We start from the raw sequence: 57671 nt of genomic DNA, 5'->3' as shown, positions 1-57671 counted from the left end.
CCCTTATCTCTTACTTACCAAGCAGACTTGCCAAGCTATTATTCTGAGCATTCATCTTTGCCATAGCCTTTTCCATAGCTGCAAACTGCTTATAATACTTATCTTCTATCTTATTAATCTTAGCCTCCAAGGTGTTGTACTCTTTCTTATATGAATCTGAAAGCTTGTTCATTTCCTTATCATTGTAGAAAGTCATTGCAGATGAAAGGCCTGTACCCTTCATTGCATCTGTCATCTTGTTGTAGAGTGTCTCCATTATCCCCTTAAGAGCCTCTGCTGTCTCTTCCGGATTCTCTGTAAGTGCCTTCTTAAGCTTATCCTCTTTGGCAGAATATACTCCATCTTCAGAATCTCCATACATATGGAGAAGACCTCTCTCCTTATAATCAGTTGAAGTCATTACACCAAAACTTGCAAGGCTATATCTCTTACCACCCTTACCATCTTCATCAGCCCCAACATTAACTGAAGTCTGCATAGCTGTCTTCATTGCATTAAGCACCTTACCAAGACTTGTATCTCTTCTAAGCAGGGAATCTTTTATCTTCTTCTCCCAAGCCTCTACATCACCGGCAGACATTCCTTTCTTTTGTTCTGAAGTAAGTGGATCATATCCCTTTGCTGATCCTGCATAATAAAGTTCATTCATTTCCTTTAATATTGAGTTGTAATCCTTTAAGAAACTCTTAAAGTTGTTGTATACAGATTCAACATCGGTATTGGCATTAATTGTGGCACTCTTTCCGTTATCACCCAAATGATAGTCTGCAGTAGTTCCTGTAAGAGTGAGGTTGAGTCCATTAATATTATTAGTATTTGTAGATGTTTTATATTCAGTTCCATCTACTCTAAATATTGCATCTTTTCCCTCAACCTTTGTAACATTGGCAGAGCCTGCAAGTCCAAGTTTTTCTAAACCACTTGTCATCTCTACATCATTCTTAGATTCTGTAATCGAAAACTTGTTTGCCTCTCCTGTTTCCTTAGCTGAGAAATAAAATCTCTGCTGCTTTGAATCAAAATTTGCATTTAAACCGGCTTTTTTAGCTGCCTCAAGGAATTCTCCAACTGTTGTATCTCCATCAACAGTGAATTTATGTTCCTTATCACCTACCTTAAAGGTAATTTCCTCACCTAAATCAAAGCCGATATCTGTCAGTACGGAGTCTTTTTTTAGTCCTCCTTCTATGTCTTTGACTACATCTCCTGTAAGACTATGTGCTGAGGCAGTCTGCTTAACCTGAACCTTATGGCTGCCATTAACAGCCTCAGGATTTCCTGTTGCCTTAACTACATTTTCATCAGAACTCGTAACTTTCTTAGTTGTGTATGCTTTTCCAAATCTGAGTGCTGATATTTTATTCGTATAAAGTGAGTACAACTTACTATTAAGCTCTTTCCACTTTTCCTTCTTCCAGTCCAAAGTAGTACGCTTTCCCTCTACCTTGTTAAGCTTTAACTTATGGGCATCCATAATCTTTTTGATCATAGCCTCTGTATCCATTCCTGAATTTAATCCCGAAAGCCTAACTCCCATAACTCTTCCTCCTTATCTTTTCTCGTCCACTATTATACCTGCAAGATCCTTTACCTTAGCCAACATATCATGCATCTTTTCAGGTGGAATTTCCCTTATTATTTCTTTAGTAGATTCATCATATACTTTTATGGAGATTTTCTTAGTCTCCTTATTATATGAAAAAGCTAATCTCCTATAACCATTATTCTGTTTAATTTTTTCATTTGCCTGATCAATCACACTCTTTATACGGCGTTTTGCCTCAGCATCAGAAATCTCTTCCTCATTCTGAGAATCTGCCTGACCTGTATAACCGGTTCCTGCCTGACCCATAGCAATCACATCAATATCAAGATCAGTTTCTGAGCTTTCTCTAATAGGATAACCCGTATTACCACTAATATCTACACCTGTAGACTGCGGCAATACACCCGGCATCATCTTAAGACTCATTTGTTCACCTCCATGTAAACTTATTTTACAATCCATTGCTTTTAATAAATACTTTTAAACATAGAACACGCTTTCTACAAAGCATATCGGCAATAAAAACTCCAAACTTAACCCCTAATATCCTATTCAAAAATTTTATTGAGATTTTTCAATGTCTGCTCATTTATTTCAGATGATTCTCTATTTGAGTTCTGTATCTGTTCAAAAAGTTCTTTTCTATATATCGCCACACTCTCCGGTGCCTTAATTCCAACTTTCACCTGTTCGCCTTTTACCTCAAGTATGGTAATTTCAATATTATTACCTATAATAACGCTCTCTCCAGGCTTTCTTGACAAAGCTAACATACTTTACCTCCTCTATTTGTTCTTGCCTGCCTTCATCTTCAGTACTGAATCATAAATACTGAATTTAATAGGGTAGTTTTCATTATTTACAATAATCTGTACACCCTTGCAGTTATTTGGATTAATAAGTAATGGTGCTCTGAAATTAGCTGTTGTCTTGCTTGGATCTTCATGTGGTATGGTAATGGTTAAAAATGTAAGAAGTTCTTCATCTTTAAATTCACCAAGTGGCTTTAAAAGTTCATCTTCCACTATCGGCTCATATTTTTCAACAACTGAATATGGGCTTATAATAGGCAGTGCCAGTCCTGCAAAATCAAGCGACTGAAACCATGAAATAAGGCCTCCCGAACCGTTATCAATGTCATACATTATTGTCCAGCGTTTCATATCTTCAAATCCTATAATTCCATTTTCAAATGTAAGGATTTTATCTTCATCAATATCAACTTCTCCAAAAAATCTTGTCTGTGCAAGCATGATAACACCTCTTTCTCATATCACAATTGATTTTACCTCATAAGCAGAACTAAATTTTATCTCAAGAAATCAAGCAGAGTATTCTGTACTACCTTTGCTCCTGCCTTTAAGGACGCATTGTATATTACTGTCTGTGCATTGAAATTAATAATAGTTTCTACAAGGTCTGCATTTTCATTATTTGACATAAGATCTGTAAAATCATCGTTCTGTCCTGAGAGTCTTTGTTCAGTTAGATTTAACCTTGCATCACGACTTCCAAGGTCTGCAATAGACTTATTTACTGTATCCTGATAATTTCTTATGCTGTTAAGAGATTTTGAAAATCTCTCCTGCATTACCTTTTTCTTAAGAGTAAGTTCTGTACTCATCTGCTCTTTAAGCTGTTTAAGACTCTCAAGATCCTTTTCGTCTGTAGTATTACCAATCAGCCTATCTACTTCTTTTATCTTATTTTCTACCAAATTTACATCTTCGATACTTGCAAGGATACCGTCTAATTCTCTACCTAAGTCCTGTCTTAAGGCATCTTTAGCCTGAGTATTTACCTGAAGTCTCTGATTAAAGCTAACTTCATACTCAATATCCTGATCTTCCTTTTTGTAATTTATAATCTTATCTTCATCTTCTACAAGATTTCCTTCTTCATCAAAAGGAGTAGCCTTACAGTTAAAATAATGCTCAGGACGCACATCTCCTGCTGCAAAGTTAGTCTTATTGTATTCTACATTAAAGCTTTTTGCATTTTTAAGTTTTTCATAGGCCTCATCCGAAAGTATAAGTTCTCCTGTATCAGCTATGTATTTTGCACCACTTTCAGGCTTTTCATAGGCTTTTGGATCACTTGATGTAAGTACCTCTCCATTCTCATTTTCCGAAGTAATGTCAATATCATCCTCATTACCATCTTCATCTTTATATGTAAGTTTCGGAAAACCCTCTGATGCCTTATCCAACTTATTATATGAAAGCCTAAGATAATTAACTGTCTTATTTTCAGCATGTTCTGAAAAATCATTAGTTCCACCCGGCTCATAATCTTTTGCAGCAAAACCTCCAACTGTTCTTGTGCTGGTTTTTAATGCTGTTTTATCTAACTCTTCAGTTATTGTATACTGCCTACTCTTATCATCCTGAAGATAGGTAAGACTGGTATCCGTCTTATATCCCGTAAATACATACCTTCCTGCATAACTCGCATTACCTTCCTGATAAATCTGCTTTCTATACTGCTGCATAGTCTTCATTATGCTGGTACGGTCTTCCGGAGTAAGGGTATCCTGTGCCCCTTGGTCAGCAAGACTATGGAGCGTAGTACAGATATTTGTAACCTGTTTTAAGGCACTTTCAGTTACCTGTAGCCAACTTTTAGCATCGGGTACATTTTTCTTAAAATACTGTTTTATCTCTGTAAGACTGTTACGAAGTTTCAATGCCCTTACTGCCACTATAGGATCGTCCGAAGGACGCTGTATCTTTTTGCCGGTCTGATACTGCTCCTCTATATTCATCAGATTGACTTTATTATTATTTATATTTGAAATAGTATTATTAGTCATTATCTGGTTAGTAACTCTCATCATAGCTTTTGCCCTTTCTAGATTGCCATTTCATTTATCAGCTTATTATATATTTCATTCATTACCGTAATTATCTTTGCTGAAAGATCATAGCAGTTTTTAAATCTTACCATGTTCATGGCCTCTTCCTCTGTATCTACACCTGAAATAGATATACGCTGATTATCAATGGATTTAACTATCATGTTCTGATTTTTGCTAAAAGTTGCTGCAGTTTTTGTGTCCACACCTATATCTGAGGTAAGCGACTGATAAAATTCTTCCGGCTTTCCCTGATCAAACATAGTTCTATCTTTCTGAAGATTTTCTAATTTCTTCATCACATCTGTATTCTCAACTCCATTCGCTATTGAACTTGCTGCTGCCACAAGTCCCGGATTCTCCTTAAACTCCTTAGTTACAGAATAATTATGTGCAGTCATTTTATAATAAGTTTCATCTTCAGACGAAAATTCCTCTATTTCATTTCCATCTTCATCCTTAGTTCCGGGCACTTTAAATATATAATTATTTCCGGTTACCTCATCTTTGCTGTTAAATAAATCCCTACCCTTATTGCCTTCTAAATCCTCACCTGTTTTATGGATTTCATTAAATTCTTTTGAAAACTTCCTTATAAAATTATTCAACTGATCAAGGTAATAAGGTATTCCTTTAAAATCCACCTGTTCACCTATCTTTGCCACAACCTTGTCATCCTCGGTTATATCTTTTTGTATAGGCTTATCCTCTTTTAACTTAAAGGTATATTTAAACTTTGTCTTACCTGTATCCGGATCTTTTTCTACCTTTACATCAAAACCTGTGTATTCATATTCTTCACTTCCAACTGTAATCTTTCCCTTTGGAGGAAAATTCATATTTTCCACACTGTTTATATTAGTATCCTCAAGTGTAAGTTCCGTATCTCCTGCTGAGGCCTCTTTTACATGACATCTTAATGAACCCCTGTTATTACCATCACGCATTTGAAACAAAGCTCCAAGCTTTCCACCTAAATTATTATGGTGAGTAGCAAAATTTTGTCCGTCTGACCACTGAAGGTCATAAAGTCCCTCAACATCGTTCATGTTGTTGACATGAGTTCTAGGTACTGCCTCTATTCTATTTGCCTCATAATTATTTACAAGATAGCCACCGTTTACCTTAACTGTATAATGTGTAACTCCCGAAAGGCTGCCACTCATTCCCTCGCCTATTCTTTCTTCCTTAACAGTCACATTTGCAAGCTTTGAAAGCTTATCTACAATAAGATTTCTCTGGTCTCTAAGGTCATTGGCATAGCCTCCACTTACCTCAATAATATTTATTTGTTTCGTAAGGGTTGCAATCTGATCTCCGTACGAATTAATTGCATCTATGGTATTTTTTATATTAAAATTTACCTCATTCTGAATATTTTTTAAATTTTCAGAAAGATTATTAAAATATTCTGTAAGCGCATATGCTTGATTCACCATTTGTGCCCTTGCAGACTTGCTTGTAGGGTCTTTTTCCACTTCGGACATACCGTTAAAGAGGTTTTTAAAATTAGTATTAAATCCCCCTTCTTTTATCTCATTCATATAATTTTGTATTGCTTTTAAATAATATGCCCTTGAATCATATTCTCCATTTATAGTATTTGCTGTACGATATTTTAAATCATAATACTCATCCCTTATCTGTGTAATCTTATTGCCTATTACACCGGTACCTACCATACCATAGCGTTGTGCTATAGCTATTGGATCTTTAGCCTGACGGTTTAACTGCTGCCTACTATACCCCTCTGTCTTCGCATTTGTAATGTTATGAAAGGTAGTATTAAGTGCAGCCTGATAAGTATGAAGTCCTGAAGTTCCTATATCTAATCCAAAAAATGTTGATGGCATATCTATCTCCTATCTCTACTATTTTACATCAGCTCCCAAGTTTAATTATCAAATGTTCAAGAAGTTCATCTATTACAGTCACATATCTTGATGCTGCATTGAAAGCCTGCTGATATTTAATCATATGGGTAAGTTCTTCATCAGAAGATGCACCTATTACCTGCTGCCTCTGGTTTTCTACACTTGCTTTAGTAATATCTTGGCTCTTCGCCAACACCCTTTTTGTATTTCCTGCATTGGCAATCTCCGATGTAAATGAAGTATAATAATCCATTAGGGTATTTTTTGTAAGGGTATTAGGGTTTAGAGTAGAAAATTTATTATCCCATACCTTATTTAATTTTGCAGCTATATCCATACTATAATCACCGGTATTGGTATTATAACTTAAAGGAATAAGTGAAACATTCTCCTTAATTTTTTTATTTACCTCAAGTTCTCCCATTGTATACATAGAATACTTTGAGCCTTCGTCCTTCGGATCATAGTTTTCTTCGTTATATACCATAACCTTGCTACCATTAACCTCTATTTCCTTATAGCGTGGCATGCCCTTTCTTTCAAAGAGAGCATTACCTGGAGTCTTTGAGCTGTCCGAACTTACCGGAGCCTTCTTTTTATCTAAGATAGATACCTTGTATCTACCTGTAGGACGGCCGAGTGCATCTCTTTCTTCTACCTTGTATTCATCCAAATCATTCACATCTACATCCGGAATTTCATCTCCCTCTAATATCTTACCTTCTGAATTTCTCCATACAGGCGTACTTCCATCTGTCCATGTAGCCGTAAGATTAGGTGCAAGCACATTATTAATCATGGTAGTCAGTCCATGAATTAACTGGTCAAACTGTGCCTCTGTATTAGTAAGGAGTGACGGTGCTACCTTATTGTTATAATTTAACTTAGCCTCTTCAAAAGCCCTCATAGCCTCAATATAATATTCATCTTCTTCACCATTTTCATAGTCCTCCGGCTTTGGCTGTACCGGAATATCTGTATATCTTCCCTGAGTACCTCTGGAGAGAAGAAGTCCCTTAAGCGAACCTATGTCTGTATCTGCAGCCGCTGTAGGAGGAGTGGAAAAATTAAATACTTCCCTAGGTTCTCCCTTTTCATTCCTATCAAAATTCCATACCGGTGTGTAAAGATTAAGGCTATCATCTGTACTCTTAAGACCTATCTCATTTATTCCAAATTCGGTTACAAACTGAGTACCTTCTACTGTTACAAGAACAGTGCCGTCCTTTACTTCCTTGTAATCCATCTTGACATAGCCACCAAGTTCATCAAGCAACTTATTTCTCTCATCCCTGTAATCATTAGCAGAATATCCTCCTGCCTCTTCTTTACGGATAAGCATATTAAGCTGATCTATCCTTTTGCCTATTTCATTTACCCTGTTTACTGTATTTTTTATCTTAAGATTTACATTCTGTCTAAAGCTCTTAAGCTGATTTACTATGTTTTGGCAACGCTCAATAAATGTACCGGCAGTTTCTACTAAAGCAGTCCTTGCAACTACACTTTCAGGTTCTTTCTGGAGTTCCTGTACAGACTTCCAAAGCCCCTGCATCGCACTCTGAAAAGTAGTTCCATGAAGTTCTCCAAAAAGATTTTCCACCTCTGCAACTACTTCAGTCTGAGCCTGATAAAATCCCTGCCTACCACTCTCTCTTCTATATGATCCATCTAAGAACCTGTCTCTTAGCTGTCTTACTTTTGCAATAATAGATCCATGTCCTGTCTGGTCAAGCCTCTTCACAGTGGCAGCTTTTTCATATTCTTTATCAACCGTAACCACCTGTTGACGAACATATCCCTTTGTATCTACATTCGTAATATTATGTGCAGTTGTATTTAAGGAATGTTGGGCTGTATTAAGTCCCGAAACTCCTACACCAAAACTTGTCATTAATCCCATATCTTATCTCCCGACCCATAATTATAATTCTTTGCCAAAGTTATATAGGGCTAACTCTGTTAAATAAAAATACTTTAACTCTTAGCATCAAATATACCCTTGCTCATCCCCTGTACTTCTACTTCTGAGGCAGTATTGTACTGCCCTAATCCCGGTGAACTTCTAAGACTTTGTATCAGATTAATGTCAAAATCAATCATCTCCAGCGACTGTTTTATAAGCATCTGATTCCTTTCATTCACCAAATCTAAAGTTTCTATAGTACGCTTAAGCTTATCATGAAGATTTCTCAACTCTTCCTGCTCTGTCTCCTGTCCTTTAAGTAAATCTATGATAGTAATAAAATTTAATTCACTTTCTTTTTTATTCATTACTATCCCTATATTACGAATGACCTCCTGTCTTTTCTTTTCCAGCTTACTGATTTTGCCTACTAACTCTTGTTCTTCTTCAGTAATGCCAGTTAAAGACTGGAGGTCATTATTTACGATTATTTGGGTTTTCTTCTCAGCAATGGGAATAATCTCACTGTATATCTTCTCCTCATCACTAAGCACCCTAATTAATTCTTCTATTAAGCTTGCCATATCTCCTCCGCTCAATCCATATGATTATACTGCAAAATAACCCTCTACGAGTTTATCAGCTATATCTTTACCTGATACGGCATATGTACCTTCTTCAATTGCAGCTTTAAGCTTTGCAACCTTGTCTTCACGAATATCTGAAATATTGGCTACAGCTGTCCTTGCAGTCTGAAATGTCTTAGCTGTACTTGAAATTTCAACAGTATCATTAACTCTATTCATCTTAGATACAGCCTCAGCCTTTCTCGCCTTGCTCATCTTATAAGCATTTGCAACCTGTCCATAGTTATCTACTCTCATACTCTCACCTTCCATCTGTTATGGTTTAAATAAAATATTTGCCAATGAACAAATCTTCCTACCAATTTAATTAGTATCTCTGATTTATTTATCGGCAAACTTTACAAATACTTTAGTAATAAGAAACAAAAATCACAAAAACAAAACTTTTTACTTATTCAGTCCCTCAAAATCCAAAGTTGCAAAATAATCCTCAATTGTTTCTGCCCTTCTTATACACTTTATTTCTCCACCTTCAGTTTTTAAAAGTTCAGCTGACCTAAGTCGTCCGTTATAGTTATATCCCATACAAAAACCATGTGCTCCGGTATCATGAATTACCAAATAATCACCCTTATCAATATGTGGGAGCATTCTGTCTACTGCAAATTTGTCATTATTTTCACAAAGTGAACCTGTAACATCATACTTAAACTCTTCTGCCTCATCTTCTTTTCCAAGTACTGTTATATGGTGATAAGCTCCGTACATAGCCGGACGCATAAGATTGGCAGCACAGGCATCTACTCCAATATATTCTTTGTAAATATGCTTTTCATGTACGGCCTTGGTTACAAGATGTCCAAAAGGAGCAAGCATAAATCTTCCAAGTTCACTAAATATCGCTACATCTCCCATGCCGTTTTGCACAAGAATTTCATCAAAGGCTTTTTTTACTCCTTCTCCTATAACAAAAATATCGTTTGGCTCTTCAGAAGGCTTGTAAGGTACTCCAATCCCTCCCGAAAGGTTCACAAAGCCGATATGCACCCCACATTTTTCCTTAAGCTCCACTGCAAGCTTAAAAAGCTCTGCAGCAAGCATAGGGTAGTAATCATTTGTCACAGTATTGCTTACTAAAAATGAATGGATACCAAATTCTTTTACTCCAAGTTCTTTAAGCCTTGTAAAGGCCTCAAACATCTGCGACTTAGTCATTCCATATTTAGCATCTCCGGGATTATCCATTATGTCGTTACTAATCTTAAATACTCCACCAGGGTTATAACGACAGCTTATCTTCTCCGGAATACCTGCACATTCCTTAAGAAAATCTATATGTGTAATATCATCAAGATTAATTATTGCTCCCAGTTCTCTTGCTTTTACATATTCTTCAGCAGGAGTAACATTTGAAGAAAACATTATTTCCTCGCCTGTTATGCCACAAGCCTCTGAAAGCATAAGTTCAGTAAGAGATGAACAGTCTGTACCACACCCCTCTTCCTTAAGAATATTTAAAATATATGGATTAGGTGTTGCTTTAACTGCAAAATATTCTTTAAATCCTTTATTCCAAGAAAATGCCTTTTTTAAATTTCTTGCATTCTCACGAATGCCTTTTTCATCGTAAATATGAAATGGGGTAGGATAGGTTTTTACTATCTCTTTCACTTCGTCTAAGTTTACAAATGGTATCTTTTTCATAAAACCTCCCATTGTCGGTATACTTGTATACAATATCTATATAGTATTATAAGATGGGAGTTTTGTCAACCTGTCGGGATGTTTTTAATGTTATTAAATGATACAGGATTGCTTCGGCTTCACCTCCCACAATCCTTGCAAAAATACCCCACCATCTCATCATAGAAATGGCAGGATAGATTTATTATCTAAAATTTATTTGGTAATTCCCTTCTCTGCAGCCACCTGATTTACCTCTTCAATCATAGCTGAAAGTCCGTTGTTCTCATAGTTTTCATACAATTTGTCAACCATTTCACTAACAGGCTGTGTATCCATCATAATCTGCATAAAATCATCATTGACATTAAGCACAAACTCACTCTTAAGCGGTGTGGATAAGAAGAGTACGTTGTCATAATATTTTGGAAGTGTTCCGTTATTTACAGCATCCATATGTCTGTCTTCACTGAGCTGCCTATATTCCATAGGAATACCTGATGGATAACTCATATCCCATGAAGATGGTCTCCACATACCAAGACTGTTTATAGTAGTATTAGGATTTGTAAATTTGTACTTAGTTGCAATATTAACTCCTTCTCTAGCCACAACCTTTCCATCTTTTACATCATAATCCTCACCTTCTATACCACAGAACATCAGTCTCCTGCCTTCTTCTGAGTAAAGATAATCATAAAGTCTGCATATAGCTGCCATCTTCTCATCATCTACCTTAGATGAGAAATAACTCTCACTCCAAGCTTCTGTATCTACAAAGTAATGTTTCTTACCGTCACGTCCCGGATAAAGCTTAGCAATCTTAACATCATCTATGAACTTGCGATCAGGATAAAGTTGTTCATAATCTTTTACCATATTGTTGTAAAGTCCTGTAGGTCCTGCCCAGGCAAATGCTACTGCTGCACTTTCACCTTTTAAGAACTTCTCTTTACTTGTCTCAAGCTTAGCAAGTGCTATATCCTTTTCTACAACTCCTTCTGTATAGTACTTTCTTGCAAGCTCTAAGGCTGATACAAGGCCTTCCTTATCTGCCAAATAACTTGGCATAAATTTTCCTTCTTTATTTACTACCCATTTTTTCTCAAGTATACCGCCGTAAGGAAGGATGAAGCCCGCCAAAATACTTGGATTCACCTGAGTCATACCCGATATATTCTTTTTCTCAGGATCTGCCGCTATTATCTTTTTAATCATATCAGCAAACTCTTCATAGGTCTCAGGCTCTTTGGTAACTCCTGCCTTCTTTGCAAGATCCCATCTGTAAGCTATGTTTCTGTCAAGTACACTGTAAGAAATATCCTTGTAAGTACTTCTTGGTATCATATAGTACTTTCCATCTCTCATTGCTGCCTGAGCCCTTTCCATCTTAAGGTACTCTGTAAGGTTTGGATAAGCTGATAAATCATCAGGCAAGGCTCTGATTGTACCCTGCTCAATCCAGTTTCCAAAGAAGGCTTTTCCTACAAAATCACCTACAAAGATATCAGGAAGCTGTCCGTTGGTTGCCCAAAGCTGAACTTTCTGTTCAGCATCATCCCAGGTTATGTTCTGTGGAACAAGATGTACTCCTGTCTTCTCCTCAAGAGTCTTTAATATAGGATCATTAGGATCTGAAAGTCCATCATCAACTCCCCAAATAGCCACCGTTACATCTACAGGCTTTGCACTGTCAGTATCTGTACTGCCCTTTGAGCTACTTGTAGTACTCGCTACTGCTTTACCTGACTTTTCTGCCGGCTTATCATTGTTTCCACCATTACCGCAACCGGTAAGCATTGATGCTGCCATTGTCATTCCTAAGAAAGCTGCCAACAATCTTTTGTGTTTTCTCATCTCTTTTCTTCTCCTTTTCTTTACTAATTCCCTTTATAGAAACACTGCTTTCAGTGTACTATTCCTTAATTGAGCCAATCATAATACCGGATACAAAATACTTTTGCAAAAACGGATACAGGCAAAGTATAGGTAACATTGTAACAACTATAGCCGCCATCTGAACAGATTGTATAAAAATCTTCTCCTGTGTAAGCATCGACTGTGCCTGCGTTGCAAGCTGAGTATTGAAATTTACCAGTACTTCTCTTAAATAAATCTGTAAAGGCTTTATATTCTTATTGCTTATATAAAGGAAGGCAGACCACCATCCATTCCATCTTTCAACCGCATAAAAGAGGGCAAAAGTTGCCATAAACGGTTTTGATATGGGTAAATATATTCTAAGAAGTATAGTTAGTGCATTGGCACCGTCTATACTTGCCGCCTCCGAAAGCCCTATAGGCAGACTTGCAAAATAATTCTTCATTATAATTACATAATAAGTATTTAACATAGTCGGCAGTATCATTGAGAATACATTATCTACCAGCTTAAAATCACTTATTACAAGATAGGTAGGTATCATCCCTCCCGAAAAGAACATTGTAAAAAGAATAAGGCTTAACAAAAACTTTCTTCCAATAAGTCCTCTTCTTGAAAGTACATAGGCTGCAATAATGGAAAAAACCATATTAAGTGTTCCACCCACTACAGTAACAAAGATAGTTACCAAAAGGGATTTGAAGAAAAATATATCATTCATTATTGCCTTATATCCCTCTAAGTCGAACACATATGGCAAAATATACGGTGAATGTTCCACGCTGGCTTTTGTGTTTGAAAATGATACGATGAATACATTGTAAAACGGATAAATTGTTATAAGAGCTAATATTCCAAACAATACATAAAGTATGATATCGAAAAGCTTAACTGTTTTTCTCTCCTTCATTAGAATAAGCCCTCCTCTCCCATTTTGGTAACCGCCTTATTGGCAGTAAGGAGAAGTACCACTCCTATAACCGATTTAAGAAGACCTACAGCTGTAGTATATCCAAAGTTTGCACCGGTTATAAAGGATTTTCTGTATACATAAGTATCAAGAATATCACCTACAGGATATACAGGTGCCGAATAAAGGTTAAATACCTGATCAAAAGAAGCACCACTCATTATTCCTCCTATCTGAAGGATGAGCATTGTACTTACTATACCTCGGATACCCGGCCATGTGATATGGAGTATTTTCTCAAATCTGTTTGCACCATCTATTTCTGCCGCCTCATAAAGTTGCGGATCTATGCTGGTAAGTGCAGCCATATAAATAATTGCATCCCAGCCAAATTCCTTCCAGATATTGGATATCCAGATAAACGGTCTGAAATAAGCCACTGATGTCAGAGGTGCTACCTCACCCCACCCAAGTGCTCCAAGAGTCTGGTTAACTATACCGTTTGATGCAAATATATTGATTAGAATACCTGAAAGTACCACCCAGCTTATAAAATGCGGGAATGTAAATATAGTCTGAAATAACTTTTTTACCTTCGGAAGCTTAATTTCATTTAATAAAACCGCTACTATGATAGGTACCGGAAAATGAAATAAAAGTTTACCAAGACTGAAAATAATTGTATTTTTGAATGCCACTCCAAATTCTCTGTTGGCAAACATTGCCTTAAAATGCTTAAATCCTACTACGGGACTTCCCCATATACCCTTATCAAATCTAAAATCCTTGAATGCAAGTGTAATACCGCCCATTGGCAGATAGCAAAACAATAAGTACCAGACCAATACCGGTATAATCATTGCATAAAGCAGCCAGTCATTTCTTAACTTTTTCTTTATCTCTGAACTGCTGTATTTTACCCTTCCCTTCTTCATTTCTCTTCCTCACTTTTTCCTGTTTTCTTTTTGTAGTCTAAGTATATACTCTATTAATAAATAAAAAAATGTTATTTTAATATCAATTTTTTGTTTAATTTTATCTAAATCATTGTTTTTTACATTTTTAATGTTAAAATATGTAATATTGTTATGTTTAACTAATAATATTACATATTTTTTATATAAATGATGCTGTATCATTATACTATAAGTATATAATTTGAAAGGTTATTAAAATCATGCCTCAACATAAATCAAAATCCGTATTAAAGCAGTTTCACTTCGTCATTATTTGCTTTATTGCACTTGGAATAGGTCTTTTTGCTCTAAGCTACAGTGTAATAGACAGGCTGATAACCGCAAATGCTTCGGCTTATGCAAAAAGTACTGCTGAAAAGTTTGAAAACGAAGTGAATTTTCTTATAAAAAGAGCTGATACAATATTCACCACACTGCTTTTTGATAACAACATAGAAAGCCTGATGCTTTCGCCATTTTCCGGTAAAACCCCTGATTATATACGGACTTTACAGGTTCAATTCTCCTCTTACTCTGTAATGAACAAGGATATAACCGATATTGCCCTTGTTTCAGACAAGTTTGCATGGTCAAATTATTATGATAAAGCCTCACTCAGAAAGTTTTCAAAGGAGATGGACGGAATTTACAACTCTCACTGCTTTGGTCTGAAACCCTCTTCTATTTTTAGTATTACCTTACATGAAAAAGGAGCCTGCAAACTGCTTTTCGGACATAATATTTACAGCATGAAGACCGGCATAAACTACGGAAAACGTCTGGGTTCTGCCTTTCTCTCATTAGATTTGAATAAATCAAATCTTGTACCGCCTAAAGACAATAAAGTTTTTACTTATTTTATATTGCTTGATGATAAAGGTAACAGTTTTCCTTTCAATGGAAGTTCAGAGATTAACAGTAAGATACTTCGGGAAATTAGGACTGCAGAAAATGATACAAACTCAGAACTCAAATTGTTTAACACAAATGATTATCTCATATACACGTCTCGAATTCCAGGTACGGGACTTACTGTAATTACAGCTCTCGGCAAACATTCACTTACCAATGAAGTACGCGAAACTGCCTTTATAATAATTGCAGTTTCTCTTGTTTCATTTGCTATAATAACCCTGCTTATGAGAAGTATTTTACGTAATATATTAAGCCCTCTTAAGACTCTTTCTACACATATAGAAAGCTTAAAAGAAATAAGCCCGGTTTCCGGGAAAATCCCTGTAAAACTTGAAGGTTGCACAGAAATAAAACTGCTGTCAGACTCCTTCAATGATATGATGCAAAGACAAAATGAGCTAAGCCTTGAACTACAGGAAGCCACAGTCAGCCTTTATGAATCGAAACTAGGTAAAAAACAAGCCGAATTAAATTTCCTAAGAAGTCAGATAAACCCTCATTTTCTATACAACTCACTTGAGTCAATAGCTGCTCTCTCATTGGAAAAATCAGTACCTGAGATTGCAGAGGCTATAGCTGCTCTCGGCAAGCTTTTCAGGTACAATATAAAGGGTGAAAGCATAGTTGATTTGGAAAAGGAACTTGAAATGATACGCTCTTATCTTACTATCTGCAAAATACGATTCCCCGAAAAACTGAATGTAATTTACAGCATAAGAGAAAATACTCTCACTGTGCCTATAATGAAATTCATCTTGCAGCCTTTTGTAGAAAATGTGCTAAAACACAGCGTAGAAGCGGGAACAAAAACTATTACCCTTTATATCGGGGCAAGGCTTGATAAGAACTATCTCATCATAAGCATATATGATGATGGTAAGGGCATATTGCCTGAAACCCTTGATAAATTGAAAAAAATTGTATCTGCGCCGCTTTCATTTAATGAAGAGGAATGGCAGGGGCATATAGGACTATACAATGTAGCCAAACGGTTGTTTTTATACTATGGAAATGATTGTAATATAGAACTTAACAGTGAACCTGAGAATGGAACTAAGGTTGTTATAAATATTCCCGTACAAAACGAGAAAGTTGAGGAAATTAATGTTAAAAGTAGTATTAGTTGATGATGAAATCTCGGTATTGAACCATTTGCAGGCAGCTATTCCCTGGAAAGAACTTTCTATGGATGTAGTATGTATAGCAAACTGTGGGAGTGATGCCTTAACATTTTGTAAAAATAATAAAGCAGATATACTTATCACAGATATTCGCATGCCCGAGATGGACGGGCTGACACTAGCCAAAGAAATAAGAAACTCACAACCTGAAACACAGATTATTATTCTCTCAGGCTATTCTGACTTTAGCTACGCAAAGCAGGCTATAGACCTGCAGGTATCAGGATATTCTCTAAAGCCCATAGACGTAACTGACTTAACCGATACTCTAAGAAAGGCTGCCAATAAAATCCTAAAGGCAAATAAGTCAAATGGCGATTATCTGCTTGATGCCATTGAAGAAAACGATGTTGAATCAATCAAATCAATACTTGCAGAACTTTCCTTAAATACAGACAGGCTTTATCTGACAGCCTCTATGAATGTACATAATATAGGTGACAAATTGGGGGCTGATTTTACTCACAAACTTGGAAAGCACAACTATCTCTACATTTCAAATACTCCCTTTTCATATCTTGAAGCCGAAAAAATAATAGCATTTACCAAGGACATGGGAGGAATAGGAATATACAGGGAAGCTGTGAAAACAGAAGATTTAAGACTGATACTTGATGAAGTTATGTCTATGGCTTTTCAGTTTTTTGTAAATGGTACACCAACTCTTTGTACCGGCACACCTAACCCACTGCTCACCGAAGAAATGTTTGGAAAATTAGAGGAATCAGGTAAGGCACCGGATAGCTTAAAAGACTTTCTTACAGAACTTTCAGCCGCAAACTGTTCCCTGCTTTTTGATATGAAGTCAGCTTTCAGATTCTACAATAAACTTGCTTCCTGTAAATATATACAAGCACCTTATAGTCCTGACGAAATTATCATTTATGGCTATACCCAGCTTCTTGTAAACTTTAAGACATTTTCAGAAATGCTTATTAAAACTGCTGAAACCATACAGTTTAGTTCTGTTCCTGAACTTAAAGCAAATGAAGGTTCCGGCAACAGCTTTTTATCAATTCTGAAATATATTGAGAAAAATTATCAGGAGGATATTTCTCTTAAAATTATTTCAGAAGAATTTCATTTAAATGCTAACTACATAAGCCAACTTATTAAAAGTGAAACAGGGCTAACTTATACTCAATATCTGACTGAACTTAGAATTGGGAAAGCAAAGGATTTACTGAAATCAAACTCTATGAGTCTTGCTGAAATAAGTGAAGCTGTAGGATTTAATGACTATTTTTATTTTATAAAGAAATTTAAGAAAGCTGTCGGAGTTACTCCAGGGAAGTATAGGGATCGAGAAAAATGTGTTAATTTTTATTGAAAAATACGGAAAAATGTGTTAATTTATTATAATAAACACAGAAAAATGTGTTAATTTTAAAAGGCGGTGGTTTGCATATGAAGCGGAATGCCATACAAGAGTTGATAGCTTGGAAAAATAGCGAAGAACGAAAACCCATGGTTCTAAAAGGTGCAAGACAGGTTGGTAAAACATGGATAATGAAAGAGTTTGGCAAAACTTATTATAACAGTTATGTGTATTTTAACTTTGATGAAGATGATGAACTTAAGTCTATTTTTGAAATAAATAAAAATCCACACCGAATAATTGAGTTATTATCCATGATTTCCGGTACAAAAATAACAACCGGAAACACTTTAATAATTTTTGATGAAATTCAGGAATGCCCTGAAGCCCTTAATACACTTAAATATTTTAAAGAAAAAGCTAACGAATATCATGTAATTGCTGCCGGAAGCCTGCTTGGAACACTGCTTGCAAAACCAAAGTCTTACCCTGTGGGAATGGTTAATCTTCTCAATATTTATCCACTTACCTTTGATGAATTTCTTGAGGCGGTCAGTCCTAATCTATATGAATATTATAAGACTGTTAAAAAGGGACAGCATATTGAAGATATTTTTCATAACAGTCTGTCAGATATATACAATAATTATCTTATAATAGGCGGAATGCCCGAATGTGCGGTTTCTTGGTTAAAATATAAAGATCCTGCCAAGATAGCAGGTATTCAACAGGAATTAATCGAGCTTTATGAACATGACTTTTCCAAACATAACGGCAAGGTTAACAGCGGTCGTATACTTATGGTTTTCCGCAGTATTGTCTCACAGCTTGCAAAGGCTAATGAAAAATTTATGTATGGAGCAGTTCGTGACAGCGGTAGGGCAAGAGATTTTGAAGAGGCTATAGAATGGCTGGTTTCTGCCGGTATGCTTAATAAAGTTAATAATGTTTCTAAAATGGAACATCCTCTTTCTGCCTTTGACAAGTTGAATCAATTTAAGCTTTTTGTATTTGATACCGGACTTTTAAAACAAATGGCAGGAATAGATAATAGTGCAATTCTTTTAAAAACAGATTATCAATTCAAGGGAGCTTTAACTGAAAATTATGTATTACAGCAACTTCACGGACAATTCGATGTAGAACCAAGATATTTTTCAGATAAAGCCGGAGAGATAGACTTTGTGATGCAATATGGTACTGATATTATTCCTATTGAAGTAAAGGCAGGCGAAGATAAGTCTGCTCCGTCTTTTAAAAGATATGTTGCAGATAATAAGCCAAAATATGCTTTAAGGTTTTCCAAGAGAGGATATAGGAAAGATGGTGGGATAATTAATGTTCCGTTATATTTAGCTAGTAAGATTAGGGAGATATTGTAGTCCCATCATTTTAATGCTACAATTACCCTATACTTTCCTAAAGGAGGCAATATGAAAAAGAGAAGTTTACCTATATTAGCCCTATCCATACTTTTAATAACAGCCGCATTGTACACAATCTCTGCACTTGCAGCCACACCAGTGCTCAATAAATCATCTGTAAACCTGCATATAGAGCAGGGATACAGCCTTAAAATCAGAGGGATTGATAAGAAATTAACACTTAAATGGTTGACAGGGAATAAGAACATCGTTTCTGTATCAGACAAAGGCTCGGTTAAAGGGCTTGCAAAAGGAAACTTTGGCAAAAATAAACCTTAAATCCACAGGAAAAAATGCCGTTATAAATGCTATACATTTAGAAAAAACTTCTACACTGGATTTTACCTCTGACAGTAATGAAGCACTTTGTAATATCTTTGTACTTGCAAAGTCAGATATCAAAATAAGTGGAAAAAATAAAAATAAAGACGTGATAGCAATTAAGGAAACTGCGGAAGAAACTACTATAACTGCCGATAAAAATATCGACCTTTACACAGATGCAAGGACTACTCTTGTAGTAAACAGTGGAGCTAAAGACTTCAGGATAACCACATTAAACTATAAAACGCCTATAACTGTCACAAATAATACTGACAGTGCTCTCACTGTTACTACTCCATCTGTAGAAAAAAAGGTGGAGGCAGGTGAAACTCATACTGTGACGGGTAAGAATTAAAGTTTTTCAATATCCCCCACAAGCTCATTCACCTCTTATCAAAGCTGTAATTACTATCGAATGAATAAGCAGCTTCATAACTATGCCGCTTCTGCCTTGTTTTTCGTTGTGGATAAAAAGATTAGTACAGTGCCTACAACCGTAATCACAGAGCCTGCTATCATCATTCCGTTGGTCCCATACCTATCTATAAGGACTCCACCAAGCATCGAAGCAAACACTATACCCAGTGTATTTGCCATGGTCATATATGCCTGTCCCTTAACCCTGTCGCTTTCTTCAACTGCCTGATTTGCATAATAAACTGTCGCAACCACAAAAACAGCAAATCCAAACATTTGACATACTTGAACTACATATAAAGACATCATATCCGGAGCTATAAGAGTGAGTATTATCTTAAGCATGATGCCGACACTTCCAACCCTTACCCACACACTGCTGTCACGCCTTGCAAGCAAGTACGCAAAGCCAAACATCACCGGTATTTCAAACATAGCAGCCAAAGAAAGGCAGACTCCCATATTTACACTGCCTCCCCCCTTTAATACCACTATCTGATATAAAAAGGTGTTTATAAGATTATGCCCTACATAGGCACAGATTGCTCCAATCAAAAACAGAGCCACCTTAGGATATTTAATAAGAAATGCCTTACTTTCTACCTTATGCTCAACTTCTACAGGCATAATCCTCACTGCCTTTCTAAAAGGAAAGAGCAGGGTGCCAATAACTAAAATAGACACAGAAAGTATAGTAGCTAAAGGCACAACTCTTAAATCATCTCCCTTGGCAAAGAGTCCCATAACACTTACGAAAATAGCATAAAACAAAGATGCAGTGCCCCTTGACGCCCCATAATTAATCTTCTTACCTTGATTCATCATTTCCATTGCAAGAGAATTGGCAAGTGGAACCATGAGTTGCAACAGGGCTATGAGTGCTCCAAAAATAACACCGATAACAATTACAAAATTATTGTTTAATAAAAGTAAGATTACTGCCAAAACAAGCTGAACTAACGCTATAGCAGTTAAGATACTCTTTACTGATTTGCTCTTTTCCCTATCTGCATAGCCGGATACTATTGCCTGTAAGATTGCAGAAATTATACAGCCCATTGCCGAAATCAGTCCAACTTCGGTATTAGAAAAGCCTTTTGCCAGCAAAAATACCGATGTATACCCCATAAGAGGGGCATACATCGTCCAAAGTCCTATTTGTACTGATACATAATTAAGTGTCAGATTCTTCTTTTCTTTCATCTTTCTTTTACCAGCTTTTTAAAAACTTCGCCTCTTTCTTCAAAATTTTTGAAAATACCATAACTAGCTGCTGCCGGACTCATTATACAAGATTTACCCTTTTCTGTAACAGCCTTAGCAAGTTTTACAGCCTCGCTAAGATTATCAACAAGATGTAGTCTTTCAGAATTATTTAGTTCCATGTAACCCATCTTTATTTCTTCTCTTATTCTCGCTCCCGTTGTTTCCATAAGGATAATATTCGGCACAGACGAGGTTTCAAGATACTTAATTAAAGGCTCGTAGTCTATTCCCCTGTCCATTCCTCCTATAATTATAGTATCAGTGTCTTTTATAGTATTTATAGCCTCTATCGCCGTTGCAGGAATTGTAGAAATCGAATCATCATAATACTTAACTCCGTCAATATTTCCTACAAATTCAAGGCGATGTGGCAGAGTTTTATAGTCTGTTAAAGCTTTAACAAAGCCTTCTTCCGACACTCCCAAATCACTGCACACTGCAAATGCCACTGCTATATCAAAAAAATTATGAAAGCCTTTTAGAGCTATACTATCTTCATCTATCCCTAGGGTATGATTGTTGTACGAAATGAAATTTTTTTCTACAAAAGTAGTAATGTGCTCATCCATTTCAAGTGCCTTATCATCACGATTAAAATCATAGATTACCGTAACAGTAGATGCTGTCTCACCCTCTCTTGGAATAACTCCACTTCCACAGTAAAGCCTGTTGCCTCTCTTTTGATTCTTATAAATATTTTCCTTAGCAGCCCTGTATTTTTCAAAACTTCCATAGTGGTCGAGATGTTCCGGAAAAACATTCAGATACACTCCAATATACGGCGAATATTTGCCATATTCAAGCTGATGGCAAGAAAGTTCAAAGACTATCTTAGTATCTTCCTTTATCTCATCTATAAGGCCAAAGGCAGGAATCCCAATATTGCCAAGTAAGAGGGCATCAAATCCATTTTCTTTTAATTCATGATAAATAAGGGTTGTAGTCGTACTTTTTCCCTTAGTACCCGTAATACCAATAGTTTGATTTCCATACACCTTAAGAAAATACTCTGTCTGCGAAGTTATAACTGCTTTGTATTCATCAAACGGCTTAGGCAGAACCACTCCGGGACTTTTTAATACAATATCAAACTCATCTATGCAGCTAAGATAAGAATCCCCTGTAACACTGCGTATTCCCTGTACATCAACTTCGTTCCTGTCAGCGACAGCAACTTCCTTAGCCGAACCGGCTCTAAGCACCGTTTCAAGGTTCAGTCTTCCTTCTCTGCCAAATCCCAGTATAAGCACCTTTTTATCTGCAATTTCTTTTTTTAATAATTCAATCAATTTATTTTCCATGATTCTGCCTTCTCTGCCATCTTATTTAATCTTAACAGCCATTACCTGACTGTCTTTAACAGCTATCATCTTATGCTCTACACTGCTTGGAACTTCTGCCAGTTCAAAACTTTTTAAAACAATATCTTCCTCCGTCTTAAGCAAAATTTCACCCTCTATCACAAAGATTAAAATCTCCGATTCATTTTTATACTCAGGAACTTCATTTCCTGCCTTCAAAGAAAGATGCACCACCTCATACTTTTCCTTACTTGTTACAATCCTACCAAGTAAAGTATTAGGATCTAAAAAATGCTTTTCCATAGTTATTTTTCTCCTGTTTTTGTTAACCAATTTTCATTTCTTCCTAAACCTGTATTGCCACAATATATATCCACCTTAAAAACTGCCATAGCTTTAACAGATTATATATATCCGACAAAACATTATGGCAGTTTTATCTTTTTAAAGGACACCTGTTTCTTTTCATCTCCACAGATGTCCTTTAATAAATAATTTTATAGTAAATAACATCTTCTTGTACCATGTTATCACTAAAAACAGTATTTTTCAATGTTTAAACTAAAGCAGCAATATAATAATACTAGACATTATCCATATCTTGATATATAATATTACCGGTCTATCTGCCTGCATCATTACGAGTAGGACAAGACCAAATTGTAACTATAAATCGACTGGTATCAAAAAGAACCGGATCGGAGGAAAATCATGAACAACACTTATTCGAACAACACAAAAAATATTGCTTTAATCGGAGTATTAGGCGGACTTACCATCTTTTTAGGTCTTACTCCTATGGGTTTTATTCCAATAGGCCCTACCGCTGCTACTATTATGCACATTCCCGTAATTATCGGGGCAATTATGGGTGGTCCTGTTGTAGGTGGATTTGTCGGACTGATATTCGGACTTTCAAGCCTTTTTAATGCAATTATGAAACCCACAATAGTATCTTTTGCTTTTTTAAATCCACTGGTTTCCGTACTCCCTAGAATTATCATCGGGCTTGGAACTGCTTATATTTATTCTTTTGTTAAAGCAATAAGCAAGAAACAAACCAAACTCTTAATTGCCGTCATTTGGGTCGGAATTTCTCTGTACTTGGGCTATGGTATCTTTTCAGCCATACAACAAGCTAAAACTACCTCAATCATAATAAATACAGTCCTTTTATCAATAGTATTGCTTACTATGTTTTTCAGTCTGAAAAAACTAAAAGAAGCCTCTATTGACATAGTTATTTCTGCTGTTGCCGGAACATTGATTAATACTTTATTAGTACTAAGTTTAATTTATTTTCTTTATGGAGAACAGTTTGTATCAGCACTTGGCAAAGATGTTTCAACAGTAGGACGGACAATTCTTACTATCGGTATAATCAACGGTATTCCTGAAGTAATCATAGCTGTCATACTGGTTACAGCAATCGTCAATACCTTAAGAAAAAAATATAAATAATGCTTTTATAAACAAATTAAACAGAGCAGCTGCCAATTAAAACATTAAAAGGCAACTGCTTTTTTTATCTTATCCAAAATTAACTTAGCCAGTTCAATTTTTGTCATTTCCTCAATATTTTCTATATTTTTATGTTTATCAATAATCGTCACTACATTGGTATCTGATTGAAAACCCGCATTTTCAGCCTTTATATTATTCACAATAATCATATCCAAATTTTTAGCAGTCAGCTTTGTCATCGCATTAGCTAATTCATTTTCTGATTCTGCGGCAAAGCCTACCATAAACTGATGTCTCTTTTTTGCAGCTACTGACTTTAAAATATCCGGATTTCTTTCAAATTCAATTTTAAACTCACCACCTATTTCCTTTTTAATTTTTTGTGAATGATAAACTTTGGGGCGATAATCTGCCGGTGCTGCCGCCTTTATTACAATATCAGCATTCACAAAATTCTCCAAAACCGCCTGATACATATCAAGAGAAGATACCACCGAAATAAATTTACTTACTTTTGGTTTCTTAATAGCAGTAGGACCGGAAATTAAGGTCACATTTGCTCCTCTTTTTTCAGCCTCTTCTGCCAACGCATACCCCATTTTTCCACTAGAATAATTAGTTAAATAACGAACCGGATCAATAGCTTCTATTGTTGGTCCCGCAGTCACTAATACATTCTTCCCCAATAAATCCTTTTTTCTAAGCCTGTTGTCAATTTCCTCTACAATCTCGGTAGGCTCTAACATCTTGCCGTTTCCCACATCATTACAAGCAAGTAAATCAGACTGAGTTGCTAAAATTGCAATTCCTCTCTCTTTCAATGTATTCATATTTGCTTCGGTTGCCGGATTATTTAACATAAAGGTATTCATTGCCGGTACTATCATAACAGGAGAACGGGCGGCTAAAAAAGTGGCAGACAAGAGATTATCACTGATTCCATTGGCAAATTTAGCAATCGAATTGGCACTGGCGGGTGCAATCACAAAAATATCTGCCCATTTTGCCAGACTTATATGGCTAATTTCAGCATTCTGTGGATATTCTTCAAACATATCTGTATAAACTAAATTACGTGACATTGTCTGAAAAGTCAGTTTACTTACAAATTGTTTTGCAGTTTCTGTCATAATCACTTTAACATTTGCCCCCTGTTTACACAGTAAACTACAAATTTCAGGAGCTTTATATGCCGCAATACCGCCTGTAACACCTAGTAAAATTTTTTTATTTTTTAACTCCATTCCCTTCTCCTCTTCAACCCTATATTTTACACACCCGTCCGGATAGTCCCATTCTTAAATAAAATATTCTTAATCTAACTTAGTGCTTATATCTGTCTCAAAAAACTGTTTCAGTGCTGTTTTAAGATAGTATGTATCCTTTACTCCTCCACTCTCATAAGGAGAATGCATAGCCCATTGAGCCATACCTATATCAACTGCATTTAGCGATACCTGAGTGTTTGAAATATTGCCGAGGGTAGAACCTCCTGCAACATCTGAACGGTTGGTAAAGGTCTGTACCGGAACTTTCGCCTCAGCACAAATATCCTTAAATACTGCTCCTGAAACTGCATCCGTAGTATATTTCTGATTTGCATTATACTTAATAACAACCCCCTTATTTACCATAGGTCTGTTACAAGGGTCAGCCTTTTCTGTATAATTAGGATGTATGGAATGGGCATTATCAGCAGATACCATAAAACTCCTTGCAACCGCCTGAAGATAGTCCTCCTCATCTCCTCCTAAGGCCTTATTTACACGAATTAATATATCTTTTAAAAATGTAGATGCCGCTCCCTGTTTCGTTCCGGATCCTACTTCTTCGTTATCAAAAACGCAGTGTACCGCAATGCTATTTTTATTTTTTGCCTCAATTATGCTCTCTGCACCGGCAAATACGCATTGAAGATCATCCAACCTGCCTGCTGCTATAAACTCATTATTCGCTCCCCAAATAGTTCCTTTCACTCTATTAGTTAAGAAAAGATCTGTATCTAAAATCGCCTCCTTATCCACTCCAAGCTCTTTCGCTACTATGTCAAGCAGGCTTATTTTAGAAGAAAGTTCGGCAAATACAGGCTGTGTATCTTTCTGAGCATTATACTTATATCCGTCATTAACCTCACGATTCATATGTATTGCAAGGCTCGGCATCATAATTATATCCCTGTCTATATGAAGTAATTTTTCCTCTATCTTCTCCCCATTCTTTATTATAACTCTGCCGGCTATACCAAGAGGTCTGTCAAACCAAGGTGCTATAATCATTCCACCATATTTTTCTACATTTAATTTAACAAAATTATTTTCTACCGTAATCTCAGCATTTGCCTTAATCTTAAATGTAGGCGAGTCGCTATGTGCCGATGTAATATTAAATCCCTTAAAATCCCCCCTCGGTACTCTAAATGCTATAATAGAAGAATTATTTCTAGTTACAAAATAATTTTCACCCTTATTTATTTCAAATTTTTCTCTCTCAAAAAGCCTTTTAAATCCTACCTTTTCATACATCTTCCCCAAGCTATCTATTACATGAAAAGGACTTGGATTAGCATCCAAAAATTTAATAAGCCTTTTGGAACTTTCTAAATATTTATCCATATTAATTTCCTTTCAAAAGTTATTCTATCATCATCTTACCAAAACTCTTTTTGTCATTCAAGACTTGTTAATATTTTAACTATCTATGAAAATTTGATGTATTCTCTTGAAAATATTTAAAGAATTGATATACTTATAAGCAGGATTGGGCAACTTGAAATTTACTTCATTAATAAAATGTGGGGTGTTTATATGAAACTCAAAAAACTGTTTATTGCCTTTCTTATTTCTTGTATCTCTTTGAATATTACTGCGTGTACAGATAGTATTGTAAGACCGGCAATAGATGATACCGAAATAAGTCTGTGGACTTACCCTATAGGCGATTGGGGAAATAAAGATACAGTTGCTGAACTGATTAATGATTTTACAGAAATTCATCCTGAAATCTCAGTTAAAGTAAACTTTTTAGATTATAAATACGGAGATACAGAAATAGCTGCCGCTCTCAAGACCGATCAATCTCCTGATATAGTAATGGAAGGTCCTGAACGGCTTGTAACCAACTGGGGTAAACGAGGGCTTATGGTTGATCTTACAGATTTGTACACCGATGAATCTAAGGACATTTACGAAAATGTAGCACTTGCCTGCCGTTCAAACGATGGAAAGTATTATGAATATCCACTATGCATGGCCACCCACTGTATGGCCATAAATAAAAAAATCTTCCAAAAAGCAAATGCCTTAAAATACATAAACACTGTCAATCATACTTGGACTACAGAAGACTTTTTTAAAGCTGTAGATGCTATTTATCAGTCCGGACATACCGATGTCCTAAATATATATTGTGACGGTCAAAGCGGAGACCAGGGCAGCAGAGCACTGATAAACAACCTATATGACGGCTCATTTACTGATAAGTTCCACCAGTCATATACTATAGATTCTACAAAAAATGTAGCTGCATTAAGTGCCCTTATTTCCAGAAAAGGAATTTCCATCAATCCTAAGTTAAATAGTAGTGATGAAATCAAAAAATTTCGTACCGGAAAACTTGCTATGTCTATATGCTGGAATTCTTCAGCACAAAATGACAATTCTATGAGTGCTCCGGGTAGAACTACCGAACTTGATGAAATTATACCTATGAAATTTCCTTCTCCCACTGGATCATCTAAACTAGTAAGTGGAATTTGGGGATTCGGAATTTTTAATAGTGGCAACGAAAATAAAATAAAAGCAGCCAAGCTCTTCATAGACTACATGGCAAACAATCCAAAAGGAGTAAGGAAGGCTGTAAAAGCCTCACATTTTTTCCCTGTACATAAAGAATTAACCGATGTTTATTCTGATTCTAAATTTAATAATACCATGACTTTATTTTCAGAACATTTTATGCTTTCTATGGGAGATTATTATCAAGCAACCCCCGGTTGGACTGAGGTTCGCTCTCTTTGGTGGAAAACTTTACAATCAATTGCAAAGGGTAATGACATAAGAAAGGCTCTTACGGAATGTAATTCTAAGGCCAACAAAATAGTTGAATCTATATCCGGCAGTTTGCCAAATAACTAACTACAATACAAAATGGACGGTGTATCTCTTAATACACCGTCCATTTTACCACTACTTACTCAATACTAATTATCGTTCCTGCCCTACCCTTTATTCCAAGTAAAACTTTGTCTAAAGAAGTTATTATAGCTTTCTTTTCTAAGCCCGTAGTTACAAACTCTACTGCTGCCTCTATCTTAGCAAGATCAAGCCCCTTTTCAAAATTTCCCTCTTCCATATACTCTCTTGCCTCTTTTACAGTTATATGAGAAAGCGACATTTCCTCAGGAGTACCTTTATGCACAACCAGATTATCTTTATTTGTAACAAAAATAATTTCATCTGCTCCAAGCATCTGCCCTAACCTTGCAGCCGTAAAATCTTTTTCTATAATAGCACTTGCTCCCTTTAAGGCTGTCCCCTGCTGCATAACAGGAATACCTCCGCCACCGCATGCAATTACAACCTGATCTGCCTCGGCGAGCGTTCTGATTGCATCTATTTCATATATATCAATAGGACGAGGTGATGGAATAACTCTTCTAAATCCTTTTTCTTCTTTAACAACAAAATTCCCCTTATTTACCTCAGCATCAGCCTCATCCTGATTCATATATCTTCCAATCACCTTACTAGGATTGGTAAATGCCTTATCAAAAGGGTCAACTCTTACCTGCGTTATGATAGTACATACCGTCTTATAGATACCCCTATTAAGTAGTGCCTCCCTTATACCATTCTGTAAATCATAACCTATGTAGCCTTGACTTAATGCTCCACATACTGACATGGGTGCAACCGAAAATTCCGGCTCAAGCCTAGAGTATTCCGTCATCGCAGTATGGAGCATACCTATCTGTTCTCCATTACTATGAGTTACTACAACTCTGTACCCTGCCATAACTATATCTGCTATTTTTTCAGCAGCTGCCTTAACATTTTCTTTTTGCTTAGGTATGGTCTTTCCAAAAGCATTTCTTCCAAGGGCTACAACAACTAATTTTTTCTCGTTTTCCATAATCCCCTCCACATAAAACTCTTGCACTATAAGCTCTTCTTAAGGCGTGGTAAAACATTTGCAAGTGCAGTAAGCACAACAAAAAGCAGTATACTGTCTAAAGGTATCATTATTATATTTTTTATAAATCTTGCCGGTAAGAGAGCCATAAATCCCTCTCCTCTTTCAAATGCCATAAGATAAGTTCCCATTCCTGCATTAATAAATATCTTAACTATACTTTGAGCAAAAACTATTCTCATAAGGCTTACAGGTTTTTTATACAATATAGCACCAAATATCATCCCTGCAAGTACCGCCTGCGCTGTATAACCAATACTGAACGAACCGGTAGGTTTCATTATAAATTTGATTACATCCATAACTCCACCATATATTCCACCTACAGCAGGTCCAAATAAAAAATCAACTATTCGATTCGGTATCCATGCATAAGTAACAGTAAATGGCCCAAACGGAATGGTAGCAAACATCTTAAGTATGATGCCTAATGCTCCCATAAGCCCACATAAAATTACCGTCTGCAAGTTCCCAAACTCCTTAAGTGACCTACTAAAATTACTTGGTAAGCCGGCTGTTTCCCTTACAAAGTTCACAGGAAACCTTACAATCCCCTGTAGCTCTGCCAAAAACACATTCATTTTTACTGTTTCTTTTTCGTTCATCCTTTTAACCTCCTTTGCAGTTTATCCTTACTACAAAAGAGCATAGCTAGGGCTCACTCTTATGTAACAGCGGGATGCGGAAACTCCATCGCAAGCCTTACGCTCTTCGTTCCATTGACAACTCCCCGTCCAATAGACACTTTACGCTGAATTTCCTACTCTGCTTTCAAATTTTATTTATACCGGACTTTATTCGGTACATAAATTAGAGTATAAAATAGAAACTATTCTCTGTCAAGCAAGTAAAATCTTTCTCCACTCTTCTTCCTTAAAACCTATCAAAACCTTATTTTCAGTAACCATAAGAGGTCTTTTTACAAGCATACCATCAGATGCCAAAAGTTCTATCTGTTCTTCCTCAGACATAGAAGACAGCTTATCTTTCAATGCCATTGATTTGTACAGCTGTCCACTTGTATTAAACAACTTTTTAAGCGGCTCATTACTCATTTCATAAAACTTCTTAATTTCCACCTCGTTAGGGTGTTCTTCTTTAATCGCCCTCTTGTTAAACTCTATTCCATTTTCTACAAGCCATTTTTCCGCCTTTTTACAGGTACCGCACCTATCATAACATATAAATGTATTCATATTTTCTCCTTCATATTGTCTTATAAAGCACACTTATTCTTCATAAGGAAGATGATTAAAATTTCTCCTTAAATGAAAAAAAAGCCCCTACCCGACAGACTATTCTGCCAAACAAGGACCTCTGAGTGCGTCTTCAGGGGCTCGAACCCTGGACACCCTGATTAAGAGTCAGGTGCTCTACCAGCTGAGCTAAAGACGCATGTTCTTTTGTTGAACGCAAGAAACATTATATACTAATTTAGCCAAAAATGCAAGAATTTTTTTAATAAAATCTTTCACTATTTTTCTTATAAAATTTCGTATTTTATTGTGCATTTTAATTAAAGTATCTTTTTCGCCCTTAGTTCTTTAAAAAAATCACTCATCATCTTTGAACATTCTTCTTCAAGCACCCCTCTTGTCACCTCTGCCTTGTGATTAAAACGCTCTTCTTCAAGCAGATTAAAAATAGATCCTGCACAGCCCGCCTTTTTATTCATAGCACCTATGACTACCCTCTTCACCCTTGACTGTACTATAGCACCTGCACACATCTGACAAGGCTCCAGTGTCACATAAAGTGTACATTCCTCCAATCTCCAATCTCCAAGCCTTTTACAAGCCTTCTTTATCGCCATCATCTCCGCATGAGCCAAAGAAGTATGGTCGGTATTTCTCCTGTTATAGCCCCTTGCAATAATTTTTTCACCAAGAACTATCACACAGCCTATTGGAACTTCATCCAGTTTTTTTGCTTTAACGGCCTGCTTTATAGCCTGTCGCATAAATTTTTCATCTTCTGTCATACTTCTTCCTTTCATTTTTAAGCTTAACCCAAAATCAAATATCATTATAAATTTACTTTTCTTAATTTTCTGTATTGACTATTAGCCTAATATCAGATAATCTTTAAAGTAATGTTTTTAATCTTACCATTATAGATAGGATAGGTGATTTTCATGAAAATTGCAATAATTACAGATAGTAATGCAGGAATTAATCAAGCTAAAGCTAAAGAACTTGGCATGTTTATACAGCCATCTCCATTTTTTATAAATGATGTGCTCCATTTTGAAGGTGTGGATATGACTCACGAAGACTTCTATGCCGCTCTTAAAGATGATAGTATAGATGTAAAGACTTCTATGCCTTCCCCCGGTGATATGACTGATATGTGGGACGAATTATTAAAAGACTATGAGCAGGTGGTATTCATACCTATTTCAAGTGGTCTTTCAGGTTCTTATTCAACTGCAGCCATGCTCGCAGAAGATTATGATGGAAGAGTTGAAATTGTTGATAATAGGAGAGTTTCCATTACACAATACCAGTCCGTACTGAATGCACTTGAACTTGTAAAGCTTGGCAAAAATGCCAAAGAAATTAAGGAGTATCTTGAAAAAACTGCTGATAGGTCATCTATCTACCTTTCACTTGATACACTGAAATATTTAAAAAAGGGTGGGCGTATTACTCCTGCTGCCGCAGCTATCGGAACTCTCCTTAACCTCAAGCCTGTACTCCAAATTCAAGGAGATAAGCTGGATGCTTATGCAAAGTGCAGGGGCAAGGCTCAGGCAAAGAAGACCATGATTGAGGCCGTAAAAAAAGATATGGATACTCGTTTTAAAGAAAGTGTAGCTAAACATAACTTTCATCTTGCACTTGCCTACGGTGGTAATATAGAAGAGGCTATAGCTTGGAAAGAAGAGTTAAAATCCATTTTCCCTGATTATGACCTTGAACTTCATCCTCTCTCCCTTGCAGTTGCCTGCCATATAGGAAGTGGTATTTTAGCAATTACCTGTACTGAAGGAATGGACAGTTCACTAATTTAATAAGCATACAGCCACTGTGATTATTTAACAGTGGCTGTATTATTTTATAATATTATTCACCATTTTTTCACTCATGCCTTGATTTTCTACTAAAAATAGCTTAACATTATAGCTTACAGATAGAAAAATATGAAAGGAAGTATTACAATGAAATTTGGTGAAATGCCCTATACAAGAGCAGATATTGAAAATGCTAAGACAGACTTCGCAAAACTTATGACAGACTTTGACAATGCAAAGTCCGGTGAAGAACAGTTTGAAGTACATAAAAGATACTATAAAATTGCAAATCATCTATACACGCAAATGACACTTGCTGAAATTCGCCACTCCATAGATGTTACTGATGAATTCTATAATAAGGAAAATGACTATTACGATGAAAACCGTCCTGTACTGCAGTCCTTATTTGTAGATTACGGAAAAAAACTATACAACTCAGAGTATCGAAACTTCTTAGAAAGTAAGATTGGAAAAGTGGCTTTTAAAAATCTTGAGCTTGCAATGAAGGCCGTAGACGAAAAAATAGTACCTCTTATGCAGGAGGAGAATGCTTTAAAGAGCCGTTATGACAAACTCCTTGCTACTGCTGAAATTGACTGGAATGGAGAAACACTCAATCTTTCACTCATGTCACCATACCTTAATAACTCTGACAGGAAAATTCGTGTAGAGGCTTGGAAGAAATATACAGAATTCTTTAGTAATAACAAAGAAGAACTTGACGATATATATGACCAGCTTGTTAAAAACAGAACTGCACAGGCAGAAAAACTCGGTTATGAGAACTTTATACAGCTTGGCTATTTTAGAATGAATCGCAACTGCTACGGCAGAGAAGATGTCAAAAACTTCAGAGAGCAGGTAAAGAGAGATTTTGTGCCATTTGCAGAAAAATTACATGATAGGCGTAGAATCAGGCTGGGACTTGACAAACTCCACTTTGAAGATGAGGGAGTTTACTTTAACAACGGTAACCCTGCACCAATCGGCACTCCTAATGACATACTTATGGCAGGCAGAAAGATGTATAATGAGCTTTCTCCTGAAACAGCTAAATTTATCAACTTTATGTGCGATAACGAACTGTTTGATGTATTAGGAAGAAAGACAAAGCAGACAGGAGGATATATGACCTATCTTCCTGATTATAAGTCACCTTTTATCTTTGCAAACTTCAACGGAACAGCTGATGATGCAGATGTAATGACACATGAGTGTGGACACGCTTTTCAGGGATTCTGCATGGTAGATTACCCTATAAATGAACATGCTGATATAACTATGGAAACTGCTGAAACCCACTCCATGTCAATGGAATTCTTTACAGAACCTTGGATGAACCTTTTCTTTGGTGATAGAAAACAGGATTATATAGATATGCACCTTGAATCTGCTGCCGCTTTCATTCCTTATGGAACTATGGTGGACGAATTTCAGGACATAGTATATTCAAACCCTGGACTTTCTCCAAAACAGAGAAACGAAATATGGAGAGAACTCGAAACCCAATATAAGCCTCATCTTGATTATTCAAGAAATGAATATTATAACAACGGAGGTTTTTGGCAGAAACAGCGTCATATCTATGACTCTCCTTTTTATTATATTGACTATGTTCTTGCTCAGACCAATGCTTTTCAGTATAAAGTTATGATGGATAAGGACTACAAGTCTGCCTGGGCAAGTTATCTCAAACTATGCAATCTCGGTGCAAAAGACTTTTTTACAAACCTCATAGCTCAAGTTGGGCTTAAAAGTCCATTTGAAGATGGAACTCTAAAAGACATGGTAGAGAAATTACAAACTGCACTTAAATTATAACACCTAGTTAGGCTATAGCCTTTTCACTTTAACAAGACGATTAATTACTTAAACCACTCATTTGGTAAAAACAATTTTGATTTGGAAAAGTTAAAATCAAATTTAGAGAGGATATTTATTAGTATGAAAAATGAAAATAATCAAGAAAATGGTCTTGATCCATTTGGACGGGACAACGAGAGAAGTACTTTCTCCGGCAAACTCGGTTATGTGCTTGCAGTAGCAGGCTCTGCTGTAGGCCTTGGAAACATTTGGCGTTTCCCTTATCTTGCAGCTAAATACGGCGGAGGAATCTTCTTACTTGTATACCTCATCCTTATGGTTACATTCGGATATGTACTTATCGTATCAGAAACAACACTTGGAAGAATGACCCGAAAAAGTCCTGTCGGAGCTTTTAGTTCTTTTGGAAAATCACTTCCCTTTAAGATAGGCGGCTGGGTAAATGCTATCATACCAATGCTTATAATCCCTTATTATAGCGTAATTGGTGGTTGGGTATTTAAGTATTTATTCGAGTATCTGCGTGGAAGTACAGATGCTCTTGCTAATGATAATTATTTCACAAACTTTATTACAGCAGGTTCAAGTGTAGAGGTTTGGTTTTTAATCTTCTCACTCGTAGTATTGCTCATAATAGTTGCAGGAGTGGAACATGGTATTGAAAAGGTGTCAAAGATGATGATGCCTGTCCTCGTTGTACTTGCCATCATAGTTTCTATCTACTCTGTAACAAGACCGGGAGCTTTTGAGGGTGTAAAATACTTCCTAATCCCTAATTTTAACAATTTCTCTTGGATGACGGTAGTTGCAGCTATGGGACAGATGTTTTACTCCCTCTCAATCGCAATGGGTATTCTTTATACCTATGGATCATACATGAAAAAAGATGTAGACATCGAGCAGTCCACATCTCAAATAGAGATTTTTGACACTGCCATAGCATTTCTTGCAGGACTTATGATAATACCGGCAGTATTCTCCTTCTTTGATGGAGATCCTGAAAAACTTCAGGCAGGTCCTTCACTTATGTTCATTACTCTCCCTAAGGTCTTTGCAAGTATGGGGATGGGTAGGATAATAGGTATCGTATTCTTCCTCCTCGTATTACTTGCAGCCCTTACAAGTGCAATCTCACTTGCCGAGTCCTGTGTATCTACAATACAGGATCAGCTTGGCTGGAAGAGAAATATCGCCAGTGTGGTTATAGGTATCATTATTGTGATGCTTGGCTCTCTCTCTGCTTTAGGCTTTGGTATGCTTGATTTTGTAAAGATACTCGGAATGTCTATATTAGACTTCTTTGACTTCCTTACAAACTCACTTATGATGCCGATAGCAGCACTGTCTACCTGTATACTTATAGTATATGTAATTGGAGTTGATAAGATAATAGAAGAGGTTGAACAGTCCTCCAAATTCAAGCGTAAGGGACTTTATAAGTTCTTTATCAAATATTTAGCTCCTGTATGTATACTTGTAATCCTTGCAAGTTCACTCGCAAGTGTATTCGGTATCATTAAATTCTAATTTTTATAAAATAAGAAGAAAGCCACTGTAAGTTTTGTTTACAGTGGCTTTCTGTTTTATTTACTTTCTTTTTTCTAATATTCAATACATTCAAAGACATTCAATCTTTTTATTTTACTCATCTTCTTTTCCAACTTTTTTAGCAGTTTGCTCTATATTTTTAATTTCTGCTAAGTAGTCTTTTTCAACAGGAGAAAGATTTTCAATACGGTACTTTTCATATTCTAAAAATGCCTTTTCCATTGCTTGTTTATGACTAATCTTCCCTGTATCTTTCAGTACATCTTCCCCTGTTGATTTAAGAATGTTATCTAAAGTTTCTGCATAATCACTCATGTACATGGGTTTATGCCTCATAGCCTGCATTTCTGCAATTTCAAAGTATCCTGATACAAGTCTATTCAATATCTTTAATTCATCTTCTGTAAGATAATTTTTCGCAATACTAATATCTTTCTTTATTGGAAAAGCTCCTGAAAAGGTTGTAAGCCCCATAAATTCTTTCGTACTATCTGCTCTTTTGTAGATTACTTCTGCCGCTGTTTGTCCATGAACTGCATAATGCAATTTATTTTGTACCATCTTGAAAAATGCTATGGATTCCTTGCTTTTAGGATTATAGTCTATACTTGTTGCATATAAATCTAAAACCTGTCTATACATGACTTTTTCCGATGAACGAATATCACGAATTCTCTCTAAAAGTTCTTTCCAGTATGCTCCACCTCCCAAACTTTTAAGTCTTTCATCATCCATTATAAAACCCTTAATAATATACTCTTTCAATCGCTCCGTAGCCCACCTTCTAAAATCCGTAGCAATCTTTGATTTAACTCTATAACCAAGAGAAATTATCATATCTAAGTTATAAAAAGGAATATTTCTTGAAACATTGCGATTACCTTCTTTACGAACCTGTCGGAAATCCCGACAAGTTGAATTTTTATCCAATTCACCCTCATCATATATATTTCCGATATGCTCTACAATATTTGTTCTTGATGTTTTAAAAAGTTCTGCCATCTGTTGTTGGGATAACCATACGGTATCATCAATAAAATTAACCTCTATTTTAGTATTTCCATCATCAGCAGTATATATTACTAAATCTCCATAAATTTTTTCTATTTCCTTACTCATCTTCAAACTCCTTTTTTCCATAATCCGTTACAGCTATCTTTCATATTTGTATCCTTAATTATAGGTTTACGCAGTTATTTAATTATCATACCACTTCAATCATTATTTTGTAATAAGAAAATATCCACAGCTAAATAAACAGGAATAGACCGTAACAACTAAGCTACGGTCTATTATTTTTATTCATTAATATTTCTCATTCCCTCTCAATAATATATCTTTTATTCATAAATATCTTCCATAATGCAATATTTAATCCTATGGTAACAGCTATTCCTAAGAGTTGTAATGGGAGTGTTGTAAGTAAAATTATATGCCCTAATCCAAAAGCACCAAGTACCACAAAGTTGATAACAAACATTAGCATATTGTATCCTGCCTTGTGTGTAACTGCTTCTTCAGAAAACGGCAATGTCCAAGTAGTAAGGCGTATCATAAGACTTGTTATAAATATAAAGCCTAAATATGCTATAATTACATCAGGCACTGCACTAATTCCGCAAATTGTCACAAGTCCTGCTGACAAAATCAAAAAGATAGGTGTAAGATAGCCAAACAATACTACTTTTACCCCTGCCCTGATACATTTACTAAGATTTTCTATCGGAAGTACCTGATAAAATAAGATATTTTCCTTATTCTCAGACTGCCCTATAATATTATAAATCGCTGAAGAAGTCAGTCCTACAAAGTAAAGCAGAGCGAGTCCCCATCTTCCCTCTCTTATAGTTTCCATTACAGCATCGAAACCGCCTTTTCTCGAAACCTGCGACAACAACATGATTATCGGTAAAATAAACACATTAGCCAACTGAGGATATAATTTAAGTTTAATATCTCTATTTCTTGAAATCTGTATAAGCACCAACTTCATAAAGGCATTTTCCTGCTCATCCTTTGACAGTATTTTGCACATAAGTCTTGAAAATGAAGACAGTGTTTTACTTTCCTTTGCTGTTTCAGTCAGCTTATCAAGCTCCCCTTCAAACTCAGGCATTATTTTTTTATGATATATTATTTCCATTAAAACCACAGCTAATACGGCTACACCTGTAAGTACATAATAATACCAAGCTGATGATACTCCAAACAATAGCTCAAATATAGCCGCAAACCAAGCTGATGGTAAGATGAAATAAAATGGCGAGAAACTAAGCTCTGCCTTTGCAAATTCTGCCATATCAATCACTCTCGGCACAATCTGATAGGCTAATATCATTGCTATTGTAATAAAAACCTGAAAACCGCTCAGTATATCCTTAAGTCTTTCCCCCGAAAAGGTCTTAAGCAGAACATAATAAATTAATCCTGCCAAACGCAGACAAAATACAGTAATCACCGTACAGATAGCCGCCAATAATAGTCCATACAATACTCCATGAAATATAAATGCCATTATTATCGAGGGCAGTATCATTGAAAATCCAATTATCCCTATGTAATATGCTATATGAATATTTTTGGCTACATTCATCTCATTATGCCCTATCGGGAGTGCTCCATAAAATGCCTTTTCAGTTGTATCTAAAAGTACAGCCGAAAACTCATTTATATATACTGAAAACAGCATAAAGATAAGTCCTGCAAAAGCCAATATGTTTGCTCCAAATATATTATTCATTATCTGCATGAGAGCAATCAAAATTCCCACAGCAAAATATGTAATACATATAATCAGCGTTGACCGCTTTGCTTCTTTTCGCTCATCATTAACACGCTTTTTTACATTGATGCTTTCTCTTCTGTTGTCCATAATCAGCTTCAGTTTAAGTATTTCCCGAACCTGTCCATAATTTAGTTTAGAACTTAAAAATGGCTTTACTAACTTATCAAAAACCTTTAATGCAAACGGCTCATTACTCATTATATTCAACAGTCTCACCTCCTGTAAGAGTATCCACAAACTTAGCTGCGAGGTCATGCTGAGAATTAAATCCTGTAAGACTGTTAAATATATCTTCCATGCTGCTTCCGCCCATGTCTTTTTTCAACTCCTCGAACGGTGAATCAGCTATTACAGCTCCATCCTTAAGAAGAATAACCCTGCTGCTCATCTGCTCTACCACTTCCATAATGTGAGATGAATAAAATACTGTCTTTCCTTGTCTTGTAAGTGTTTTAAGTACCTCTTTAAACACTGCCACACTATTTGTGTCCATTCCGTTTAATGGCTCATCTAAGAATAAAATATCCGGATTATGAATCAGACTTCCTATAATTGCAATCTTTTGTTTCATTCCCTTGGAGTAGCCTGAAATACGAGTTGTGAGGGCATCATTAATCTGAAATATCTCTGCTAACTCCTGCATTCTGTCACGCCAGTTATTAAGCTCGTATACAGAAGATAGGAAAGAGATATATTCTTCTCCGGTAAGACTTTCATACAGCGAAAGTATCTCAGGCACATATCCAATTTTCTTCTTATAGCTCACTAAGTCTTCCTCAATGTCTTTTCCAAAAATTTCTATTTTGCCTGAGTACTTTCCAAGAATACCTAACATAAGTTTTACAGTAGTTGATTTTCCACTTCCATTTGGCCCTATATAGCCTATAAGTTCTCCCCTACCTACTTCAAAACTTACATCATGCAGTACATGATGCTCACCGAAACTTTTATTTACATTTGTAAGTCTGAGTACAGTATCCATATAATTCCCCCTGTGATAATTTTATGATATCAACAGTCTATCACATAATAATTTAATTATTATGTGATAAATTATAACATTTTCTTTACATTTTCAGAACATATTCTATGCGTGTTGATTTTTATGCATATCAATGCTATACTTTATATTATCAGGAGGATTGATATATGCCATACAAAGCAAAAGAATTGGAAAAATTATGAAATAACCCCTACACATCACTCAAAAGGAGGTTTTACCATGTTATCAAGTTATCCTGCCTGCTTTATAAAAGAAGAAAACGCATATTCCGTTATTTTTCCTGATTTAAACTATCTGGCAACTTGTGGTGATACTTTAGATGAAGCTATTACTATGGCAATTGACTGTCTTGCCGGCTATTTATACTGGCTTAAGGAAGATGGTGAACCTGCCCCAGAACCTACACCTATCGATAAAATTAATTTAACCGACTGCATGAAGGAATTAGAAGTTTCCGACTACTCTCTTAATGAAAGTTTTGTAAATTATGTTACCGTAGATGTTTTAGAATATGCTAAAAAGCATTTTGAAAAATCTGTCCGAAAAACTCTCACCATTCCTAAATGGCTTAATGATAAAGCTATAGGAATGGGAATTAATTTTTCAAAAACCCTGCAAGAAGCATTACTTCAAAAAGTTAATGCCTAATCTCCTCCAATATTTTCCTCATACAATTTTCTACAGAAGTAGTATCTGCTTTTACAACTACATCTGCATATTTTTCATAAAGCGGACATCGTTCTTCATAGAGGTCTTTTAAGGTTTGACCATCTTTTAGGGCTACTCCCCTATCCTTTAGATTGCCAAGCCTTTTTTCTACCTTTTCATAAGGTAGTTTGAGATAGACTACAGTTGATATTTCTTTTAAATGTTTCATAGCATTTTTACAATACACTGCACTTCCACCTGTTGCGATAACTGATTTCTCACAGTTAAGCCCTGCATTAATTTCATCCTCTACCTTAAGAAATCCCTCAATACCTTTTTCTTCTATAATTTCTGAAAGAAGTTTACCTGTTTTCTCCTGTATCACAAGGTCACTGTCTACAAACCTATAGCCCATTACCTTAGCAAGCACTACTCCTACAGTACTTTTTCCTGCCCCCGGCATTCCGATTAGGGTTATATTACTCTTCATTTTATTAACTCCTACATATTTTATCTTATTCCTGTTTTATGTTTGCCTGTACCTGATTGTTTTTTATTAGTGAATTGCTTGTCTGCAAATTTCTTCTTTTGTAAACTTTTAACGGTATCTTTACTTATCCTAACTTCTTTATCGATAGCCTGTTGTTTATTAAACGGCTTACTTTCTTTTCTAATCGAATATCCAAAAGTACCAAGTTCCTTACCGAGTTCATAGTATCTTCCATGTGAATAAGCTATCAAATCTGCCTTCTTAAGATTAAATCTACCTTTTTCGTCAAGATATTTTTCAGCAACCCTTACATTTACAACATCAGCTAAAAAAAGACTATGACTTCCAAGTTCCATAATCTGCCTTACTTTACATTCAATATTTATAGGGCTTTCCGCTATAGCCACAGCCTTTATCTTCTCTGATGAAAGCTTGGTAAGCCTCATTTCCTTAAACTTATCCACATCTCTTCCGGACTTAACCCCACAATAATCTGTTGCATAAGTAAGCTCCTTAGTTGTAAGATTTACAACAAACTCCCCTGTCTCTTTTATAATATCATAGGAATATCGCTCAGGTCTTATAGATACAGAAAGCATGGGCGGATTGGTACATACTGTGCCTGCCCATGCAAGAGTTATAATATTGCTTTTTCCAAATTTATCCGTAAGACTTACCATAACTGCCGGTAAGGGGTAGAGCATATTACCGGCCTTCCAAGATACCTTTTTTTCATTGAAATCTTGCTTTTTATTGGTATCATTATTATTTTTTCTGTCAACAACCCTACCCTTATTTCCCATTTTCTTTTTTTTCATATTACCTTATACCCATATATATTTATTTTTGCAAATCATTCTTTATCTGAGTTGTAGATATTTCAGGGGTTCTTGGAAGGTATACAACATTACAGTATTCCTTTAGAAAATCAAATTTTCCCCTCCAGTCATCTCCCATAACAAAGGTATCTGCCTTATACAGCTTAACATCTTCAATTTTTTGATCCCACCTCTCTTCAGGGATTACAAGATCCACATAGCGAATGGACTCAACCAGCTGTTTACGCTGTTCGTATGAAAAATAACATTTCTTACCTTTTTCATTCCAATTAAATTCATCTGTAGAAATCGCAACTATCAGATAATCTCCATACTCCTTAGCCCTTCTCAAAATATTTACATGACCATAGTGGAGTAGGTCAAAAGTTCCATAAGTAATTACTCGTTTCATTTTCCTTCTCCTTCCATTTCCATAAGCTTTCTTACTTCCTCATAAAGTCTTTTACCGGAATTATAGTCACTTTGTATAAAGAAACTTTCATATCTGTCTTTATATTCCTCTTTAATCTTGCAGTCATTTTCTATGTAATTACAAAGTACATTTATAAGCTCATCTGCTGACTTGCATATCTCTCCAAATCCTATATTTTCATAGTCAAAATTGGTCACACGCCAATAAGGAAGTGCTGTATCCTGATAGTATACTACCGGCTTTCTCATATAGGCAAAGTCATACTGCACACTGCTAAAATCAGTTACCATAAGATTACTCTGCCTCATTATGGTTACATAGTCCATACCCTCTGTAGGACTAAGTGCCTCTACTACATCTGTAGTCTCAAAATCTATCGTTTGAGCCTCAAATTTAGGATGGAAGAAGAGTTTTATCTTATAACCCTTTCTTCTTGCTGTATTCAAAAGCTTTTCATCTGTAAGAACCTTATTGTAAAGCAAATAAAAACTACTTTCCTTAAATTTAGGATTGTATTCAGTTTTTCCATTTGGAGCAGTTTTTCCAACCAGAGCCGGTCTCCATGTAGGAGCAATCAATATCTGATTTCTGCTATCATCTATTAGGTCATCATATCTTGGATTGCCTGAAGGTATAATCTGCTCCTCCTTAAAGCAATTATCCTCATTAGTATAAAGCTCTCGCTCGTAATTAGACGCAACCACAACTGCTGCAGCATTACTTCCCATCTGCGCATAAGAAGAACTTCTTGTTATAGGATAGCCATGATACATTCTTATTACCTTAGGATTTAATAAGTCCCTAAAATATACTAATTTATCTTTTTTAAATCCAAGTTTTAAAAATGGTGGTATATGCGTCATAAATATTACTTCTGCAAACAAGGCATAAAAAGCTCCTTCATCACTTCCGGGCTCTACCACTTTATAGCCTTCTCTTATAAGACGTTCTCCATCTTTAGTATTTTTTTCGATGTAATATACCTTTTCAATTCCATCATCCTGAGTAGCAGCATACCTTATAGCATATTCTCCATTATCTCCAGCCTTATAGCTTTTGTCATAATATACCCAAATATGCCTGTTTTTCATCTCAGGTAAGGCTTTTCTATATGCTTTTCGCCACTTAAGAACAAGAGCAAGTTCTTCTTTTTCTTTTGAGTCTGCATCAGCTTTATTAAATTTATCCTCTATATACTTAACATAAGCATCCTCTGCCTTACCCCTTGCCTCTTCATCTGCCTTTGTTACAAGGATGGCATTTCCATTAAGCCTTGCAATATGCCCATCGAAATACCAGTATTTAATTTCGTTTCTATTCTCTAATTTACTCTGCCAGTTATCCTCAAAGAAAAGTTTAAGCGAATACTCATCCCCAAAAATTGAAAGATGCAGAGAAATTTTCTGCGTTTCTACATCACTTAATGGTACAAAACATTCATAAGCATCTCGCCTAAATATTTCTTTATCAAAAAAAGTGGTTATAGCCGCAAGTTCTGTAGTTTTCTTTACCTCATATTCTAAAAATTCTCCATTATAAGTATTTACAAATCTAAATTTACACTCTTTCCAAGGCAAATAATCCGGAAGACTAAACTTTATAAACAATCCGAATTTACCCTGTTCTTTTCTACATTCCAGAGTATTAATAAGAGGATGTAAACCGTTTATCTCATTCACTATACCAAATTTTGAATTTTTCAATCTTATTAAACCCTTGGTTTTAAGCCTTTTATACTCAAGTTCGAGCTCTTTATCCTGATTTCTTAATATTGCAAAATATCTTCTCAAATTTCTATCTAATTTAAATGCATTAGAACGCATAAAGAGAATTTCATCACTTACTAAGCTCATTCCTTTTCCAACTTCAGAAAGATATTCTTCTCTTTCTTCATCACTTTCAAAGACAAGCTTTACATTTTCATTTTTATTAGATAAAAATCTTGTACAACTAAGATATAAAAAACCAAACTGTGCTATTTTTGACAGTTTACCATTCTTAATAAGGCTTTCAAGATACCCTCTCGTAGTTGCAAAATACCATTCCTTCTTATGACTCTGCTCCGTTTTAGGCGAGCTTTCATCAAGTCCTCTACCTGTATTATAGCTTATATTATTTACAACAATCCCCTTCGGAGACTTCTCCAGATACTTAGTTGCAAAAAGTTCAGCCTTACAATAACTTAGATTTTCATCTAAACATAGATTATTGTTTTTAATTATATATGTACGACAAAGTGCCCCTATTAAGAGCGGAGCACTTTCTACATTTTCAGATACATCATACAGGTAAGCCTCTCCCATATTTTTTTTTAAATGAGCAAGTGGCTTTCCATTTTTTGCAATTATTCTTCCTGTTGCATAACCTAGTTCCGAATTTTCCTTTAGCCTGTCCCTTAGTTTTAAAAAATAATCATCTTCAAATACAGCATCCGTATCATAAAATGCTATAAACTCTGTCTTAGCTTTTTTTAACTTTTTATTTATTTCTTGTGGTTCTCTATTAAGATCTATCATCAAAATTTTAGAGTTTTCAAGTAGTTTTTTAGTTATCTCTTTCTTTTTTTTTCTATAAATGCTTTTTGAATAAGGTATAAGCCCACCCTTTTTAATGGCAGCCAATACCCCTTTAATCTTCATTATAGAATCTCCTCCAATCTACATACACAAAGTTTAGGGTCATATTTTTTTCCACTCTCAGATCGTACAAGCTCAATTATCTCATCATCCGTAAGTGCCCCTACAATTTCTTTATGTGTTTTTAAGTAATAAATGTCATAAATTATTTTAAATATTCTGATTGCAAGCGAAACTTCCTCTCCTGCAGTTCCATATTTTTCTCCACTTCCATCCCAATTTTCATTTATTGAATACAAATCTTCTGTTGAAATTATATTTCTTTCTGAACGGCTTATAATGTTTAAGATAACTGCAGTATTTTCAAGAAGTTTTCTTGAAAACCTGAGATTATGTAAGTTTTCTCCCTTCATATTCCATTCAGAACGAGGTGTTATAAGTTTTCCAATATTTACATATGTAATTAATTTATTCAACTGTTTATCTGTAATCGGATCTACATCACAAATCTGTTTAAATCTATCTGCCAAAGTCCTCAGTTTCTTATCTTTTATAATCTCTTCGGGACTGATTTCATAGAGTTTACCCAGTATGTTTTTAAGGAAAATTTTTCGATTTTTCTCCCTCGATGCAGATTTATTAGCATACATCATGTCATCTGCCTTTTTTATTACTTCACAGAAATCAGTCTCATCCTCTATACTCTCTTTTATAGCATATCCCATAGCTATAGATGGTTTAACTCCATCATATTTTTCAGTATCCAGCTTTTTGTTAATTCTTTCTATAAGAGCCGTAGCTGTTTTAGCATCAGTATTTGTAAAAAGAATTGCAAACTCATCACCACCAATTCTTGCTACCATATCATTACTTCTGCAGCAACTGGTCAAAACAGAAGAAACCTTTATTATAAGTTCATCTCCTTTAGCATGGCCAAATACATCATTAGTGAGCTTAAGTCCATTTATATCTGCCATAAGATAGCATATCGGATAACTCTCAGGAATAGAAAGTAATTTCCCCATAACTTCATTAAAATAAGCCCTATTAGCAACATTTGTTATCTCATCATACCTTGATCTGTAAAGGATTTCCTTTTCACGCAGTTTTCTTATACTAATATCCCTTGCTGACATATAGATATATTCATTGCTAGGAGTTTTTATATAAATCATAAAGGCCTCTATAGATATATTAGCAGCATCTCTTGTAATTACTTGCATTTCTGCCTTAATAGTTTCACCTTTTTTTACTCTATCAAAAAGTTCTTCTATATCTATCTCCCTCTTAATCTCATAAGGTTTTAACTCCATTACATACGAGATAAAATTAGTACCTATCAGCTCTTCTTCCCTGCGATAGCCCAACATCTCCATACCTGCCTTATTGACATTAGCTATCTTATTATCTTTTATAAGAAAAATAGCCTCACTTGAGTAGTAGAACATTGTACGAAAATGCACCTCGTTCTCTTTAAGTTCCTCAAGCCTCGTTCTCAATTCTTCGTTCATCTTATTAAATTTATCATCACATCTATAAAGTTCAAAAATAAGCCTGTTGCTATTTTTTATTGCCTCTATAATTTTATAGACAGCTGTCGAAAAAACAGGATATACAATCATCAATACCACAATGGGAACTAACGGGCGTTTAAGTGCATTCCCCGGCATCATAAAAATACCTATATCACTTATAACTCCCGTAAGAAATGACATTAACGCAAAATCCTTTGTTCTTATACCTCTACCCTTATTTTTTGCATAAGATAAAAAGAACATCTCAATAATATACATTACCATTATACCTATAACCGGAATAACTGCGTTACCTGTATATTTTAATGTCCTTATCACCGCTGCTACTAAAGTGGTAATTGTAGCAGCTATTGGTCCATATATTACAGAGAGGTTAAGTATAACCTCTCTTGCATCGTATATAATTCCACCATCAGCAGCGTTTCTCATTGTTGTGATACTGTCCAAATATATAAATATTGCAAATAATATTCCCTGCATTACCTGAGTCAGTATACTTGAAGAGAAATCTCTCTCTTTGAGCTTATTGCTAAAATCTTCTCTAGACTTTAGGTCACATAATTTCTTAAATCTATTATTAAAACTAAGATACTCCTCAATAACTACCGAAACAAGCAACAGGACTAAGATAACACAAACCTTTGATATAAGTCTAACAAGCTGTTCCATATAATTTCTCCAAAATTAAGATTTACATAGGCACTTTACAAAGTTTCCACTTTAATCAAATTAGTACTTCCTGAAACCCCATTTGCAATTCCGCCTGTAATAACCAACTTGTCACCTTTACTAAGCTTAAGCGTATCTTTTGCAACTTGTTTAGCTGAATAAAAAAGTACATCTGTTGACTCAAATCTCTCACACATCTTAGGAATTACTCCCCAAGACAGTGCAAGCTTACGCCATGTCTTCTCATCTGTACTAAGACCTATAATATCAACCGGACCTCTAAACCTAGACACAAGACGAGCAGTCATTCCTGATATTGTACAAGCCACAATTGCCTTAGCATTGATATCTATTGCCATTCCACAAGTTGCATGGGAAATAGCATCCGGCTCATTTTTAATATAAAAATCACTGGTATAAAATCTTTTTTTATAATTTATATTACCTTCTGTTGTTTCTGCAATCTTAGCCATTGTCGCCACTGCCTGAATAGGATAATGTCCTGCTGCAGTTTCTCCTGAAAGCATAATTGCAGAAGTTCCATCATATACTGCATTAGCAACATCAGAGGCCTCAGCTCTGGTAGGACGAGGATTATTTATCATGGACTCAAGCATCTCAGTTGCAGTAATAACTCTCTTTCCAAGCATCCTGCACTTGGTAATAAGATCCTTCTGGATAGCTGGCAGCCTTTCAAATGGTATCTCCACTCCCATATCTCCCCTTGCAACCATAATGCCGCTACAAAGTTCGCTTATTTCCTCTATATTATCATAGCCTGATTGATTCTCAATTTTTGCAATAAGACTTATATCACCGCCTCCATTTGCATCTAAGAACTCATGCACATCAGCAAGATCCTGCTTTACAGATACAAAAGAGCAGGCTACAAAATCTATATCATTTTCTATTGCAAAAAGCAGATCTTCCTTGTCTTTATCTGATAAATATTTTTGGTGTATGTGCTTACCCGGAAATGCCATGCTCTTCCTGTCTGAAAGCTCTCCACCTATTACTACTTCACACTCTATTTCATCAGCTGTTGTATTAACCACCTTAAGGTCAATCAGTCCATTATTTACAAGAATAGTATCTCCCTTATTCAGCTCTTTAGCAAGGTCTTTATAGCTTACAGAAACTCTTGTACTATCTCCTATTATATCTTCTGTTGTAAATATGAACTTCTCGCCTTCTTTAAGTTCTACCTTATGATTTTCAAATACGCCAATCCTATATTCCGGTCCCTTAGTATCAAGCATTATTGCTATTGGAAGATCCAGTTCTTTACGCACTTTCTTAATAGTTTCGACCCTATTCTTATGATCCTCATGTGTACCATGTGAGAAATTCAGCCTTGCAACATTCATGCCGGCCTTACAAAGTTTTCTTATCATTTCTTCACTCTCGCTAGCAGGTCCAATAGTACAAATAATCTTCGTCTTACGCATATATTTCCTCTCTTTCTTATCATACAACAATATGAAGTACCGAAACTGCTATAGTAAAATATACTGTCAAAGATACTGCATCTACAATAGTAGTAATAAGTGGACTTGCCATAACAGCAGGGTCAAAACCTATCCTTTCTGCTACTAAAGGAAGTACACAACCAATAAATTTAGCAAAAACTACAACTACTACAAGTGTAGAACAAATTACAACGGCTACAGGAAGTGCTAACCTGTCTACAAGTAAAAGTTTTACAAAATTAGCTCCGGACAATGTTATTCCGCATAAAACAGCAACTCGTATCTCCTTCCATATAACCTTAAATATTTCCTTAAACTCTATCTCCCCTATCGAAAGTCCACGAATTACAGATACACTTGCCTGAGAGCCTGCATTTCCTCCTGTATCCATCAACATAGGAATATATGCCGTAAGGATTACATAAGATGCGAGCGCCTCTTCATAACTTGTTATGATTGCACCCGTAAATGTAGCTGATATCATAAGAAGTAAAAGCCATGGCATTCTCTTTTTATAAGTCTCAAGAGTAGTCATCTTAAAATAAGGCTTATCGGACGGAATCATAGCTGCCATCTTCTCAATATCTTCTGTAGCCTCTTCCTGCAAAATATCCACTACGTCATCTACTGTAATAATTCCAACCATACGGTTTTCATTATCGACAACGGGCATCGCAGTAAAACCATATTTCTGAATTGTAAGAGCCGCCTCTTCCTGATCCATCTGAGTATTGATGCTGATTACCTTTGTATTCATAATATCACCAATCAGCTCATCAGGTTCTCTAATAAGAAGATATCTAAGTGCCACTGTTCCTTTAAGAATACGCTGATTATCAACTACATAACAAATATTAACGGTCTCAGAGTCAAGCCCTCTTCGCTTTATTCTAACAATGGCCTCCTCAACAGTCATCTGTTCCCTAAGGTCTACAAATTCGACTGTCATTATACTTCCTGCACTGTCTTCAGGATAACGCAGAAGATGATTTATATCTGCCCTTGTTTCAGGACTTGCTTTTGAAAGAATTTTCTTAACCACATTAGCCGGCATCTCCTCAAGTAAGTCCGTAGCATCATCTGCCATCAAATTTTCAATTATATGTGAGGCCTCTGTATCCGACATTGACGATATGATATACTGCTGATCATCTAGCTCCAGATTCGCAAATACATCTGCTGCCATGTCCTTAGGCAAAATTCTAAACATCTTTAAGGAGTCTTCATCCTCCATCTCGTCCATGACAAAGGCCAAATCTACTACATTCATGTCCTCCATCTTTTTTCTGAGAGCCTTGTAATCCTTATTTAGAAGTAACTTTTCAAGCTCTTCCCTATAGTTTTCTTCTAAAATATCATCCATGCCGGCCTCCTTGTATATCAGATTATTATTCCTTCAAGATGGTCACATTCATGCTCTATAATTTCTGCAATATAACCACTATATAACTTGACAAATTTCTTAAAATTCTCATCATAATATTCAACAGTTATATTTCTATGTCTGATAGCCTTTCTTTCACCTTCCAGACACATACAGCCTTCTTCTGTCTCGTAAGCTCCACTTTTTTTAATAATTTTAGGGTTCAACATTACTGTCATCTGATTGCTGTTTTCAGGCTGAATTGCTATAACAGCTTTGTTTACTCCTATCATGTTGGCTGACATTCCTACACACTCGTCCGCATAAGCTCTTAATGTATCCTTAAGGTCTTCAACAACTTCCATATCATCTTTTGTCATAGGCTCTGACTTAAGCCTTAAAAAAAACTGATCCTTAACTAATTCTCTTACCATAAACTAATTGTCCTTTTCTTACTTTATCACAGTTTTAACAGCTTTAACCACATTATCCACAGTAAAACCAAATTCTTTAAATAATACCTCAGCAGGTGCAGATGCACCAAATCTGTTAAGGCATACTGTCTTGCCGTCAATTCCTACATATTTGCCCCATCCGAACTCAGAAAGAGCCTCTACCGCAACTCTTGCTCTAACTGTCTTTGGAAGAATACTTTCTTTATAATCATCTGACTGTTTTTCAAAGATATCCATACAAGGCATCGACACAACTCTAACATCAATGTTCTCCCCTGCAAGAACTTCCTTAGCCTCGATAGCAAGACTTACTTCTGAGCCGCTTGCCATAATAATTGCATCAGGTACATTTTTAGAAGAATCCGCTACTATATAACCTCCCTTAAGAGCCTCTTTGGAAGAGCCTTTAAGCCTAGGAAGATTCTGCCTTGTAAGCACAAGGGCAGTAGGGGTTTTTTTAGAAGTTATTGCACTGTACCAAGCTGCTATTGTTTCAAATGCATCAGCAGGACGGAATACATTAAAATTAGGCATTGCTCTAAATTCTGCAAGCTGTTCGATAGGCTCATGTGTAGGGCCGTCTTCACCAACACCTATTGAATCATGTGTAAGTATAAAAGTAAGAGGTATCTCCATAAGTGAAGATAATCTCGCCATAGGCTTAACATAATCACTAAAAACAAAGAAGGTAGATACATAGGCCCTAAGCCCTGAAAGTACCAGTCCGTTCCCAATAGCTGTCATCGCAAGTTCTCTTACACCAAAATGCACATTTCTTCCGGCATAATTTTCTGCAGAATAATCTCCGGCACCATTTATATAACTCTTATTGGATGGTGCAAGATCCGCAGAACCTCCAAAGATAGAAGGAATCTTTGATGCCAGTTTGTTTAACACCTTGCCCGAAAGATTTCTTGTGGCATCCGCCTTATCATCACAACTCCAAAAATCTTCATCATCAATCAGTCTAGATGCTATACTCTCATCCTTAAATTCACCCCAAAGGTTCTTCATTTCAGGGAATTTTACGCAGTATTCCTCAAAAAGTCTGTTCCACTCTTCTTCTTTCTTAGCAAGCCCTTCTGCCTTTTCCTTATAATGTAAGTACACCTCTTCAGGTATGAAGAAAGGTTCTTCGCTTGGCCAATTAAAGTTTTTCTTCATAGTTACTATATTCTCAGCTCCAAGTGGTGCTCCATGCGAATCTGCCGAACCTTCTTTTGGAGAACCGAAACCGATCTTAGTATTTATTTTAATGAAGGAAGGTTGTTCTTTATTTGACTTTGCCTCTTCTATAGCCTTACCTATTTCAGCAGTGTCATTACCGTCCTTAACTTCAAGTATCTGAAATCCCATAGCCTTAAATCTAGCAGGTACATCCTCAGTAAAAGCAATGTCTGTATCGCCTTCTATGGATATTTTATTTGAATCATAGAGTACAATCAGCTTATTTAATTTAAGTGTACCTGCAAGTGAAAATGCCTCATAATTAATACCTTCCATCATGCAGCCATCTCCACCAAGTACATAGGTGTAATGGTCAACTACATTATATCCCTCTTTATTAAACTTAGAGGCAAGATGAGCCTCTGCCATAGCCATTCCCACTGCCATAGCCATGCCTGCTCCAAGAGGTCCGGTAGATGCCTCTACACCTGCTGTAACACCGTACTCAGGATGTCCGGGTGTTTTAGAATTCCACTGGCGAAAGGTCTTCATATCATCAAGAGTTAATCCATATCCAAAAAAATGAAGAAGAGAATACAAAAGCGTTGAACCATGCCCTCCCGAAAGAATAAATCTGTCTCTATTTTCCCAGTTAGGATTCTTAGGGTTGTGATTCATATGATTCGCCCAAAGCTCATATCCGATAGCTGCTGCTCCAAGAGGAAGTCCGGGATGTCCTGAGTTTGCTTTCTGCACTGCATCTGCCGCCAACACTCTTATTGCATTTACTGACATATTTTCAATATTACTGTTCATTATTGCCCCCTAAATTTATAATTAAATTTATCACAAAACTATCTGTTGATTATTAAATCCTCTGCATACGGAAGAGTCTTAATCCAATCACAAAAAGTATGCCACTCATCAAGTTTATGAGCCTTTCTTGCATAATAAATATTAGATGCTGTTTCATAATTTAAGGTACAAGTTCTAAGTTGATTATAACTTGACGGTAACATCTGTATTAGATCATACCAATAAGTTCTATCCTTAGTTTCTACAAACTTCTTTCTAACTTCTTCCATGTAACCAACAAAATTAAGAAAATTCTTCTTGGTCTCCTCAGTCATATGATCAGTTGAAAAATCATCCTCTTCAAATGCTTTACTATGTATTTTATGCATGGTACTTGTGGAATTGGCGACAGTAGCTACTTTATAAGTGTCGTATTCTTTCCACCAATAAAGTGGTGCTGTAATGTCAACCGAAATAAATATCTGCCTAATAAATTTTCGATGATCCGGCCCTGCCTTAGCAAGCCTTCTTGCAAGGCTTAAATCATTATCTCCCAACACAAAACTATTATTTTTCTCATCATAATAGCTATCCATCCTATCCCACGAGTTCATAGGATTTCTTGCTCCACGTATTGCATTTTCAAGATTATAAACACAAGATCTATCAACTTTTATCATACTCTTCCCATCACTTTCACAATTAACATATACGTTTAGTTTACCACATTTTTAGCCTATATATCAATAGTTAAACAGACTCTCATCAAAAAACCTTGCTATAACCTGTTTTTTGCCTTATAATAGGAGACAATATTAAGAAAAATCCTACAGGAGATGCATGAAATGAAAAAAAATAAAATCATTCCATTTTCACTATTATTTACTGCACTTAGTTTTTTAGAACTATTCTGTATATTAAAATATTCAGATATTTTTTATTTTCCATTAGCCGTTGGGATAACTCTGCTTGGCTCTGCTTACCTTTTATTAACAGAAATTCAGACTATTATCCACAATTTTATAAAAGAACGAGACAGTGCAAATGAAACCACTGCCTTTGACCCTATGTCTGCAGAAAAAGAAGAAAACGCAAAACTTGCTAAGGCTACCTATGTTCTCGAAAAAAGAATCTTAAATCTTTTGGAAGAACGCATACTAATGCCGGAAGAAAATATGGAAAATTTAAGTTCTTTGCAAAGTGAAATAGTAAAAGCAATCAAAGCCTCTATAAAATATGACATGGAGAATACCAAACAAATTACTGAAGTTTTTTCAAACAATCCTGCATCCACCGACAATTCAATGTCTCCTGCTGATCTTGGCCAGATTCTTACCAAGTTTGATGCTCTTGCACTCGAACTTAAAAGCAACCAGCTCACTATGGATGCCGTTAAGGAACAATTACAGACCATTACCGACATAGCACGCCAAATTGCAAATAGCAGACAGCAGTCAGCCTTTGTTGAACCACCTGCTAAAGCTGAAACAACCATACAAAATCCTATTATTCAAGATAGTAGTATAGTAGAACCTCAAGCTGAGGAATTTTTACCTGAAACTGAAAATATAAGTGAAGAGACAACTATTGAAACTGACACTCAAGATGATATGCCAGAGTATATAGATACTTTAACCATAACAAATGAAAACAATAATAATATAACAACACCGGAAGAGATGCCTGAATTTGTAGATACCCTTTCAGCCTTAGATGCCGAACCTGAACCTGAACCTACTAAGCCTGAGCCTGCTCCTATTGCAGATGACCCTAACAAAAAAATGAGCCCTGATGATATCGCCGCTCTATTTACCTCAGCATCTGCCGAGCCTGAACCTGAACCTGCTAAGCCTGAGCCTGCTCCTGTTGAAGATGACCCTAACAAAAAAATGAGCCCTGATGATATCGCCGCTCTATTTGCCTCAGCATCTGCCGAGCCTGAACCTGAACCTGCTAAGCCTGAGCCTGCTCCTGTTGTAGATGATCCTAACAAAAAAATGAGCCCTGATGATATCGCCGCTCTATTTGCCTCAGCCAATTTGGAACTTGATTCGGAGCCTGCTCCAGCAGCTCCTAAAACAGCCATTGAGGCTCTTTCAAAGCCGGCACCTGAACCTGCTCCGGCAGCTGATGATCCGAACAAGAAAATGAGTCCCGAAGACATTGCTGCTCTGTTCGCTTCTGTCGGCCAGTAACCATAACTATAACTTGGAGAGAACATGAAATACATAGTTTTTGACCTTGAATGGAATCAGGGATATGCTTCAAAGGAAGAGTCTGAGAGGCCTCTTCCTTTTGAAATTATTGAAATCGGGGCAGTCAAACTTGACGAAAATTTTAAAACCATTGATTTTTTTCATCAGGTAATCAAGCCTGTTGTATATCCTGAATTATTTAAATATACCAGAGAACTAATATCTCTTACAGAAAAAGAGCTGGCACAAGGCACTGATTTTGTAACTGCCTGCAAAGAATTTCTCAGATGGTGCAGGAAAGGTGATCGTAACTATTCTTTCGCCACTTGGGGCTCTCTTGATCTTTTGGAACTTCAAAGAAATATGGCTTTTTATCATATATATAACGGCTTTTCAAGGCCATTATACTATTATGATGTTCAGTATTTATTTAATATCTTTACTGAAACTTATGATGAAACAGTTTTTTCTCTTGAAAATGCAATTAAATATTTAGATTTAACTAAAGATAAGGCCTTTCACAGTGCTATTTCTGATGCCGAATATACTACTAAAATCTTACAGCATATAAAAAATATAGACATTCGCCTATATCCTTCAGTAGATACTTATAAATTCCCTCTGAACAAAAATCAAGAGGTGAATCTAACTTATCCTGACCACAGGCTCAGCATTACAAGAGCATATCGCTCCAAAGATGCTCTAAAAAAAGCATCCGAAAAAGAGCCTTTCTGCTGTCATATCTGTGGTAAAAACCTTCGTCAAATAGTACCTTGGTACACATCTAACTCAAAAAACTATTATATTGTAGGAGAATGTAAAACTCATGGCTACATCAAAGGAAAGCGTCTTATTAAGAATCCTGATGCAAACCATTACTTTGCAATTTCAACACAAAAATCATTATCAAAAGAGCAAGCGATGATTATGCTTAAAAATTATAATAGTAGAAACCGACTTACCATTTAAGTCGGTTTCTACTATTAATTCTTCTTTTTTTACGCCTATACCTTCTCCTTGCTATGTTAGAAGGACGTCTATATACTAATAAATACCACACTAAACAAAGGATTATAAGTACAGAAACCACAATCATGCCGACTGCGAAATAATTTAATTTCTTTTCTTTACTTTCTTCGGGTACCACTTTAGGAATCACTTCATTTTTTTCAAAGGAATATGCTCTTGTACTGGTGTAAACTATGTCTGCACTACCTATACATTCACCACCATATCTATAATCCACACTTCCTATATAATTCTTACCGGCCTGAATTGCCTTAAGATCATTTTCCTTTATTTCAGTTATAACACCATTAATATCACATTTCTTAGGAACAGCCAAAGCAGCAACTCCCGATACCGTAAACTCAGCCGAAGGATCATTTTCAATAATATTTGTATATGTCTTACCCCCACTCTCATTTAGCTTAAGTGGAATCTTATCAGTCTGTAACATTCTAAATCGCTTAAATGCATAGTCTACAAGTTTCTTCGTATTTGTATACTGCACATCTTTGCTCTCAGCATTCATTATCACGCAAACTACATCCATCGCCCCTTTTTTTGAAAATGAAACCAAATTGAACCTCGCCTCATTAGTATAGCCTGTCTTTCCTGCATAGCAATATTCATATCCATATTGAGGGAACTTGACCGGATTAAACAACTGGTTTGTATTAGACACAGGGCGTTTTTCCTTCATTAAATTGGTCTCCGGAATAACATGAGTCCTAGTACCGGCTATTTCCCTAAAATCATCCATTTTTATTGCTTCTCTTGCAATCTTTGCCAAATCTTCCGGACAGGTATAATGATCCTTTTCATAAAGTCCACTCGGATTTTTAAAATGCGTATTAACACAGCCAAGTTCTTTAGCCTTCTCATTCATCATATCTGCAAAGTCTTCTATGCTTCCAGCCGTATGTATTGCAATTGCATTTGCCACCTCATTTGCAGAGGCTAACATAAGCCCATAAAGACACTCCCTTAAGGACAGTTTTTCACCCGGTGTCATTCCTATACTGGAACTTCCTGGTTCAGATGCATTGATGGCTTCTTTCGTAAACTCCACCGTTTCATCTAACGACTTAGCCTTCTCTATTGCAAGCAGAGCTGTCATAACCTTAGTTGTACTTGCAGGATACCATTTTTTTGTTGCATTTTTAGAAACAAGAACTGTACCTGTAGTAATATCCATAACTACTGCACTTTTTGCCTTTATTGACGGACACTTTGGCCAAGGTGCCTGACTCACTGCAAATGTCTTATTTATATTAAAAATCGAAATTACTAATGAAATTATCAAAAGCAAGGTTATTTTACTTTTTGCATACAATCTTCCCATAAATCTCTCCAAAATCTGTTAAATTCAAATATTCCTCTTACATTTAACCACATAAACCTAGGCTTTTCAAGGCTTTGAAAGTTAATTTCACAATAAATAGTAAATACTGTTTCATATTTTACATATAATGTCCTCCTTGACATTAGCTCATATTTGTTGTAAAAATCTTAAGTAGAGCAAAATCAACTTTAGTGAGGTTAATATGAGATTAAGAAATGTACCTGGTTCCAGAGAAGATATAGCAGAAAGCAGTTTTGTAATACAGGAGCCTGAAAAACATAAAGGAAAAATCAAAGAGCTTTTCCCCGGAAGGCAACCTCTTTTTATAGAAATCGGTATGGGCAAGGGGCAGTTCATCACCACTCTTGCAAGACTTCATCCCGAAATAAACTATATAGGGATTGAAAAATACTCAAGTGTGCTTGTAAGGGCTTTGGATAAACAAAATGAACTGGAACTTCCAAATCTTAAATTCATCCGTATGGATGCCGAAGATATCAACAATGTCTTTGATGAAAATGAAGTAGATGGTATCTATCTCAACTTTTCTGACCCTTGGCCAAAGGACAGACACGCAAAGAGAAGACTTACTTCAAGACAGTTTTTTGCAAGATACGAACTTTTATTAAAACCTGAAGGTAAAATCCAATTTAAAACTGATAATTCCTCTCTTTTTGATTTTTCACTAGAAGAAGTGGTTGCTACAAATTTTAAGGCCACTGAAGTAACTTATGACCTTCATAATAGCGAATGGAATGAAGGGAATGTGATGACTGAATACGAGGAGAAATTTTCTGCAAAAGGTAACCCTATAAAAAGAGTTGTGTTTATAAGAAATTAAATCCTTTTGCTATATAATCAAATTTTAAACAAAACTCTTAGTTATAGGGCTCACATTCATATTATTTCTATGCCTCATACTAACTTATTTTAATAATAATCAGCTATCATTTGCCTATATCGAAAGTTAAATTTCATATAGGCAAACTCTCCTTAATGACTATCTTCCCACAGCCTTACTCCGGTTTTAAGCCTTTCAAGGCCATCTTTCAAATTCTTTTTGGTGCAAGCTATATTCATTCTTACAAAGCCCTCTCCTACCTTGCCGTAGGCCTTGCCATCTATCAGATAAAGCCCTGTAGTCAGTCTAAGCTCTTTGGCAAAACCTTTACCTGCATTTTTAAGCCCCCTCACATCTATCCAAAATAAATAAGTAGCTTCCTTTTCTATAATCTTGATTTCAGGAATTTCATCAGCAATAAAATCTAAAACTATCTTTCTGCTTTCGTCCAAATATCCATTAAGAGCATCAAGCCACTCTGCACCACCTGTATAAGCTGCCACTGCTGCCTCTATTGCAAAAGCATTTGGCTCAGCCACCTCATCGGTATTAAGCCCTCTATTAACCTTATTTCTAAGTATTTCATTAGGCACCGAAACAGCCGCAGTATGAAGTCCTGCTATATTGAAGGATTTACCCGGACTCATACAGGTTATGCTTATTTCTCTTGCTGTCTCCGATACACTTGCAAATGGCA

Annotated in this window: 51 protein-coding genes, 1 tRNA gene and 1 riboswitch; of the genes, 14 read left to right on the top strand and 38 right to left on the bottom strand. The window is 35.9% G+C overall.

Annotated features, from left to right (window positions below):
- Positions 1–10: 10 nt before the first annotated feature.
- The 13 genes from fliD to ACTTG8_RS04460 form a co-directional block, all read right to left on the bottom strand.
- Positions 11–1537, bottom strand: coding sequence for a flagellar filament capping protein FliD (fliD, locus tag ACTTG8_RS04520; protein ID WP_442560933.1), 1527 nt, complete (start codon positions 1535–1537; stop codon positions 11–13).
- A 12-nt stretch (positions 1538–1549) separates the two neighbouring features.
- Positions 1550–1972: a flagellar protein FlaG gene (locus ACTTG8_RS04515; protein ID WP_442560932.1), complete on the bottom strand. Its 423-nt coding sequence runs from the start codon at positions 1970–1972 to the stop codon at positions 1550–1552.
- Between the two features lie 122 nt (positions 1973–2094).
- Positions 2095–2319, bottom strand: a complete 225-nt coding sequence (gene csrA / locus ACTTG8_RS04510) for a carbon storage regulator CsrA (RefSeq protein WP_442560931.1) — start codon at positions 2317–2319, stop codon at positions 2095–2097.
- Positions 2320–2331: 12 nt separating this feature from the next.
- Positions 2332–2799 (bottom strand): flagellar assembly protein FliW, encoded by a 468-nt coding sequence (gene fliW / locus ACTTG8_RS04505; RefSeq protein WP_442560930.1) that lies wholly within the window; start codon positions 2797–2799, stop codon positions 2332–2334.
- Between the two features lie 56 nt (positions 2800–2855).
- Complete coding sequence (gene flgL, locus ACTTG8_RS04500) at positions 2856–4382, bottom strand: flagellar hook-associated protein FlgL (protein WP_442560929.1); 1527 nt, start codon at positions 4380–4382, stop codon at positions 2856–2858.
- A 14-nt stretch (positions 4383–4396) separates the two neighbouring features.
- Positions 4397–6253 carry a flagellar hook-associated protein FlgK gene (flgK, locus tag ACTTG8_RS04495; protein WP_442560928.1) on the bottom strand — a complete coding sequence of 619 codons (1857 nt, stop codon included), beginning with the start codon at positions 6251–6253 and terminating at the stop codon, positions 4397–4399.
- A gap of 28 nt (positions 6254–6281) precedes the next feature.
- Entirely contained in the window at positions 6282–8177 is a 1896-nt protein-coding gene (flgK, locus tag ACTTG8_RS04490) for a flagellar hook-associated protein FlgK (protein ID WP_442560927.1), read from the bottom strand.
- A gap of 74 nt (positions 8178–8251) precedes the next feature.
- A complete protein-coding gene (locus ACTTG8_RS04485) occupies positions 8252–8764 on the bottom strand; it encodes a flagellar protein FlgN (protein ID WP_442560926.1) in 513 nt (170 codons plus the stop codon).
- Between the two features lie 24 nt (positions 8765–8788).
- Positions 8789–9064 carry a flagellar biosynthesis anti-sigma factor FlgM gene (flgM, locus tag ACTTG8_RS04480; protein WP_442560925.1) on the bottom strand — a complete coding sequence of 92 codons (276 nt, stop codon included), beginning with the start codon at positions 9062–9064 and terminating at the stop codon, positions 8789–8791.
- 150 nt (positions 9065–9214) lie between these two features.
- Positions 9215–10471 carry a diaminopimelate decarboxylase gene (locus tag ACTTG8_RS04475; RefSeq protein ID WP_442560924.1) on the bottom strand — a complete coding sequence of 419 codons (1257 nt, stop codon included), beginning with the start codon at positions 10469–10471 and terminating at the stop codon, positions 9215–9217.
- A gap of 195 nt (positions 10472–10666) precedes the next feature.
- A complete protein-coding gene (locus ACTTG8_RS04470) occupies positions 10667–12307 on the bottom strand; it encodes an extracellular solute-binding protein (RefSeq protein ID WP_442560923.1) in 1641 nt (546 codons plus the stop codon).
- A 58-nt stretch (positions 12308–12365) separates the two neighbouring features.
- On the bottom strand, positions 12366–13241 hold the full coding sequence (locus ACTTG8_RS04465) for a carbohydrate ABC transporter permease (protein ID WP_442552146.1): 876 nt from the start codon (positions 13239–13241) through the stop codon (positions 12366–12368).
- The gene (locus ACTTG8_RS04460) at positions 13241–14176 is read right to left on the bottom strand and encodes an ABC transporter permease (protein WP_442560922.1); all 936 of its coding nucleotides are present in this window, start codon (positions 14174–14176) and stop codon (positions 13241–13243) included. The genes ACTTG8_RS04465 and ACTTG8_RS04460 overlap by 1 nt, the downstream gene beginning before the upstream one ends.
- A gap of 242 nt (positions 14177–14418) precedes the next feature.
- Here ACTTG8_RS04460 and ACTTG8_RS04455 point away from each other — a divergent pair, with 242 nt between their 5' ends.
- The 5 genes from ACTTG8_RS04455 to ACTTG8_RS04435 are packed head-to-tail and all read left to right on the top strand — an operon-like array spanning position 14419 to position 19714.
- A complete protein-coding gene (locus ACTTG8_RS04455) occupies positions 14419–16239 on the top strand; it encodes a histidine kinase (RefSeq protein ID WP_442560921.1) in 1821 nt (606 codons plus the stop codon).
- Complete coding sequence (locus tag ACTTG8_RS04450) at positions 16217–17623, top strand: response regulator transcription factor (protein ID WP_442560920.1); 1407 nt, start codon at positions 16217–16219, stop codon at positions 17621–17623. Before ACTTG8_RS04455 ends, ACTTG8_RS04450 begins: the two co-directional genes overlap by 23 nt.
- A 47-nt stretch (positions 17624–17670) precedes the next feature.
- Positions 17671–18993, top strand: a complete 1323-nt coding sequence (locus ACTTG8_RS04445) for an ATP-binding protein (protein WP_442560919.1) — start codon at positions 17671–17673, stop codon at positions 18991–18993.
- 51 nt (positions 18994–19044) lie between these two features.
- Complete coding sequence (locus ACTTG8_RS04440) at positions 19045–19314, top strand: hypothetical protein (protein WP_442560918.1); 270 nt, start codon at positions 19045–19047, stop codon at positions 19312–19314.
- Positions 19295–19714 (top strand): hypothetical protein, encoded by a 420-nt coding sequence (locus ACTTG8_RS04435; RefSeq protein ID WP_442560917.1) that lies wholly within the window; start codon positions 19295–19297, stop codon positions 19712–19714. The genes ACTTG8_RS04440 and ACTTG8_RS04435 overlap by 20 nt, the downstream gene beginning before the upstream one ends.
- Before the next feature lie 80 nt (positions 19715–19794).
- Here the strand turns inward: ACTTG8_RS04435 and ACTTG8_RS04430 are convergent, their stop codons facing one another.
- The 3 genes from ACTTG8_RS04430 to ACTTG8_RS04420 are packed head-to-tail and all read right to left on the bottom strand — an operon-like array spanning position 19795 to position 22646.
- On the bottom strand, positions 19795–20979 hold the full coding sequence (locus tag ACTTG8_RS04430) for an MFS transporter (protein WP_442560916.1): 1185 nt from the start codon (positions 20977–20979) through the stop codon (positions 19795–19797).
- Positions 20976–22343, bottom strand: a complete 1368-nt coding sequence (gene murD / locus ACTTG8_RS04425) for a UDP-N-acetylmuramoyl-L-alanine--D-glutamate ligase (RefSeq protein WP_442560915.1) — start codon at positions 22341–22343, stop codon at positions 20976–20978. The genes ACTTG8_RS04430 and murD overlap by 4 nt, the downstream gene beginning before the upstream one ends.
- A gap of 21 nt (positions 22344–22364) precedes the next feature.
- On the bottom strand, positions 22365–22646 hold the full coding sequence (locus tag ACTTG8_RS04420) for a cupin domain-containing protein (protein ID WP_442560914.1): 282 nt from the start codon (positions 22644–22646) through the stop codon (positions 22365–22367).
- A 408-nt stretch (positions 22647–23054) separates the two neighbouring features.
- On the opposite strand from ACTTG8_RS04420, the gene ACTTG8_RS04415 reads away from it, so the two are divergent.
- A complete protein-coding gene (locus ACTTG8_RS04415; protein WP_442560913.1) occupies positions 23055–23804 on the top strand; it encodes an ECF transporter S component in 750 nt (249 codons plus the stop codon).
- Positions 23805–23848: 44 nt separating this feature from the next.
- Here ACTTG8_RS04415 and coaBC read toward each other — a convergent pair whose 3' ends face one another.
- Both coaBC and ACTTG8_RS04405 read right to left on the bottom strand, forming a co-directional pair.
- A complete protein-coding gene (gene coaBC / locus ACTTG8_RS04410; RefSeq protein WP_442560912.1) occupies positions 23849–25051 on the bottom strand; it encodes a bifunctional phosphopantothenoylcysteine decarboxylase/phosphopantothenate--cysteine ligase CoaBC in 1203 nt (400 codons plus the stop codon).
- A gap of 69 nt (positions 25052–25120) precedes the next feature.
- Positions 25121–26419: a M18 family aminopeptidase gene (locus tag ACTTG8_RS04405; RefSeq protein WP_442560911.1), complete on the bottom strand. Its 1299-nt coding sequence runs from the start codon at positions 26417–26419 to the stop codon at positions 25121–25123.
- A gap of 192 nt (positions 26420–26611) precedes the next feature.
- Here ACTTG8_RS04405 and ACTTG8_RS04400 point away from each other — a divergent pair, with 192 nt between their 5' ends.
- Positions 26612–27940 carry an extracellular solute-binding protein gene (locus ACTTG8_RS04400; RefSeq protein ID WP_442560910.1) on the top strand — a complete coding sequence of 443 codons (1329 nt, stop codon included), beginning with the start codon at positions 26612–26614 and terminating at the stop codon, positions 27938–27940.
- Positions 27941–27995: 55 nt separating this feature from the next.
- Here ACTTG8_RS04400 and arcC read toward each other — a convergent pair whose 3' ends face one another.
- From arcC to tadA, 5 genes are all read right to left on the bottom strand, one after another.
- A complete protein-coding gene (gene arcC, locus ACTTG8_RS04395) occupies positions 27996–28937 on the bottom strand; it encodes a carbamate kinase (protein WP_442560909.1) in 942 nt (313 codons plus the stop codon).
- A gap of 26 nt (positions 28938–28963) precedes the next feature.
- Positions 28964–29602 (bottom strand): folate family ECF transporter S component, encoded by a 639-nt coding sequence (locus ACTTG8_RS04390; protein ID WP_442560908.1) that lies wholly within the window; start codon positions 29600–29602, stop codon positions 28964–28966.
- A gap of 65 nt (positions 29603–29667) precedes the next feature.
- Positions 29668–29767: riboswitch (THF riboswitch) on the bottom strand.
- Positions 29768–29836: 69 nt separating this feature from the next.
- Positions 29837–30193: an arsenate reductase family protein gene (locus ACTTG8_RS04385; protein ID WP_442560907.1), complete on the bottom strand. Its 357-nt coding sequence runs from the start codon at positions 30191–30193 to the stop codon at positions 29837–29839.
- A gap of 126 nt (positions 30194–30319) precedes the next feature.
- A tRNA-Lys gene (locus ACTTG8_RS04380) sits at positions 30320–30392 on the bottom strand.
- A 121-nt stretch (positions 30393–30513) separates the two neighbouring features.
- A complete protein-coding gene (gene tadA, locus ACTTG8_RS04375) occupies positions 30514–30978 on the bottom strand; it encodes a tRNA adenosine(34) deaminase TadA (RefSeq protein WP_442560906.1) in 465 nt (154 codons plus the stop codon).
- A 153-nt stretch (positions 30979–31131) separates the two neighbouring features.
- Between tadA and ACTTG8_RS04370 the strand changes: the two genes are divergently transcribed.
- From ACTTG8_RS04370 to ACTTG8_RS04360, 3 genes are all read left to right on the top strand, one after another.
- Positions 31132–32010: a DegV family protein gene (locus ACTTG8_RS04370; protein WP_442560905.1), complete on the top strand. Its 879-nt coding sequence runs from the start codon at positions 31132–31134 to the stop codon at positions 32008–32010.
- Between the two features lie 147 nt (positions 32011–32157).
- Positions 32158–33834 carry a M3 family oligoendopeptidase gene (locus tag ACTTG8_RS04365; RefSeq protein WP_442560904.1) on the top strand — a complete coding sequence of 559 codons (1677 nt, stop codon included), beginning with the start codon at positions 32158–32160 and terminating at the stop codon, positions 33832–33834.
- Positions 33835–33957: 123 nt separating this feature from the next.
- Complete coding sequence (locus ACTTG8_RS04360) at positions 33958–35364, top strand: sodium-dependent transporter (RefSeq protein ID WP_442560903.1); 1407 nt, start codon at positions 33958–33960, stop codon at positions 35362–35364.
- A gap of 114 nt (positions 35365–35478) precedes the next feature.
- Here ACTTG8_RS04360 and ACTTG8_RS04355 read toward each other — a convergent pair whose 3' ends face one another.
- The 3 genes from ACTTG8_RS04355 to ACTTG8_RS04345 form a co-directional block, all read right to left on the bottom strand.
- On the bottom strand, positions 35479–36504 hold the full coding sequence (locus tag ACTTG8_RS04355) for a virulence RhuM family protein (protein ID WP_442560902.1): 1026 nt from the start codon (positions 36502–36504) through the stop codon (positions 35479–35481).
- A 196-nt stretch (positions 36505–36700) separates the two neighbouring features.
- Entirely contained in the window at positions 36701–38368 is a 1668-nt protein-coding gene (locus ACTTG8_RS04350; RefSeq protein ID WP_442560938.1) for a hypothetical protein, read from the bottom strand.
- The gene (locus tag ACTTG8_RS04345; RefSeq protein WP_442560901.1) at positions 38361–39152 is read right to left on the bottom strand and encodes an ABC transporter ATP-binding protein; all 792 of its coding nucleotides are present in this window, start codon (positions 39150–39152) and stop codon (positions 38361–38363) included. Before ACTTG8_RS04345 ends, ACTTG8_RS04350 begins: the two co-directional genes overlap by 8 nt.
- A gap of 240 nt (positions 39153–39392) precedes the next feature.
- Between ACTTG8_RS04345 and ACTTG8_RS04340 the strand changes: the two genes are divergently transcribed.
- Positions 39393–39821, top strand: a complete 429-nt coding sequence (locus tag ACTTG8_RS04340) for a type II toxin-antitoxin system HicB family antitoxin (RefSeq protein WP_442560900.1) — start codon at positions 39393–39395, stop codon at positions 39819–39821.
- Here the strand turns inward: ACTTG8_RS04340 and ACTTG8_RS04335 are convergent.
- The 10 genes from ACTTG8_RS04335 to ACTTG8_RS04290 all read right to left on the bottom strand — a co-directional run bounded on the left by ACTTG8_RS04335 (position 39811) and on the right by ACTTG8_RS04290 (position 52271).
- On the bottom strand, positions 39811–40311 hold the full coding sequence (locus ACTTG8_RS04335; protein ID WP_442560899.1) for a shikimate kinase: 501 nt from the start codon (positions 40309–40311) through the stop codon (positions 39811–39813). The genes ACTTG8_RS04340 and ACTTG8_RS04335 overlap by 11 nt on opposite strands.
- Positions 40312–40331: 20 nt before the next feature.
- Positions 40332–41015 carry a flavin reductase family protein gene (locus tag ACTTG8_RS04330; RefSeq protein WP_442560937.1) on the bottom strand — a complete coding sequence of 228 codons (684 nt, stop codon included), beginning with the start codon at positions 41013–41015 and terminating at the stop codon, positions 40332–40334.
- A gap of 136 nt (positions 41016–41151) precedes the next feature.
- Entirely contained in the window at positions 41152–41541 is a 390-nt protein-coding gene (gene tagD / locus ACTTG8_RS04325; RefSeq protein ID WP_442560898.1) for a glycerol-3-phosphate cytidylyltransferase, read from the bottom strand.
- The gene (locus ACTTG8_RS04320; RefSeq protein ID WP_442560897.1) at positions 41538–44201 is read right to left on the bottom strand and encodes a CDP-glycerol:glycerophosphate glycerophosphotransferase; all 2664 of its coding nucleotides are present in this window, start codon (positions 44199–44201) and stop codon (positions 41538–41540) included. Before ACTTG8_RS04320 ends, tagD begins: the two co-directional genes overlap by 4 nt.
- The gene (locus ACTTG8_RS04315) at positions 44201–46342 is read right to left on the bottom strand and encodes a diguanylate cyclase domain-containing protein (RefSeq protein WP_442560896.1); all 2142 of its coding nucleotides are present in this window, start codon (positions 46340–46342) and stop codon (positions 44201–44203) included. Before ACTTG8_RS04315 ends, ACTTG8_RS04320 begins: the two co-directional genes overlap by 1 nt.
- A 35-nt stretch (positions 46343–46377) precedes the next feature.
- Positions 46378–47790: a pyruvate kinase gene (gene pyk, locus ACTTG8_RS04310; RefSeq protein ID WP_442560895.1), complete on the bottom strand. Its 1413-nt coding sequence runs from the start codon at positions 47788–47790 to the stop codon at positions 46378–46380.
- Positions 47791–47809: 19 nt separating this feature from the next.
- Entirely contained in the window at positions 47810–49174 is a 1365-nt protein-coding gene (gene mgtE / locus ACTTG8_RS04305) for a magnesium transporter (RefSeq protein ID WP_442560894.1), read from the bottom strand.
- Positions 49175–49191: 17 nt separating this feature from the next.
- Positions 49192–49608 (bottom strand): peptide deformylase, encoded by a 417-nt coding sequence (locus ACTTG8_RS04300; protein ID WP_442560893.1) that lies wholly within the window; start codon positions 49606–49608, stop codon positions 49192–49194.
- A gap of 18 nt (positions 49609–49626) precedes the next feature.
- The gene (gene tkt / locus ACTTG8_RS04295) at positions 49627–51612 is read right to left on the bottom strand and encodes a transketolase (protein ID WP_442560892.1); all 1986 of its coding nucleotides are present in this window, start codon (positions 51610–51612) and stop codon (positions 49627–49629) included.
- Between the two features lie 38 nt (positions 51613–51650).
- The gene (locus tag ACTTG8_RS04290; protein ID WP_442560891.1) at positions 51651–52271 is read right to left on the bottom strand and encodes a hypothetical protein; all 621 of its coding nucleotides are present in this window, start codon (positions 52269–52271) and stop codon (positions 51651–51653) included.
- Positions 52272–52436: 165 nt separating this feature from the next.
- Here ACTTG8_RS04290 and ACTTG8_RS04285 point away from each other — a divergent pair, with 165 nt between their 5' ends.
- Positions 52437–53786 carry a hypothetical protein gene (locus ACTTG8_RS04285; protein WP_442560890.1) on the top strand — a complete coding sequence of 450 codons (1350 nt, stop codon included), beginning with the start codon at positions 52437–52439 and terminating at the stop codon, positions 53784–53786.
- Between the two features lie 24 nt (positions 53787–53810).
- Entirely contained in the window at positions 53811–54755 is a 945-nt protein-coding gene (locus tag ACTTG8_RS04280) for an exonuclease domain-containing protein (RefSeq protein ID WP_442560889.1), read from the top strand.
- On the opposite strand, the gene ACTTG8_RS04275 is transcribed toward ACTTG8_RS04280, so the two are convergent.
- Positions 54745–56133 (bottom strand): D-alanyl-D-alanine carboxypeptidase family protein, encoded by a 1389-nt coding sequence (locus ACTTG8_RS04275; protein ID WP_442560888.1) that lies wholly within the window; start codon positions 56131–56133, stop codon positions 54745–54747. The two genes, ACTTG8_RS04280 and ACTTG8_RS04275, sit on opposite strands and share 11 nt — an antisense overlap.
- Before the next feature lie 202 nt (positions 56134–56335).
- Here ACTTG8_RS04275 and trmB point away from each other — a divergent pair, with 202 nt between their 5' ends.
- Positions 56336–56974 (top strand): tRNA (guanosine(46)-N7)-methyltransferase TrmB, encoded by a 639-nt coding sequence (gene trmB / locus ACTTG8_RS04270; RefSeq protein WP_442560887.1) that lies wholly within the window; start codon positions 56336–56338, stop codon positions 56972–56974.
- 152 nt (positions 56975–57126) lie between these two features.
- Here trmB and ACTTG8_RS04265 read toward each other — a convergent pair.
- On the bottom strand, positions 57127–57671 hold a 545-nt coding region (locus ACTTG8_RS04265; RefSeq protein ID WP_442560886.1), incomplete at its 5' end, for an aminotransferase class I/II-fold pyridoxal phosphate-dependent enzyme.

Source organism: Catonella sp., assembly GCF_052173895.1.
Taxonomy (GTDB): Bacteria; Bacillota; Clostridia; order Lachnospirales; family Lachnospiraceae; genus Catonella.
This window is presented reverse-complemented; position numbering and strand designations above follow the sequence as displayed.

What these genes read in the sequence shown, in the direction of transcription:
- fliD (WP_442560933.1), bottom strand. Translation starts at nt 1,537, where the DNA reads ATGGGAGTTAGGCTTTCGGGATTAAATTCAGGAATGGATACAGAGGCT.
- ACTTG8_RS04515 (WP_442560932.1), bottom strand. Translation starts at nt 1,972, where the DNA reads ATGAGTCTTAAGATGATGCCGGGTGTATTGCCGCAGTCTACAGGTGTA.
- csrA (WP_442560931.1), bottom strand. Translation starts at nt 2,319, where the DNA reads ATGTTAGCTTTGTCAAGAAAGCCTGGAGAGAGCGTTATTATAGGTAAT.
- fliW (WP_442560930.1), bottom strand. Translation starts at nt 2,799, where the DNA reads ATGCTTGCACAGACAAGATTTTTTGGAGAAGTTGATATTGATGAAGAT.
- flgL (WP_442560929.1), bottom strand. Translation starts at nt 4,382, where the DNA reads ATGATGAGAGTTACTAACCAGATAATGACTAATAATACTATTTCAAAT.
- flgK (WP_442560928.1), bottom strand. Translation starts at nt 6,253, where the DNA reads ATGCCATCAACATTTTTTGGATTAGATATAGGAACTTCAGGACTTCAT.
- flgK (WP_442560927.1), bottom strand. Translation starts at nt 8,177, where the DNA reads ATGGGATTAATGACAAGTTTTGGTGTAGGAGTTTCGGGACTTAATACA.
- ACTTG8_RS04485 (WP_442560926.1), bottom strand. Translation starts at nt 8,764, where the DNA reads ATGGCAAGCTTAATAGAAGAATTAATTAGGGTGCTTAGTGATGAGGAG.
- flgM (WP_442560925.1), bottom strand. Translation starts at nt 9,064, where the DNA reads ATGAGAGTAGATAACTATGGACAGGTTGCAAATGCTTATAAGATGAGC.
- ACTTG8_RS04475 (WP_442560924.1), bottom strand. Translation starts at nt 10,471, where the DNA reads ATGAAAAAGATACCATTTGTAAACTTAGACGAAGTGAAAGAGATAGTA.
- ACTTG8_RS04470 (WP_442560923.1), bottom strand. Translation starts at nt 12,307, where the DNA reads ATGAGAAAACACAAAAGATTGTTGGCAGCTTTCTTAGGAATGACAATG.
- ACTTG8_RS04465 (WP_442552146.1), bottom strand. Translation starts at nt 13,241, where the DNA reads ATGAAGGAGAGAAAAACAGTTAAGCTTTTCGATATCATACTTTATGTA.
- ACTTG8_RS04460 (WP_442560922.1), bottom strand. Translation starts at nt 14,176, where the DNA reads ATGAAGAAGGGAAGGGTAAAATACAGCAGTTCAGAGATAAAGAAAAAG.
- ACTTG8_RS04455 (WP_442560921.1), top strand. Translation starts at nt 14,419, where the DNA reads ATGCCTCAACATAAATCAAAATCCGTATTAAAGCAGTTTCACTTCGTC.
- ACTTG8_RS04450 (WP_442560920.1), top strand. Translation starts at nt 16,217, where the DNA reads ATGTTAAAAGTAGTATTAGTTGATGATGAAATCTCGGTATTGAACCAT.
- ACTTG8_RS04440 (WP_442560918.1), top strand. Translation starts at nt 19,045, where the DNA reads ATGAAAAAGAGAAGTTTACCTATATTAGCCCTATCCATACTTTTAATA.
- ACTTG8_RS04430 (WP_442560916.1), bottom strand. Translation starts at nt 20,979, where the DNA reads ATGAAAGAAAAGAAGAATCTGACACTTAATTATGTATCAGTACAAATA.
- murD (WP_442560915.1), bottom strand. Translation starts at nt 22,343, where the DNA reads ATGGAAAATAAATTGATTGAATTATTAAAAAAAGAAATTGCAGATAAA.
- ACTTG8_RS04420 (WP_442560914.1), bottom strand. Translation starts at nt 22,646, where the DNA reads ATGGAAAAGCATTTTTTAGATCCTAATACTTTACTTGGTAGGATTGTA.
- ACTTG8_RS04415 (WP_442560913.1), top strand. Translation starts at nt 23,055, where the DNA reads ATGAACAACACTTATTCGAACAACACAAAAAATATTGCTTTAATCGGA.
- coaBC (WP_442560912.1), bottom strand. Translation starts at nt 25,051, where the DNA reads ATGGAGTTAAAAAATAAAAAAATTTTACTAGGTGTTACAGGCGGTATT.
- ACTTG8_RS04405 (WP_442560911.1), bottom strand. Translation starts at nt 26,419, where the DNA reads ATGGATAAATATTTAGAAAGTTCCAAAAGGCTTATTAAATTTTTGGAT.
- ACTTG8_RS04400 (WP_442560910.1), top strand. Translation starts at nt 26,612, where the DNA reads ATGAAACTCAAAAAACTGTTTATTGCCTTTCTTATTTCTTGTATCTCT.
- arcC (WP_442560909.1), bottom strand. Translation starts at nt 28,937, where the DNA reads ATGGAAAACGAGAAAAAATTAGTTGTTGTAGCCCTTGGAAGAAATGCT.
- ACTTG8_RS04390 (WP_442560908.1), bottom strand. Translation starts at nt 29,602, where the DNA reads ATGAACGAAAAAGAAACAGTAAAAATGAATGTGTTTTTGGCAGAGCTA.
- ACTTG8_RS04385 (WP_442560907.1), bottom strand. Translation starts at nt 30,193, where the DNA reads ATGAATACATTTATATGTTATGATAGGTGCGGTACCTGTAAAAAGGCG.
- tadA (WP_442560906.1), bottom strand. Translation starts at nt 30,978, where the DNA reads ATGACAGAAGATGAAAAATTTATGCGACAGGCTATAAAGCAGGCCGTT.
- ACTTG8_RS04370 (WP_442560905.1), top strand. Translation starts at nt 31,132, where the DNA reads ATGAAAATTGCAATAATTACAGATAGTAATGCAGGAATTAATCAAGCT.
- ACTTG8_RS04365 (WP_442560904.1), top strand. Translation starts at nt 32,158, where the DNA reads ATGAAATTTGGTGAAATGCCCTATACAAGAGCAGATATTGAAAATGCT.
- ACTTG8_RS04360 (WP_442560903.1), top strand. Translation starts at nt 33,958, where the DNA reads ATGAAAAATGAAAATAATCAAGAAAATGGTCTTGATCCATTTGGACGG.
- ACTTG8_RS04355 (WP_442560902.1), bottom strand. Translation starts at nt 36,504, where the DNA reads ATGAGTAAGGAAATAGAAAAAATTTATGGAGATTTAGTAATATATACT.
- ACTTG8_RS04350 (WP_442560938.1), bottom strand. Translation starts at nt 38,368, where the DNA reads ATGAGTAATGAGCCGTTTGCATTAAAGGTTTTTGATAAGTTAGTAAAG.
- ACTTG8_RS04345 (WP_442560901.1), bottom strand. Translation starts at nt 39,152, where the DNA reads ATGGATACTGTACTCAGACTTACAAATGTAAATAAAAGTTTCGGTGAG.
- ACTTG8_RS04340 (WP_442560900.1), top strand. Translation starts at nt 39,393, where the DNA reads ATGTTATCAAGTTATCCTGCCTGCTTTATAAAAGAAGAAAACGCATAT.
- ACTTG8_RS04335 (WP_442560899.1), bottom strand. Translation starts at nt 40,311, where the DNA reads ATGAAGAGTAATATAACCCTAATCGGAATGCCGGGGGCAGGAAAAAGT.
- ACTTG8_RS04330 (WP_442560937.1), bottom strand. Translation starts at nt 41,015, where the DNA reads ATGCTCTACCCCTTACCGGCAGTTATGGTAAGTCTTACGGATAAATTT.
- tagD (WP_442560898.1), bottom strand. Translation starts at nt 41,541, where the DNA reads ATGAAACGAGTAATTACTTATGGAACTTTTGACCTACTCCACTATGGT.
- ACTTG8_RS04320 (WP_442560897.1), bottom strand. Translation starts at nt 44,201, where the DNA reads ATGAAGATTAAAGGGGTATTGGCTGCCATTAAAAAGGGTGGGCTTATA.
- ACTTG8_RS04315 (WP_442560896.1), bottom strand. Translation starts at nt 46,342, where the DNA reads ATGGAACAGCTTGTTAGACTTATATCAAAGGTTTGTGTTATCTTAGTC.
- pyk (WP_442560895.1), bottom strand. Translation starts at nt 47,790, where the DNA reads ATGCGTAAGACGAAGATTATTTGTACTATTGGACCTGCTAGCGAGAGT.
- mgtE (WP_442560894.1), bottom strand. Translation starts at nt 49,174, where the DNA reads ATGGATGATATTTTAGAAGAAAACTATAGGGAAGAGCTTGAAAAGTTA.
- ACTTG8_RS04300 (WP_442560893.1), bottom strand. Translation starts at nt 49,608, where the DNA reads ATGGTAAGAGAATTAGTTAAGGATCAGTTTTTTTTAAGGCTTAAGTCA.
- tkt (WP_442560892.1), bottom strand. Translation starts at nt 51,612, where the DNA reads ATGAACAGTAATATTGAAAATATGTCAGTAAATGCAATAAGAGTGTTG.
- ACTTG8_RS04290 (WP_442560891.1), bottom strand. Translation starts at nt 52,271, where the DNA reads ATGATAAAAGTTGATAGATCTTGTGTTTATAATCTTGAAAATGCAATA.
- ACTTG8_RS04285 (WP_442560890.1), top strand. Translation starts at nt 52,437, where the DNA reads ATGAAAAAAAATAAAATCATTCCATTTTCACTATTATTTACTGCACTT.
- ACTTG8_RS04280 (WP_442560889.1), top strand. Translation starts at nt 53,811, where the DNA reads ATGAAATACATAGTTTTTGACCTTGAATGGAATCAGGGATATGCTTCA.
- ACTTG8_RS04275 (WP_442560888.1), bottom strand. Translation starts at nt 56,133, where the DNA reads ATGGGAAGATTGTATGCAAAAAGTAAAATAACCTTGCTTTTGATAATT.
- trmB (WP_442560887.1), top strand. Translation starts at nt 56,336, where the DNA reads ATGAGATTAAGAAATGTACCTGGTTCCAGAGAAGATATAGCAGAAAGC.